55 protein-coding genes and 4 pseudogenes (1 of these 59 only partly in view) are annotated in these 54,828 nt (G+C 70.7%); 27 read left to right on the top strand and 32 right to left on the bottom strand.

Going from position 1 to position 54,828, the window contains the following annotated elements:
* Window positions 1–89 precede the first annotated feature (89 nt).
* Entirely contained in the window at window positions 90–695 is a 606-nt protein-coding gene (locus tag ACFXGX_RS17585; RefSeq protein ID WP_384791403.1) for an RNA polymerase sigma factor, read from the top strand.
* 1 nt (window position 696) lies between these two features.
* Window positions 697–1,692: a hypothetical protein gene (locus ACFXGX_RS17590; protein WP_384791406.1), complete on the top strand. Its 996-nt coding sequence runs from the start codon at window positions 697–699 to the stop codon at window positions 1,690–1,692.
* 13 nt (window positions 1,693–1,705) lie between these two features.
* Here ACFXGX_RS17590 and ACFXGX_RS17595 read toward each other — a convergent pair whose 3' ends face one another.
* Window positions 1,706–2,986, bottom strand: coding sequence for an ABC transporter substrate-binding protein (locus ACFXGX_RS17595; RefSeq protein WP_384791409.1), 1,281 nt, complete (start codon window positions 2,984–2,986; stop codon window positions 1,706–1,708).
* A 274-nt stretch (window positions 2,987–3,260) separates the two neighbouring features.
* On the opposite strand from ACFXGX_RS17595, the pseudogene ACFXGX_RS17600 reads away from it, so the two are divergent.
* Window positions 3,261–3,392, top strand: a pseudogene (locus ACFXGX_RS17600) (VOC family protein); the annotation flags it as partial.
* A 306-nt stretch (window positions 3,393–3,698) separates the two neighbouring features.
* Here ACFXGX_RS17600 and ACFXGX_RS17605 read toward each other — a convergent pair.
* From ACFXGX_RS17605 to ACFXGX_RS17630, 6 genes are all read right to left on the bottom strand, one after another.
* Entirely contained in the window at window positions 3,699–4,865 is a 1,167-nt protein-coding gene (locus tag ACFXGX_RS17605; RefSeq protein ID WP_384791412.1) for a DUF3103 family protein, read from the bottom strand.
* 329 nt (window positions 4,866–5,194) lie between these two features.
* Window positions 5,195–5,689, bottom strand: a complete 495-nt coding sequence (locus ACFXGX_RS17610) for a hypothetical protein (RefSeq protein ID WP_384791415.1) — start codon at window positions 5,687–5,689, stop codon at window positions 5,195–5,197.
* 69 nt (window positions 5,690–5,758) lie between these two features.
* Window positions 5,759–6,517, bottom strand: a complete 759-nt coding sequence (locus ACFXGX_RS17615; RefSeq protein WP_384791417.1) for a hypothetical protein — start codon at window positions 6,515–6,517, stop codon at window positions 5,759–5,761.
* Between the two features lie 244 nt (window positions 6,518–6,761).
* On the bottom strand, window positions 6,762–8,048 hold the full coding sequence (locus ACFXGX_RS17620; RefSeq protein ID WP_384791420.1) for an MFS transporter: 1,287 nt from the start codon (window positions 8,046–8,048) through the stop codon (window positions 6,762–6,764).
* Entirely contained in the window at window positions 8,045–8,584 is a 540-nt protein-coding gene (locus ACFXGX_RS17625) for an ArsR/SmtB family transcription factor (RefSeq protein ID WP_384791423.1), read from the bottom strand. The genes ACFXGX_RS17620 and ACFXGX_RS17625 overlap by 4 nt, the downstream gene beginning before the upstream one ends.
* Before the next feature lie 166 nt (window positions 8,585–8,750).
* Window positions 8,751–9,644, bottom strand: a complete 894-nt coding sequence (locus tag ACFXGX_RS17630; RefSeq protein ID WP_384791425.1) for a hypothetical protein — start codon at window positions 9,642–9,644, stop codon at window positions 8,751–8,753.
* A 572-nt stretch (window positions 9,645–10,216) separates the two neighbouring features.
* Here ACFXGX_RS17630 and ACFXGX_RS17635 point away from each other — a divergent pair.
* Together ACFXGX_RS17635 and ACFXGX_RS17640 are read left to right on the top strand one after the other, a co-directional pair.
* Window positions 10,217–10,630, top strand: a complete 414-nt coding sequence (locus tag ACFXGX_RS17635) for a DUF6281 family protein (RefSeq protein WP_384791428.1) — start codon at window positions 10,217–10,219, stop codon at window positions 10,628–10,630.
* 169 nt (window positions 10,631–10,799) lie between these two features.
* Complete coding sequence (locus ACFXGX_RS17640) at window positions 10,800–12,611, top strand: TIGR03767 family metallophosphoesterase (RefSeq protein ID WP_384791669.1); 1,812 nt, start codon at window positions 10,800–10,802, stop codon at window positions 12,609–12,611.
* A gap of 181 nt (window positions 12,612–12,792) precedes the next feature.
* On the opposite strand, the gene ACFXGX_RS17645 is transcribed toward ACFXGX_RS17640, so the two are convergent.
* Entirely contained in the window at window positions 12,793–13,752 is a 960-nt protein-coding gene (locus ACFXGX_RS17645) for a 5'-nucleotidase (protein WP_384791431.1), read from the bottom strand.
* Between the two features lie 327 nt (window positions 13,753–14,079).
* Between ACFXGX_RS17645 and ACFXGX_RS17650 the strand changes: the two genes are divergently transcribed.
* Complete coding sequence (locus tag ACFXGX_RS17650) at window positions 14,080–16,035, top strand: serine/threonine protein kinase (RefSeq protein ID WP_384791434.1); 1,956 nt, start codon at window positions 14,080–14,082, stop codon at window positions 16,033–16,035.
* Between the two features lie 215 nt (window positions 16,036–16,250).
* On the opposite strand, the gene ACFXGX_RS17655 is transcribed toward ACFXGX_RS17650, so the two are convergent.
* The 5 genes from ACFXGX_RS17655 to ACFXGX_RS17675 form a co-directional block, all read right to left on the bottom strand.
* Window positions 16,251–16,673 carry a hypothetical protein gene (locus ACFXGX_RS17655; RefSeq protein ID WP_384791436.1) on the bottom strand — a complete coding sequence of 141 codons (423 nt, stop codon included), beginning with the start codon at window positions 16,671–16,673 and terminating at the stop codon, window positions 16,251–16,253.
* Between the two features lie 157 nt (window positions 16,674–16,830).
* Window positions 16,831–17,304 carry a nuclear transport factor 2 family protein gene (locus tag ACFXGX_RS17660; RefSeq protein WP_384791439.1) on the bottom strand — a complete coding sequence of 158 codons (474 nt, stop codon included), beginning with the start codon at window positions 17,302–17,304 and terminating at the stop codon, window positions 16,831–16,833.
* Window positions 17,305–17,481: 177 nt separating this feature from the next.
* Window positions 17,482–18,540 carry a CU044_5270 family protein gene (locus ACFXGX_RS17665; protein WP_384791442.1) on the bottom strand — a complete coding sequence of 353 codons (1,059 nt, stop codon included), beginning with the start codon at window positions 18,538–18,540 and terminating at the stop codon, window positions 17,482–17,484.
* Window positions 18,537–19,154 carry an RNA polymerase sigma factor gene (locus ACFXGX_RS17670; RefSeq protein ID WP_384791445.1) on the bottom strand — a complete coding sequence of 206 codons (618 nt, stop codon included), beginning with the start codon at window positions 19,152–19,154 and terminating at the stop codon, window positions 18,537–18,539. Before ACFXGX_RS17670 ends, ACFXGX_RS17665 begins: the two co-directional genes overlap by 4 nt.
* A 485-nt stretch (window positions 19,155–19,639) precedes the next feature.
* On the bottom strand, window positions 19,640–20,596 hold the full coding sequence (locus ACFXGX_RS17675) for an SDR family NAD(P)-dependent oxidoreductase (RefSeq protein ID WP_384791448.1): 957 nt from the start codon (window positions 20,594–20,596) through the stop codon (window positions 19,640–19,642).
* A 104-nt stretch (window positions 20,597–20,700) separates the two neighbouring features.
* Here ACFXGX_RS17675 and ACFXGX_RS17680 point away from each other — a divergent pair, with 104 nt between their 5' ends.
* The 6 genes from ACFXGX_RS17680 (at window position 20,701) to ACFXGX_RS17705 (ending at window position 24,646) form a co-directional block, all read left to right on the top strand.
* Complete coding sequence (locus ACFXGX_RS17680) at window positions 20,701–21,255, top strand: TetR/AcrR family transcriptional regulator (protein ID WP_384791451.1); 555 nt, start codon at window positions 20,701–20,703, stop codon at window positions 21,253–21,255.
* A gap of 37 nt (window positions 21,256–21,292) precedes the next feature.
* Window positions 21,293–21,958 (top strand): epimerase, encoded by a 666-nt coding sequence (locus ACFXGX_RS17685; protein ID WP_384791454.1) that lies wholly within the window; start codon window positions 21,293–21,295, stop codon window positions 21,956–21,958.
* A 112-nt stretch (window positions 21,959–22,070) separates the two neighbouring features.
* Window positions 22,071–23,117, top strand: coding sequence for a hypothetical protein (locus tag ACFXGX_RS17690; protein ID WP_384791456.1), 1,047 nt, complete (start codon window positions 22,071–22,073; stop codon window positions 23,115–23,117).
* Window positions 23,118–23,368: 251 nt separating this feature from the next.
* A complete protein-coding gene (locus ACFXGX_RS17695; RefSeq protein WP_384791459.1) occupies window positions 23,369–23,833 on the top strand; it encodes an SRPBCC domain-containing protein in 465 nt (154 codons plus the stop codon).
* Window positions 23,830–24,174 carry an ArsR/SmtB family transcription factor gene (locus ACFXGX_RS17700; RefSeq protein ID WP_384791462.1) on the top strand — a complete coding sequence of 115 codons (345 nt, stop codon included), beginning with the start codon at window positions 23,830–23,832 and terminating at the stop codon, window positions 24,172–24,174. Before ACFXGX_RS17695 ends, ACFXGX_RS17700 begins: the two co-directional genes overlap by 4 nt.
* A gap of 34 nt (window positions 24,175–24,208) precedes the next feature.
* Entirely contained in the window at window positions 24,209–24,646 is a 438-nt protein-coding gene (locus ACFXGX_RS17705) for an SRPBCC domain-containing protein (RefSeq protein WP_384791465.1), read from the top strand.
* A 149-nt stretch (window positions 24,647–24,795) separates the two neighbouring features.
* On the opposite strand, the gene ACFXGX_RS17710 is transcribed toward ACFXGX_RS17705, so the two are convergent.
* Window positions 24,796–25,458, bottom strand: coding sequence for a fasciclin domain-containing protein (locus ACFXGX_RS17710; protein ID WP_384791468.1), 663 nt, complete (start codon window positions 25,456–25,458; stop codon window positions 24,796–24,798).
* Between the two features lie 552 nt (window positions 25,459–26,010).
* Entirely contained in the window at window positions 26,011–26,367 is a 357-nt protein-coding gene (locus ACFXGX_RS17715; RefSeq protein ID WP_384791471.1) for a hypothetical protein, read from the bottom strand.
* A 215-nt stretch (window positions 26,368–26,582) separates the two neighbouring features.
* On the opposite strand from ACFXGX_RS17715, the gene ACFXGX_RS17720 reads away from it, so the two are divergent.
* A complete protein-coding gene (locus tag ACFXGX_RS17720; protein ID WP_384791475.1) occupies window positions 26,583–27,062 on the top strand; it encodes an ATP-binding protein in 480 nt (159 codons plus the stop codon).
* Between the two features lie 196 nt (window positions 27,063–27,258).
* Here the strand turns inward: ACFXGX_RS17720 and ACFXGX_RS17725 are convergent, their stop codons facing one another.
* Complete coding sequence (locus tag ACFXGX_RS17725) at window positions 27,259–27,774, bottom strand: YceI family protein (RefSeq protein WP_384791478.1); 516 nt, start codon at window positions 27,772–27,774, stop codon at window positions 27,259–27,261.
* 112 nt (window positions 27,775–27,886) lie between these two features.
* On the opposite strand from ACFXGX_RS17725, the gene ACFXGX_RS17730 reads away from it, so the two are divergent.
* Window positions 27,887–28,411, top strand: a complete 525-nt coding sequence (locus ACFXGX_RS17730; protein ID WP_384791481.1) for a MarR family winged helix-turn-helix transcriptional regulator — start codon at window positions 27,887–27,889, stop codon at window positions 28,409–28,411.
* 282 nt (window positions 28,412–28,693) lie between these two features.
* Here the strand turns inward: ACFXGX_RS17730 and ACFXGX_RS17735 are convergent, their stop codons facing one another.
* Window positions 28,694–29,140, bottom strand: a complete 447-nt coding sequence (locus ACFXGX_RS17735; protein ID WP_384791484.1) for an anthrone oxygenase family protein — start codon at window positions 29,138–29,140, stop codon at window positions 28,694–28,696.
* A gap of 91 nt (window positions 29,141–29,231) precedes the next feature.
* Here ACFXGX_RS17735 and ACFXGX_RS17740 point away from each other — a divergent pair, with 91 nt between their 5' ends.
* The gene (locus ACFXGX_RS17740; RefSeq protein WP_384791487.1) at window positions 29,232–29,810 is read left to right on the top strand and encodes a TetR/AcrR family transcriptional regulator; all 579 of its coding nucleotides are present in this window, start codon (window positions 29,232–29,234) and stop codon (window positions 29,808–29,810) included.
* Window positions 29,811–29,964: 154 nt separating this feature from the next.
* On the opposite strand, the gene ACFXGX_RS17745 is transcribed toward ACFXGX_RS17740, so the two are convergent.
* Window positions 29,965–30,234: a hypothetical protein gene (locus tag ACFXGX_RS17745; protein WP_384791490.1), complete on the bottom strand. Its 270-nt coding sequence runs from the start codon at window positions 30,232–30,234 to the stop codon at window positions 29,965–29,967.
* A 285-nt stretch (window positions 30,235–30,519) separates the two neighbouring features.
* On the opposite strand from ACFXGX_RS17745, the gene ACFXGX_RS17750 reads away from it, so the two are divergent.
* Window positions 30,520–30,732 (top strand): hypothetical protein, encoded by a 213-nt coding sequence (locus tag ACFXGX_RS17750; RefSeq protein WP_384791493.1) that lies wholly within the window; start codon window positions 30,520–30,522, stop codon window positions 30,730–30,732.
* A gap of 141 nt (window positions 30,733–30,873) precedes the next feature.
* On the opposite strand, the gene ACFXGX_RS17755 is transcribed toward ACFXGX_RS17750, so the two are convergent.
* Window positions 30,874–31,656 (bottom strand): ArsR/SmtB family transcription factor, encoded by a 783-nt coding sequence (locus ACFXGX_RS17755; protein ID WP_384791496.1) that lies wholly within the window; start codon window positions 31,654–31,656, stop codon window positions 30,874–30,876.
* A gap of 64 nt (window positions 31,657–31,720) precedes the next feature.
* Between ACFXGX_RS17755 and ACFXGX_RS17760 the strand changes: the two genes are divergently transcribed.
* Complete coding sequence (locus ACFXGX_RS17760; protein WP_384791499.1) at window positions 31,721–33,187, top strand: MFS transporter; 1,467 nt, start codon at window positions 31,721–31,723, stop codon at window positions 33,185–33,187.
* Window positions 33,188–33,456: 269 nt separating this feature from the next.
* On the opposite strand, the gene ACFXGX_RS17765 is transcribed toward ACFXGX_RS17760, so the two are convergent.
* Window positions 33,457–34,290, bottom strand: coding sequence for a PIG-L family deacetylase (locus tag ACFXGX_RS17765; RefSeq protein ID WP_384791502.1), 834 nt, complete (start codon window positions 34,288–34,290; stop codon window positions 33,457–33,459).
* 424 nt (window positions 34,291–34,714) lie between these two features.
* On the opposite strand from ACFXGX_RS17765, the pseudogene ACFXGX_RS17770 reads away from it, so the two are divergent.
* A pseudogene (locus ACFXGX_RS17770) lies at window positions 34,715–34,900 on the top strand (serine hydrolase); the annotation flags it as partial.
* Here the strand turns inward: ACFXGX_RS17770 and ACFXGX_RS17775 are convergent.
* From ACFXGX_RS17775 to ACFXGX_RS17785, 3 genes are all read right to left on the bottom strand, one after another.
* Window positions 34,831–35,163: a hypothetical protein gene (locus ACFXGX_RS17775; protein WP_384791505.1), complete on the bottom strand. Its 333-nt coding sequence runs from the start codon at window positions 35,161–35,163 to the stop codon at window positions 34,831–34,833. The pseudogene ACFXGX_RS17770 and the gene ACFXGX_RS17775 sit on opposite strands and share 70 nt — an antisense overlap.
* A gap of 61 nt (window positions 35,164–35,224) precedes the next feature.
* A complete protein-coding gene (locus tag ACFXGX_RS17780) occupies window positions 35,225–35,668 on the bottom strand; it encodes an ester cyclase (protein WP_384791508.1) in 444 nt (147 codons plus the stop codon).
* A gap of 217 nt (window positions 35,669–35,885) precedes the next feature.
* Window positions 35,886–37,106 (bottom strand): RNA-guided endonuclease InsQ/TnpB family protein, encoded by a 1,221-nt coding sequence (locus ACFXGX_RS17785; protein ID WP_384791511.1) that lies wholly within the window; start codon window positions 37,104–37,106, stop codon window positions 35,886–35,888.
* Between the two features lie 155 nt (window positions 37,107–37,261).
* Between ACFXGX_RS17785 and ACFXGX_RS17790 the strand changes: the two are divergent.
* The 3 genes and pseudogenes from ACFXGX_RS17790 to ACFXGX_RS17800 all read left to right on the top strand — a co-directional run.
* Window positions 37,262–37,409, top strand: a pseudogene (locus ACFXGX_RS17790) (IS630 family transposase); the annotation flags it as partial.
* A gap of 162 nt (window positions 37,410–37,571) precedes the next feature.
* Window positions 37,572–37,874: pseudogene (locus ACFXGX_RS17795) on the top strand (helix-turn-helix domain-containing protein); the annotation flags it as partial.
* Between the two features lie 210 nt (window positions 37,875–38,084).
* Window positions 38,085–38,495: a hypothetical protein gene (locus tag ACFXGX_RS17800; RefSeq protein WP_384791513.1), complete on the top strand. Its 411-nt coding sequence runs from the start codon at window positions 38,085–38,087 to the stop codon at window positions 38,493–38,495.
* Between the two features lie 116 nt (window positions 38,496–38,611).
* Here the strand turns inward: ACFXGX_RS17800 and ACFXGX_RS17805 are convergent, their stop codons facing one another.
* Window positions 38,612–39,625, bottom strand: coding sequence for a hypothetical protein (locus ACFXGX_RS17805; RefSeq protein ID WP_384791516.1), 1,014 nt, complete (start codon window positions 39,623–39,625; stop codon window positions 38,612–38,614).
* 128 nt (window positions 39,626–39,753) lie between these two features.
* On the bottom strand, window positions 39,754–40,155 hold the full coding sequence (locus ACFXGX_RS17810; RefSeq protein WP_384791519.1) for a hypothetical protein: 402 nt from the start codon (window positions 40,153–40,155) through the stop codon (window positions 39,754–39,756).
* Window positions 40,156–40,332: 177 nt separating this feature from the next.
* Here ACFXGX_RS17810 and ACFXGX_RS17815 point away from each other — a divergent pair, with 177 nt between their 5' ends.
* The 5 genes from ACFXGX_RS17815 (at window position 40,333) to ACFXGX_RS17835 (ending at window position 46,033) form a co-directional block, all read left to right on the top strand.
* Window positions 40,333–41,007 (top strand): response regulator, encoded by a 675-nt coding sequence (locus ACFXGX_RS17815; protein ID WP_384791522.1) that lies wholly within the window; start codon window positions 40,333–40,335, stop codon window positions 41,005–41,007.
* On the top strand, window positions 41,004–42,899 hold the full coding sequence (locus ACFXGX_RS17820) for a sensor histidine kinase (protein WP_384791525.1): 1,896 nt from the start codon (window positions 41,004–41,006) through the stop codon (window positions 42,897–42,899). Before ACFXGX_RS17815 ends, ACFXGX_RS17820 begins: the two co-directional genes overlap by 4 nt.
* A gap of 114 nt (window positions 42,900–43,013) precedes the next feature.
* Entirely contained in the window at window positions 43,014–43,838 is an 825-nt protein-coding gene (locus ACFXGX_RS17825) for a crotonase/enoyl-CoA hydratase family protein (RefSeq protein WP_384791528.1), read from the top strand.
* Window positions 43,839–43,895: 57 nt separating this feature from the next.
* Window positions 43,896–44,969, top strand: a complete 1,074-nt coding sequence (locus tag ACFXGX_RS17830) for a lipocalin-like domain-containing protein (RefSeq protein ID WP_384791530.1) — start codon at window positions 43,896–43,898, stop codon at window positions 44,967–44,969.
* Window positions 44,970–45,361: 392 nt separating this feature from the next.
* Complete coding sequence (locus tag ACFXGX_RS17835; RefSeq protein ID WP_384791533.1) at window positions 45,362–46,033, top strand: GlxA family transcriptional regulator; 672 nt, start codon at window positions 45,362–45,364, stop codon at window positions 46,031–46,033.
* Window positions 46,034–46,607: 574 nt separating this feature from the next.
* Here ACFXGX_RS17835 and ACFXGX_RS17840 read toward each other — a convergent pair.
* From ACFXGX_RS17840 to ACFXGX_RS17860, 5 genes are all read right to left on the bottom strand, one after another.
* Entirely contained in the window at window positions 46,608–47,039 is a 432-nt protein-coding gene (locus ACFXGX_RS17840; RefSeq protein ID WP_384791536.1) for a hypothetical protein, read from the bottom strand.
* Between the two features lie 38 nt (window positions 47,040–47,077).
* Complete coding sequence (locus tag ACFXGX_RS17845) at window positions 47,078–49,711, bottom strand: LuxR C-terminal-related transcriptional regulator (RefSeq protein ID WP_384791539.1); 2,634 nt, start codon at window positions 49,709–49,711, stop codon at window positions 47,078–47,080.
* 199 nt (window positions 49,712–49,910) lie between these two features.
* Window positions 49,911–50,915 (bottom strand): threonine/serine dehydratase, encoded by a 1,005-nt coding sequence (locus tag ACFXGX_RS17850; RefSeq protein WP_384791541.1) that lies wholly within the window; start codon window positions 50,913–50,915, stop codon window positions 49,911–49,913.
* A 227-nt stretch (window positions 50,916–51,142) separates the two neighbouring features.
* On the bottom strand, window positions 51,143–52,720 hold the full coding sequence (locus ACFXGX_RS17855; RefSeq protein ID WP_384791545.1) for an MFS transporter: 1,578 nt from the start codon (window positions 52,718–52,720) through the stop codon (window positions 51,143–51,145).
* Between the two features lie 285 nt (window positions 52,721–53,005).
* Window positions 53,006–53,470: an ATP-binding protein gene (locus ACFXGX_RS17860; protein WP_384791548.1), complete on the bottom strand. Its 465-nt coding sequence runs from the start codon at window positions 53,468–53,470 to the stop codon at window positions 53,006–53,008.
* Window positions 53,471–53,647: 177 nt separating this feature from the next.
* Between ACFXGX_RS17860 and ACFXGX_RS17865 the strand changes: the two genes are divergently transcribed.
* Entirely contained in the window at window positions 53,648–54,142 is a 495-nt protein-coding gene (locus ACFXGX_RS17865; protein ID WP_384791672.1) for a GNAT family N-acetyltransferase, read from the top strand.
* A 51-nt stretch (window positions 54,143–54,193) separates the two neighbouring features.
* Here ACFXGX_RS17865 and ACFXGX_RS17870 read toward each other — a convergent pair whose 3' ends face one another.
* The gene (locus ACFXGX_RS17870) at window positions 54,194–54,421 is read right to left on the bottom strand and encodes a LysR family transcriptional regulator (protein ID WP_384791551.1); all 228 of its coding nucleotides are present in this window, start codon (window positions 54,419–54,421) and stop codon (window positions 54,194–54,196) included.
* A gap of 306 nt (window positions 54,422–54,727) precedes the next feature.
* On the bottom strand, window positions 54,728–54,828 hold the 3' portion of the coding sequence (locus ACFXGX_RS17875) for a MarR family winged helix-turn-helix transcriptional regulator (protein ID WP_384791554.1). The gene runs 352 nt beyond the window's last position; the window shows 101 of its 453 coding nt (coding positions 353–453); its start codon lies beyond the right edge, outside the window; it ends in the stop codon at window positions 54,728–54,730.

Raw genomic sequence — 54,828 nt, forward strand, 5'->3', positions numbered from 1 at the left:
CTCACGAACGGGTTCACGTCTCCCGTGAACCCGTTCGAGAGCTCCGGGTAAAGACGAGTGCACCCCCGCCTCAAAGACATGGAGACCGCGTGAACGGCCCACCCGGCAGACCTGCCGATGACGCCTGCGTCATCGCCGACTCCCTGGTCCAGCCCGAACTCTTCGGCGAGCTGTACCACCGTCATGCCGGCGCCATCCACCGCTACGCGGCGCGGCGGCTGGGCGAGCAGCTGGCCGAGGACATCACCGCCGACGCCTTCCTCAGCGCATTTCGCACCCGCTCCCGCTATGACCTCACCCGGCCGAACGCCCAGCCCTGGCTGTACGGCATAGCCGCCAACCTCATCGGCAAGCAGCGCCGCGCCGAAGTGCGGGTTCTTCGAGCCATGGCCCGCGTCGGCCATGACCCGATCGCGGACGCCTGGACCGACCGAAGCGACAGCCGCGTCACCGCCCAAGCGGCGCAGGCACCGCTGGCAGGGGCACTGGCCGCGCTGTCGGCGGGCGACCGGCACGTCCTCCTGCTCGTCGCCTGGGCGGATCTCAGCTACCAGGAGGTCGCAGAGGCGCTGTGCATCCCGGTGGGCACGGTGCGTTCCCGCCTCAACCGGGCCCGCAGGAAGATCCGACTCGCTCTCGGCGGTGTGGACCCCCGCCTCGTACACGATTTCCCGGAGATGGTCGTCAGTGGATGAGATGACGGCGCTCCGGCGGTTCCGGGCCGAGGCCTCCGTACCCGGTGACGCCCGCATCGCCGCAGGCCACCGGCGGCTTCAGGCAGGAATCGCCCGAACCCGGTCGGCGCGGAACGTACGCCGGCAGTTCACCCTGGCCGGCGCGGTCGCTTCGGTCGTGGCGACGGCCATGCTGTCCGCGCTGGTCCTGCGGCACGAAGACATCTCACCCGCCGCGCCCCATCCTCGGGCGCAGCGCTGGTTGTACCAGGAGGTGCGCTGGGACACCTGGCAGTGCGGCACCGGCGCATCCACCGACAGGTACAGCGAGGTCGGCTCGTTCGACCTGGGTCCCGCCTCACCGTCGTGCCACGCGGAACCGGCGGCTCCCGTGGACAAGGACAAGTGGATCCGCTACGACGGCTCCGCGCTGGCCACGCCCGACGAGAGCACGACCGACCCCCGCGACGTCGACTTGTGGAAGGGGAACTTCCAGGCCGGCTGGGAGATGCTGCCGCCCGAGGCCGCCGACGACCTGGTCTCCCGCCTGCCCGCCGACCCGGCCGCCGCGCTGCGTCTGATCCGTACGCGGTCCCTCCCCACCCGGTTCGCCAGCACCCTGCGCCTGACACCTGCCCAGCGGGACTTCGCCAAGGTGGTGGGTGTGTTCTCCACAGCACCGGACCTCCCCCAGGACAAGGCCAGGACGCTGTACGAGGTCATCAGGCGGCTGGCAGGGGCGACCGAACCGGTCCGGGTCACGGACGGGGCCGGGCGGGCCGTCCTCGCGATCGGAGTCGAGGGCCGGTACCGCGACGCGTCGGACGAACGCAACGGCATGCAGGTGCTGCTCAGCCCCGCGTCCTTGGCCTACCGCGGGGTGCGGTACGTGGCGGGACTCGATTACCGCATCGGCGGCGAGGCCTCCGGAGGTCCCTTCGTGGCCAAGGGGACCGTTGTGGCCACGGCGACCCGGATTTCGACCGTCCTCGTGGACCGGGCCGGCCAACGGCCGTGATCTCGCGGCGGGTTCAGGGGGAGCGCAGCAGTTCGTCGGCGGCCGCGGCCGCAGCGTCGAGCGCCGCCGCCGGGCTCTTGCGTCCGGTCAGCGCCGCCCGGATCTCGGGTGCGAGCAGTTCCATCACCCGTCGCGACGCGGGATGCGGTTCCCCGGCGAAGACACTGGCCAACGCCGCTTGGTACTGCATGGCATAGGGCGAATTGCTGGGTACGACGACGTCGGCACGGGGCGAGAGGTATCCACTTGCCCGCCCCAGCGAACGTATCTGCTCCGGCCGGGTCATGAAGGCGAGGAACTGCTCCGTCTGCGCTCCGTGCCGCGACCTGGCGCTGACGGCGAGGGACCCGGGGGCACCGAACGCGGCCTCCCGGACGGGCCCCTTGAGCGGGCCGCCCACCAGTACATTCTCTTTGCCCCAGGCTCTGGCGGCCAGGTCGGCGTCGGTGAGGACCACGGAGTACCCCATCGCGGCCCGCTGCCGGCCCAGCGCGTGCCCGTCGAACCGGTTGGCGTTGTCCATCGCCGTGGCAGGAACCGCGCCCTGCCGGTAGAGGCCGGTGAGGAAGGTGAGCGCCTCGACTCCCGCGGGACTGTTGAAGGCGACCCGCGTGCCGTTCTCCGCGAAGACCCGGCCGCCCGCCTGCCACAGGAGGGGATAGAAGTTGAGGTTCAAGGAGGCGTCGTCCGAGGCGGAGTAGTCGAGCAGCGCAATGCCCTTGCCGCGCAGCCTGGGCGCGGCCGCCTTGATCTCGTCCCAGGTGGAGGGAGGGGTGGTGACGCCGGCCTCGGCCAGCAGCCGCTTGTTGTAGATCGTGGTCGTCACGGTCTGATAGATCGGCGCCCCGTAGATCCGGCCGTCGTGCGTCACCGCGTCCAGCGCCGCGGGCAGGAACGTGTGCACGGTGCCTTTCAGCGCCTTGTCCACGGGAACGAGCGCGTGCTGGGAGGCGAACCGGGGAATCTGGTCCGGCATCAGTAGAACGGCGTCCGGTCCGTCACCACCCGCGAGGGCGTCGGCAATGCGCCGGTCTCTGCCCGCCCAGGGCAGATGGCGCACCGTGACCTCGACGCCAGGGGTCGCCTTCGCGAAGTCCTTCTCGATCTGATTCCAGTACGCCGTGTCCGCCCGGGGATCGGTGATGACCGGATACATCCAGACGACGAGACGGACCACCGTGGGGCCCCGCCCGGAGCCGCATCCGGCGAGCAGCAGCGCGAGTACGAGCCCCGCGCAGACGGCGATCCGTCCGGGGGCGGCCGGCATGGCGATCAGGCCCCCACCGCGGGACAAGTGCTGATACCGGCCCCGGAAGAGGCGTCACAGATCACGTTTTCCAGCAGTCCTTTCAGGCGGGCTCCCGCACATCCCCTGATTCAGAACTGGATGATGCCATACCCGCGACGCGGACCCACGGGCCGTCGGAAACATCAGCCTTCACACCCCGGCCGGTGCACCACCGGTGCCTGCAACCGCCGGGCCGACCCGCGTTCCTGGCGGCCTCGGGCTGTGCGCGGCGGCAGCCGCCGCCCGTCCTCGGCGCGGGCCGGCAGACGCTCCACCGGCGTTCGCCGACCCGCGCTGGCAACAGCCCAGCGCGATCAACCACCACGACGGCGGCCGCGGCGTGTACTTCATGGACCCGGTGGGCCACGCCATGGAACTCATCACCGTTCCGTACGGCGGCTGGACCGCGTAGGCGCAGGTGCCGAGGCCGGCGCCCCGGCAACGGGGTGCGGCCGTTGGCCGCTGCTTGTTCCCGATGTGCTCGATGTGCCGGGTGACGGTATCTCCAGGAGTCCGCGGCGCACCGAAGCGGGATGACGAGTGACGTCTGACGGACGCCGTCCCGCGGCGACGGTCAAGTAACGGCAGCCCTCCGTGTATTGACGGGCGCGCGGATGGGGCCGGTGGTATCAGGCACCGGCCCCATCCGGCCGGTGATGTCATTCACCGGCCCGCATCCTTCGTCACCGTCGTGCGCTTGGGACGTCCGTTGTGCGGTTCAGAACTGCTGGACGAAGTACGGTTCGACGGTCATCCAGCCGTTGCCGCGTGCGCCGTTGCGGGTGCCGTTGTCGCTGCTGGCCAGGGTGTACCAGGAGTCGACGTAGTCGGGGTCGTCCGTCCACCAGTCGTTCGGGATGGCGTCCAGGATGGCGTTCACCAGGGGGATGTAGGTGCCCTGGTCGGTGATGGTGAGCAGGGCGGTGGCGATCGCCTTGGCGAGGTCGCGGTAGTTGGTGCTGCCGTCCTCTTCCATCATCACGGCATCGGCCAGGTTGTACTTGTAGTTCGACCAGTTGACCAGGATCTGGCCGGGCCGGTAGACCGTGCCGTCGTTGTCGAGGTAGGGCATGTCGACGGGGTCGACACGTACGGCGCCGTCCTGTCCGAAGCCGGTGACCAGCGTGTAGATCTCGGCATCGCCCTTGATCCAGGGCTCTTCGTCGTCCGAGAGTTCCACCGCGCTGATGCGGGTGGTCCAGAAGCCCCCGGACGCCGCCTGGGCCTGCGGCTTCCTGGTGGCGTCCGCCTTCGGTGCCGGTGCCGGCGTGGCGGAGTCCAGGCCGTAGTGGCGCAGTTGCCTGTTCAGGACACCCAGGCCGGCGGCCAGGGCCTTGGAGCCGTCGATGTCGACGACGTACACGGGACGGGCGGGTGCGTGGCGGGCGTCGAGCGTGTGGGCTCGGCCCCGGACGTCGTAGGCGACGATCTTGGTGGCGTGATCATCGGTGGTGGCGGGGGCCACCCAGGGCGCCTTTCCGGCGGACAGGGCGCCGCGCATCGCGTGGTCCCCGAGCCGCAGCCGGAGCAGCGAACCGATGCCGGCGTCGAGTCCCTTGGCGGCGGCGATCTTGTGATCCGCCGCGGTCAGTGTGGACTTCAGGCCGTTGCCGGCGCGGCCGGCCAGAGCGGTGACGGACACCTCGTCGGTGGTCAGGGCGGCGTGCTGGACGCGGGCACGCCAGGCGGGGTCGGAGAGGGAACGGGCTATGGCACGCGCTGCCTGGTCCTGGGCCGCGGCGACTGTGGGGGTGGCAGCCGGAGCGGTGGCGGCTGCCGGAGCAGCGGCTGCCGGCAGGACGGCGACGGTCTGGCCGACGGACAGGGCGAGTAAGGACACCACGACGGCGACGGCGCCACGACGGCGTGCTTCACGAGGTCTCACTGGGCGATCCTCCGGGAGGGAGTGCGGACGGACGCGCTGGCAGGTGGAGCGTCAAAGCGTGAATCTATGCGAGTAGATTCACAGAAAGCATGGCGGGTCCATGACACTTGGACAAGAGGTGCGCACAGTGGAAGACCCGGTGACCCGGATCGGTTTCTCCACCGGGTCGGCGTGTTGACGACCGTGTCGACGCCGCCCGCCCGGCGGCCCTTGGGGCAGCACGCTCAGCGGCCCTTGGGACAGCACGCTCAGCGCATCGCCCAGCCAGTGATCTCAAGTGATCTCTGCCGGATCCGTCAGATGACGCGGGGTCCTGAGAGGGCGGCGGCTCAGGGCGGGGCGGAGTCGCCGCGGCCGAGGTCCATCTTGTGGGGGCGTCCCTCCAGCAGGAGCAGGGCGAGGGTGACGACCGGATCGAGTGCGGTATCACTGCGCGTGTCGAAGACGCGGGCGCCGCTGTCGCCTCTGAACCGTTCGCGGACTCGCAGGACGGTGCGCTCACCAGCGGTCACCGTGAAGAGCAGCTTGGGCCAGAGCCATTGGCGGTGGATGCGGTACTCCTGGGACCACAGTCGCACGGTGTTCCCCAGACGCTCGCCCACTTGCCGCCTCTGCAGTCTGTCGGCGTACAGCAGGGCCGGCCCGCCGCTGAAGTCGACCTGCAGCCGGGGATCGCCGCTCCCCGAGGGATCCGAGCCGCGCCAGATGGCCTGCCGTTGATGGCCGGCCTGCATCGAGACCACCGACGCCGGTTCGCCGGTTATCCGTAGCGTCGTGGTCAGTCTGATCATTTCGGCCTGGCCCGGCCGCAGTTCATCGGTCATGAGTGCCGTACTCCTGCCAGTGGATGGGGACTGCGCCTCGATGCGGACGACTACGGGAGGCTCCCGCCCTCACTCCGGGGCCGGCCGGGCCGGCAGGATCCGGTCGGGTACGCCGGTAGCCACGGCCTCGCGCGTCGCGTACACCCGCAGGGCCTCACCGGCCAGGACCACCTGGGGATCGGTCCATCTCTCGTGGGGCTCCGGGATCAGCATCCGGGTAGAGCCGTGGGCGGCGTCGTGGATCAGCACGGAGACGATCCCGGTGACCAGTGTCCCCGGCCCGTACGACTGCCGGGGATGGCCGTCCGGCCCCTCCGCCTGCACCACCAGGAACCTGCCGTCGAGCCAGCGCCCGTACGAGTCCAGGCCGGCCCCGGAACCGACCGGGACACCGTCCACCCACAGCCGCACCGCCGACCCCGCCGTGTCGCGCCAGAACACCGCGCGGTGCCGGTCCCTGCCACCGCTGAACCGCACATGGACCTCGAAGTCGCCCCGGAAACCGTGGAATCCGCCGCAGGCACCCGGGACCGGACCCTCACGCTCACCGCGCGCGACCTCCTCGGCGGCCGACGGCGCGACAGGATCCAGACGGCACACCGCCGGCTCACGGCAGACACGGTCCATGCGCCGCGTGCACCCGAATCCAGCCGCCGCGCAGTCGCGCGGGGACGCGGCGGACAGCAGGGCGGCCAGACGCTCCCCGTAGGCCTCCCGGCCGACCCGGCGCGTCCCGTCCCCCGCCTGCCGCCACCACGCGAGCAGTTCGTCTCCCGGCGGCGACTGCCGCAACCACTCGCCCCACGCCTCGTCCCACACCACTGGCATCTCCTCGCGAACTCCACGCCGCCCACCCTGATATGACGTCGCTTCCGCAGTGATCGTTGCGGGATTTCCCTTCGTTCCCCGCCCGCTGGGCCACTCGTCGCATCCTGCGGGGACCGGGCGCCCGGCGCTCCGGGCCGGGGCGAGGAACGCCGAGCCGGGCCTGGCATTGGCATTGGCACTGGCACTGGCACGGGGGCACGGGGGCACGGGGGCACGGGAACAAACTCGACGACCTCGCGGAGTCCTAAAGGGCAGCCTCCTGAACGGGGTCCCGGGATTCCGGGTGTTGTGGGTCATCGGCCGGGGCGGCGGCACGCAGCGCCGCCTCGACCCGGCGGTTGCTGGTCATCGTCGCGGTGACGGCGGTCATGGCGAGGAGGAGGCCGGCGGCGGTGTAGAGCGGGGTGCGTACGTCGTAGGCGGTGGCCAGCCAGCCGCCGAGGAAGGCGCCGAACGGGGCGGCGCACATGGCGAGCATGCGGGAGGTGGAGGCGACCCGGCCCATCAGGTGGGCGGGGACGACCGCCTGCCGGAGGGAGGGGCCGAGCACCATCGTGGCGCCCATGCCCGCTCCGCAGACGGCGAGCGCGAGGCCGGCGGCGTACGGGTTCGGGGCGGCGGCAAGGCCCAGGATGGCGAGTCCCTCGACCGCTGCCGTGCAGGTGAGCGCGGTGCCGGTGCCCAGTCGCCGGCCGAGGAAGGAGGCGATGCCCGCGCCGAGCAGACCGCCGGTGGCCTCCGCCGTCAGGAGCAGGCCGAAGCCGAAGGTGTCGATGCCGAGACGGTCGTGCGCGAAGAGGGCCAGTACGGTCTCCACGGCGAGGAAGGCGATGTTCCCGACCGCCGGACGCAGCGCGAGCCCGAGCAGCAGCCGGTCCCGGAACACGTACGAGGCTCCGGCCCGCGCCTGCCGCAGCAGTGACTCACGGGCCTGCGGTACGGGCCGGGGTGCGGCGGGCAGCGACCGTACGAGCAGGGCGGAGAGCGCGAACGAGACCGCGTCGGCGAGCAGCGGGACCGCCCGGCCGAGCGCGAGCAGGGCACTGCCCGCGGGCGGCCCGGCGAAGCCGGACGCGGCGGTCTGGGTGCCGCGCAGGCGGGAGTTGGCGCGCTCCAGGACCGCGGGGTCGCGGCCGAGCAGATCCGGCAGATAGGCCGTGGCGGCCGTGTCGAAGAAGAGTCCGCCGAGGCCGAGGAGGAAGGCGAGGGCCGCGAGCAGGGGAATGCTCAGCACGTCGAGTGCGGCGGCTGCCGCCGGTATCGCGAGCAGCACCGCGCGCGCCGCGTCCGTGACCCACATCGTGCGCCGGCGGTCCCAGCGGTCCACCAGGGCACCGCCGAGGACCCCGAAGAGCAGCCACGGCAGGGTTCCGGCGGCCGTGACGACGGCGAGCGCCATCGGATCCCGCGTCAGCGTCAAGGCGAGCAGCGGCAGCGCCGCATGCGTCACCCCGTCACCGAGCGAGGACACCGTCTGCGCGGTCCACAGCCGTCCGAATTCGGCCGGCAACTTCCTTACATCTGAAGTCACTTGGCGTCTCCTTCGGCCTGCCGGCGCGATCCCGGGTGGAACAGTGCGAAAACGAGTGACGTGTCCGGCAGCGACGGGTCGGACAGCTTCCGGTACTCCTCCGCCAGTTCCTGCAGCCGCGCCCCCAGCTCCGCGAACTGCTCCTCGGTGAGCCGCAGGTGCGCCATCCCCACATGCCGCTCGGCATCCGCCGGCGCTGCCTCCAGGTCCGCCACCGCATGCCGCATCAGTACATCCGGGCCTCCCTCGCCCGGATCCGGCAGCACGATCGACCGCGCGGCCATGGCGTAGTACCGCTCGGTGACCCCCCGGACCTTCCGCGTTCGGACCACCTTCACCAGGCCGGCGCGCTCCAGCAGCCGTACGTGGTAGCTGGAACTCCCCTTCGCGAGGCCCACTCGCTCGGCGATCTGCGTGATCGTCGCGGGCTCGAAACGGAGCACGGCCATGATCCGGTGACGCGTGAGACTGGAAACGGCGCGTAGCTGTTCGTCAGTGGTGACGTGGAACGTCTCGGGGAGATCGTCGGTAGGCATGCCCTCAATGGTCAACACTTCTTGACCATTTGGCAAGGGGGCTTGTTCGGGCTTCTGGAATCGGCCGGCCGGTGACGTGGCGAGGCGGGTCGCACGAGTGCGGAGGCCCGCACTCCCGGTTGTCCGGGGGTGCGGGCCTCGAGGGGTACTGCGGGGCAGGTGAGCGCTAGTTCGCGGACTCGGTGCCGGAAGTTCGGGAGCCGGAGCGGCCCGGCTTCGAAGGGGCCCATGTGGGTTTGGCCGTCGCCTCGGCCGGGTCGGGTTCGGCGAGGGCCGGTGCACTCCCGCCGGGTCTGTCCTCGACGCGCGCGACATGGACCCGCCGGAGCGCTCGGCTCAGCCCCACCAGCGCGGTGGCGGTTCCGGCTCCGACAGGAGCGAGCGGCCAGTACGCGATGGTGTTCCCGAAAGCCGCGCACCCCATGAGCACGAAGCTCGCCGCCACCGCGACGAGGAACCCGAACGCCCAGGACGGGGCCCGCTCCCGTCGCTCCAGCCGTACCCGCCCGTCCAGGCCGGCCAGATACGCGGCGGCGGCCAGGGCGAGGGCGATCAGATAGCCCGTGATCAGCGGGTAGAGCACGAACAGTGCCATGTCCCATCCCCCGGGGTGCCAGCCGAGCCACACGTCACGCCCGTCGATCTCCACGACCCGCCCGTGCCACAGGCCCGCCTGGACCCGCTGCCCCTCCCGGAGGTCGTTCGCAAAATCGTCCGGGACGCCGTTCACCGTCTTCGTCTCGTCGCCGATGCGCAGTTCGATCGTGTACTTGGTGGTGACGGTCCAGTCGCCGCTGCCGCCGTCCTGGCCTCCGCCGTCTCTCCCACTCCTCGTGTGGGACGTCAGCTTCGTGATGGTGGCCCCGGCCGTGTGCAGCGTCCCGATCGACTGTGCGTGCGCGACGCCCGTCTCCTCGTAGGTGCGCATGGCGAGCAGCAGGATCAGGGCAGCCATGACCAGGCGGAACACCCAGCGCAGCACATGGCCTCGCAGTGTCCTGGGCCGCCTCGTGCCCGGTCTCGTCCGTAACGCCGTGTCCCCGGCCTGCTCCTGCGTCATCGAGCCCCTCGCATTCGGTCGGGAACAGACGAAAGCCGCCCCACCGGTTCACACGCCGCACAGTTGACCACGGTTGCGGTCGGCCACCCGGCCGTGACCGCGTCACGGATGGTAGATGTCCCAGGCCGTCGACCCGGCGGGTGAGGGGTTCGGGCCGGCCGGTCCGCGTCGCACTGTGCGGGATCCTGCGACGGGAGCAGCCGTACGCGCCGATCCACTCCGTCCCGAACCGCACATCCGCGTCTCGGCAGTTGCCAAGTCCCGTGTCGCCCAAGGCGGTTTCCCACCGGGCTGTCCCGCGAGGCGCGGCTGCCGACAGCGTCCTTCGGGCTGTCAGGGGCAACGGCCCGTCGCCACGCCCTGCTCGTGGACCTGGCCCACGCCCGGCGTCAAGAACGACCTCCGCGAGGCCGACACCCGCTTCAACACACACGACAACGACTTCACGGACAAGCCGACCGCCGTCTGCTCGAACGAGTACGACATCCGCAGCCTCGGTACTCATGGGGGACGTTCTCGGCCTCCGCAGCATCCGCTGGACCGGGGCGGACGCTCCAAGAGGAGACAGATCGATGAAGGCCGTACCCCTGTTCGGCAGGGCCGGACGGGCGTGGGCACCGCTGGCGGCAATCCTGGTCACGACGTCCGCCGCCTGCACGGCGTCGAGCAGCAGCGACGGCGGCAGCTCCGCGTCGTCCTGTGCGTACCGGGTCGAGTACGAGGACCACACGTACTCGGGAGCGGAGGCAAAGGGCTTCACTCTGGGCGACAAGCTCGGTGCCGCCACGCTTCCCCCCTGCGACGACACCTCCGGCGACGACAACGACGGCCGGGCGACGGCCGCATCGGCAACGGCTTATGCGATCAAGGGAGTGGATCCCGGCATCGCCATCGCCTTGAAGGGCTCGTCCGACGATGTCATCTTCGTCAACGTCGGCTCCGACACCGAGCTGCCCGAGATCAAGAAGCTGATCCGAGGCTCTTGACGCCTGGTGTGGGGGTTTCACGGACGGGACTCCCCCGCCGGGGATCGTCCAGGACGTCGGCTTCCTCCAGCCATCACGCGCCGTTCACGGCCGCGCCACACGCCGGGCTCGCAGGATCTGAATGAGTGGTTCCGTTCAGCGTCACTCGGCGACACCGGAGGGCTGCCCCATGGCCGGGACCGAACCCGCGTCCACGATCGACCGCCGCCGTCTCCTGCTGGGATCGGGCGTCGCCCTCGCGGCCGGCGCGGCCGCGGCGGCAGGTGTCGTACTGCCCCGGCCACGGGCCCAGCCGTCCGCGCCTCAGCCCGCTCATGCCGTCCTGACGACGCCGGCTCCGCACCCCGCCGCGGTCACCACGCTGGAGACAACGGCACGCCTCGCCGGACCGGCCCGCACGGGCGGCTACCGGCGGCTGGTGTCCGGCCCCGGCTGGCCGCTCGTCGTGCGCGAGGAACTGGCCGCCGCCCGTCCGGGGCGGGCCGGCCGGCGCACCTCGCTGGCCTGCTTCGTCCAGTTCACCGACCTGCACCTCACCGACGTGCAGAACCCGCTGCGGACCGAGTTCCTGCGGGCGAGGTCCCCCAGCGCCTGGCGCGCGCAGGAGGCACTGACGTCGGCGGGCGCGGTGGCGCTCGTACAGCAGGTGAACGCGCTGCGCGCGGGCCCTCACTCCGGACTGCCGCCCGCGTTCGTGATGACGACCGGGGACAACCTCGACAACAACGCGGCGATCGAGCTGGAGTGGTTCCTCACGCTGATGAACGGCGGCCGGATCACGCCCACGACCGGCGACCCGACGGCGTACGAAGGCGTCCAGAACTCCGGCCTGCCCCTCTACTGGCATCCGGACGACGCCTCGCTGCGTGACCTGGACAAGCGGCGCGGTCTGCCGTTGATCCCCGGCTTCCTCACCGCGGCGACACGGCCGGTGACCAGCCCCGGGCTGCGCATCCCCTGGTACTCGACGGCCGGCAACCACGACGCGCTGCCCGGCGGATGCCTCTCACCCGCGCTCGCAGACATCGCGACCGGCTCCCGCAAGCTGCTCTCGGTACCCGACACGGACGCCGCCGCCTACGCGAAGGCGCTGCGGTCGGGCGACGATCCGAAGAGCGAGGTGCTCGCCGCGATTCTGCGCCGGCACGCGGCGGACGCACGGCGGGTCACGCCCGACGAGCGACGCCGGCTGTGCACCCCGCGCGACTACCTGACCGCCCATCTCGATCCCTCCCGCACCGGCCCGGGCCCCCTCGGACACGGCTTCACGGCAGACCATCTGGACGACGAACGCCTCTACTACACGTTCCGGATCGCCGAGAACGTCGTCGGCGTCAGCATCGACACCACGTACCGCAGCGGCCACTACGAGGGATCTCTCGGCACCCGGCAGCTCCGCTGGCTGGAGCGGACCCTGGCCGGACACAGTTCACGCTCCTACGACGTCGACGGTCGCCTGGTCCGCCGTCCCGGTGCCGACGACGCCCACATCCTGGTGTTCAGCCACCACCACAGTCCGAGCATGACCCGCCGTCCCGATGCCGCCCTCGGCGACGAGCCCCGGCACGACGGCGCCGAGGTCATCGCCCTGCTCTCCCGCTTCCCGAACGTCCTGGCGTGGATCAACGGTCACAGCCACGTCAACCGCATCACCCCGCACGCGCACCCGGTGCCCGCCCGTTCCTTCTGGGAGGTCAACACGGCCTCCCACGTGGACTACCCACACCACGCACGCGTGCTGGAACTCACCGACAACGGCGACGGCACGGTCTCCCTGTTCAGCACGCTCGTCGAGTCCGCCGCCCCGCACCGCACCTCCCCCGACTTCTCCGACCTCTCGGCGACCGGTCTGGCCTCCCTCTACCGGGAACTGGCGTACAACGCCCCCGGGCTCGCCGAGGGCATGTCGGGCGGTGTCCACTCGGGATGGGCGGGCGCGCCGGGCGACCGCAACGCCGAACTTCTCGCCCTCACCACATGACACGCGGCATCCGACCCACACCGTGCATCCGACCCGCACCGTGCTCCTGGCACCTCGACGATCAACGCGGAATGTGTGCCGCCGCCCGGAAGCCGAACTCGGCTGAACGGGCTTGAGGACCGTGCCCGGACCGTCTGTCCGCGATTTTCCTGAAGGAACCCGGGCCGGTCCGAGGCGGGCCTCATTGCCTCGCTTGCCCAGTCGCCGGGTGGTCCGGTTCGTTTATCTTCCCGAAGGGGATGTGCACGCTGGGCGTGCTGCGGGAGGTGCCGGTCAGGTGGCCGACCTGGTCGTCGAAGAAGATGTGGGGCTTGAGGACCTCCATGATCGTGCTCTTGTCTATGCCGCCGAGGAAGAAGGCGTCGTTGACGGCCACACCCCAGTCCTTCAGGCTGCGCACCGGGCGTTCGTGGGCGGGTGCGTTGCGGGCGGTGACGAGGGAGACGTGGACGCGAATCTTGTAGTCGGCGTCTTGCGCCCGTTGTTCTTCTTCACGCCGCTGGAGCCGGTTGACGCCCGCGAGGAAGTCACGCAGGGGACCCGGATCGTGCGGGGTGGCGGCGTTCGCCGATTCATGGAAGCGGAAGTCGTCGATGCCGCCGGCCTGGTAGACCTGCTCCGAGGCGTCGTCGGCGAGAACTCCGTCGAAGTCGAAGGCGATCCGCAGGTCCTGGTCATCGCCCTCGTCGGCCACCGCCGATCCGAGCACACGGCCGGCGGGCAGCCCGAGCGCGACGGCCTCGCGGACGTCGTCCTCGTTCGCGGACAGGAACAGGGACATGTTCAGGGCGGGCATGAACTGGTAGGGCGAGCGGCCCTGCATGAAGATGGCCCGGCTGATGGGCAGTTCGTGGGACTGGATGGACCGCATGACCCGCAGCCCGGTGTCGGGATCGTTGCGGGACAGGATGATGACCTCGACCAGAGGATCATCGGGTGAGAGGTCGTTCAGGGACAGCAGCCTGCGGATGAAAGGGAAGGCCACCCCTTTGTCCAGCGTGTCGTCCAGGTGCTCCTCCTGGTAGGCGCGGTAGGCCTCCTCGCCCTGATCGCGGAAGACGGCATCCGCCTCCGCCAGGTTGAACAGCGCACTGGAGGCGATACCGACGACCAGGCGGTCCCTGAGTTCGTAGACGGCCACGTCGTAACCCCCCGGCACTCATGCGCACACACGCCCCGATCATGATAAATCACCGCGCTCCACGAAGGCCGCCGCAGCCCGGCGGAGCAGAGACTGTGGTGATCGACCTGCTGGGTGCGGGCTGGTGGGGCAGGGGTTGTCGGGAGAATCCGGTGCCGCAAGACCGTGGCGGGCGGCCGGGTTCCGGCCTTCCCCATCTCGCCGGGCCGGGCAGCTGACGCGTCGGCGTTTCCCCACCCGGGGCAGGGCTGTCGCCCGGAATCGCGGCATGGGAAGGTTACGGACCTGCCAGCACAGTCTGTTCCATCTTGGTTCCGGGAGTCCTCGTTGCCCACGCGTGTCCACCCCGCACGGCCTGGTGACCCGGCCCGGATAGGCCCTTACCGGATCATCGGGCGCCTCGGCTCGGGCGGCATGGGCACAGTCCACGCGGCCCTGGATCCCGATGGGCTGCGGGTCGCCGTCAAGCTCATCCATCCCGCGCAGGCCGACGACGACGAGTTCCGCGCCCGGTTCAGGCGGGAGGTCGAGGTGACCCGGCGGGTCGCCGGTCCTTGTCTGGTGCCGCTGCTCGCGGCCGACACCGATGCCGCCGCCCCGTGGCTCGCCACCGAATACATCCCCGGCCCCACCCTCGGCCGGCACATCACCGTCAACGGCCCGCTCGGCGGAGCCGAGCTGTACGCTCTGGCGGCCGGAACCGCGGCCGCACTGGCAGCCGTTCACGCGGCCGGGGTGGCCCACCGCGACGTCAAGCCGGCCAATGTCATCCTCGCCCCCTCCGGACCCCGGGTACTGGACTTCGGCATCGCCCACGCCCTGGACGGCACCTCGGTGACCCGCACCGGCGTCATGACCGGCACCACCGGCTGGATCAGCCCCGAGGCCTACCGCACCGGGATCACGGGCCCCGCCGGTGACGTCTTCGCCTGGGGAGCCCTGATGGCCTACGCGGCCACCGGACGTCTGCCCTTCGGCACCGGAGCTCCCGACGCAGTCGCCTACCGCGTGATATCCGGCGAGCCCGACACCGCCGGCATGCCCGACGGCCTTCTGGCGCTCGTGACGTCCGCACTGACGAAAGCACCCGACGACCGTCCCTCCGCCGCCATGCTCGCCGAGAAGTGCACGGCGCTGCTCGCCACCCAGACAACCCAGGCTCTGCACCCGGCCACGGACATCCCCACCGCCGTGAACGACCTGGTGACATCCCAGTGGGACATGCCCGCCCTGGACGACCCGGCCTGGCGGGCTCCCGCCGGACGGCGCACGGGCCGTACGATCGCCGTGGTCATCGGAGCCGCCGCCCTGAGCGGGGCACTTGTGGGCGCTCTCCTCTTCCAGACAGGCAACAACCCCGGGCCGAAGAGTTCCACGGGCGGCTCCGCATTCCTCCCCAGCCCGACTGCGGACGCGACGAACAGCGCGCAGAGCGCGGCCCGCAGCCACAGCCCCGCCGGTACGGCAACAGGCGATCCGGGCGAGGCGTCCCTCACGGCGTGGAAGGAATCACGGCCGGCCAGGACTCCTGCCGAGAACGACGCCTTCGGGGCGATGGGGACGGGGGCCTGGCTGGATCCCGTCGCCTATCCCGACTTCGACCGTGCCATCACCTTCCACCGGCGAAGAGGGGAGGTGTACATCGCGACGAGCGGCCAGGAGCTGTCCCCGGTGACGGTGCAGGAAGTCGCCTCGACGGTGTGCCTGGGCCTGCGGGACCTCGTCAAGTCCTACCCCGACTTCCCCTACGACGACTACATCGTCGTGGACACTGCCCGTGCGGAGGGCCCGAGCATCGTGTGGGAGGACGACTTCCGCACCAACACCTCATGCGACACCTCGGTCCAGAACCGGAGCACTCCCGCCGCAGGACAGGACGCGGACTGGCAGCCCACCGAGTCCGGCCTGAAGCAGGCGCGGATCCCCAGCACGGACAAGGACGAGATCCGCGTCGCCGGACAAACGGTCGCCAGCATCATCTCCGAGTGGCAGGGCAACTCCCGCATCATCAGCGATCCCAACTGGCTCGACAACGGCAACATGTCCGTTGGCTTCGCCCGCGACGAGGCCGTGATGTACGTATGGGCGGACAAGCCCGCATGGGATGAGACGACACGAGACCGGTGGGCCGCACTCGCAGCCGACACGGCCTGCCAGGCGGTCCTCACAGAATCCCGGGCCCGCAAGGAATGGCGCTACGCGCAATACGCGGTCACCGTCGTCGACGGTGCGGGATCCAGTACGTTCCTGCGTTGGGGCTCTGCCGGTAGCTGCGCAACTTGACCCGCCCCGCTCTCCACAGCCCGCTGCCGCAGGCAGGGGAAGCAGTTCGGCCCTCCCGGGCGCCAAGGGAGGGCCTGTACGGGGAGTCTTCCAGGCCGGCCGGGTCGCCGCAGAGCCGCGCGCCCGAGCAGCGGCGCGCGGAGCCCGATGAGTCGGTGTGTCCTGCCCGACTGACAGGAAGGATGGCACGCGGGAAGCGAGCGCCCTCCGTCCGGTCAGGCGGAGGTGAAAGCCTCCTCGGGGGCGTCGTCGAGGACGAATCCGTTGTCGAGCCGGACGCGGACCGTGATGCGGAGCCTCTGTCGCTGGTAGGCGATCCAGTGCTCTTCCAAGGCCCCTACCTGCTCCTCCAGTTGCTTTCTGCTCGCCGGCGGCATCTGGGGACCGAAGTCGTCGAGGAGTGACTTGAGGCGCTGGTACTCACGGACCTCGTGGCTCTTCTGGCGGTGATGCTCGTCCACACGCTCGACGGTGCCCTCGATGCCTGCCGCCAGGGCCAGGGAGGCGGTGAAGGCACCCGTCTCCTGTTGGGGCTCCCCTGCCGGGGTCACCGGCCCGTCCAACCGGAGATCCGCCGCCAGCCGCACCCGTTGACCCACGCTCAGCGTCATCGATCCTTCGTCTTCCTCGTCGGTCACCGGCGATCCGGTACACGGGGCGTCGCCAGGTGTACCGGAGGAGAGGATCATCCCACCCTCACCTCCGGTCCCGACGCGATCGAAGGCCTCACCGGCCCGCGCGCGTCCTCGCCTGTCCTCGCCTATGGCGCCACCCGCGCCTCATGCCAGAGCGGGCTCAGTCCTCGGCTGCCGCTTCAAGCCGCTCCGTCGGTCCCGCAAAGGCCAGATACAAGGAACGAGAGCTGAGGAGCCAACGGCCTTCGACCTTGCGGAACGTGTCCTCGTAGTGGCCGACCTGCGTCGGGGCCCGCGGGGGCACGAAACCACCGATATGCCCGTCGACACGGTAGGTCGTGAAGTACGTGGTCGCGGTGGCTGTTGCCTCGGATGTGACGGTGACCAGGATGTTCGTGCATATCCGGCGCGAGAGCCGGTCCGCGGGCCGACCGGCGAAATACGACCGAAGCGCGTCACGGCCCTGAATCCGGCGGTCGCCTTCCGCCCACTCCCAGAACCCGGCATCCGTGAAGAGTTCGGCCACGTCGCCCGGGTCGCCGAGGTCGAGCTTGTGGACGAACTCGACGATGAGACGTTCGCAAGCCCGCTCGGCAAGCAGACGGTCCATGAGATCCAGCGCTTCAGCAACCATCCCCCTGTCGTATCAGGATGATCAAGGACAGTGCGACAGCTTTCGCTGCCTTCGTGTCGTGCGACGCGAGCAGGCCCGGCAACCCGGTCGGCAGCCTGCACGCCCTCACGTGAACCCCGGGCAGGCAGGGGGCGAACATGGTGGGCCGGCCGAGCCCCGCACGTCGCCCCCTGTTGCTCAGCTGTCGGCCCCTGCGGCCTTCTCGCCGTGCCCGTCGACGACGGCGCGCCGCAGCACGGCTGTGCTGCCCATCAGCGTGTCGGACGTGATGCCCTTCTGCTTGTCGTGGGTGATGAAGCCGCGTGCGCCGAGGAACGCGAGGCTGTGCTTGTCGAAGATCCATTCGTCGCGTGTGGCGGATGAGGGGTCCTCGCGTGTGATGGCGATCCCGTGCCGGCCGGCCACGTCGACGGCGTCCGGGATCTGCTTGACGCCCGGTATCCTCGCGGCCGCCTTGTACAGGGCGGCGGTGTTCTGCGGCGGCATCAGTGTCTCGCTCAGCAGGTCGCCGATCAGGGAGAAGACGGCCTGTTCCGTGGACTCTCCGTCGGACACGCGGACGTCGCGGCGCAGCCGGGTGAGCAGGGCGTCGGGGTCTGTCGGCAGCGAGGACAGCCACGTGTACGTGGGGTGGTCGATGCCTGCCGGGACCGCGTCGGTGGACTCGATGGGGATCGTCTCGTCGGGCATCACGGCGTCCTTGCCGGACTCGCGTATCCAGCCGGTGGTCTTGAGGGGCCTGGGGTCCTGCGAGGTCCAGGTCTCCACCGTGTGCGGGGCGCCGAGTTCCACGGGCCCTTCGAACGTTCCCTTGTTCGACACGGTCAGGCTCCTGACGTACACGAACTGGTCGTCCCTGACCGGCGTGACGTCGCTGGCCATGGCGGCGACGGCGATCCGGTTCAGGGTGACGGAGGCGTTCTGGGCGCGGGCGCTGCCGGTGGCGGCCCGGTCCGCCGGCGCGGGGTCGTGGCCGGTGACGGTGAGGGTGACGGCCAGCGCTGCGGCCACCGCCGTCGCGGCGAGGGGCACCAGGACGGCCGGACGGCGCGTCAGCGGGCGGCGCGGCGGCCGGGCCGGTGCCGAGGCCGCGGTGGGAGCGTGGCCGAGGTCTTGGTCGATCTGCTGCATCAGTACGTCCTTGTGGTGGAGGTGCCGCTCCGGCGGGAGGTCCCATTCGGCCGGCGCGGACAGCAACTCCAGCGCGTCCTCGGTCCGTCGACCGTCGGCGTTCATCGGGTCTCCTCCTGCAGGAACAGGGCCGCGAACGCGGCCTCACTCTCCATCTCTCCACGGGGGCCGGGGGGTTCCGTCCTCGCGCTGTCCTGCCCGGAGCTGAGCCGGGCGAGCCGGGCCCGGGCGCGCGACAGCCTCGACCGTACGGTGCCGACGGGGACCCCGAGCGTCTGCGCGGCCTGCCGGTAGTCGAGCCCGGCCGACACGCACAGCGCGAACACCTCACGCTCCTGGCGGCGCAGCCGGCCCAGCGCCTGGTGGACCAGCGCGAGCCGGCGGGCGTCGTCGATCCGTCCCGCCGTCTCCTCCGCGAAGTCCTCCACGGGACGGGGCTGCGGGCTGCGCGCGAGGAAGGCGAGGCGCCGGCGCAGGCTCCGGTTGGCGTTGCGCGCCTTGTGCGTGGCGATGCCGAGCAGCCAGGGCCCCAACGGTCCGCCCTCCGGCTCGACCCTCTCCCGGCCGCGCCAGGCGGCGAGGAACGTCTCGGACATGACCTCCTCGGCCTGTGACCAGTTGCCGGTCAGCCGCAGGGCGTGGTTGTAGACCGCCCGCGCGTACTGGTCGTAGAGCTCGGCGAATGCCGCCCGGTCCCCCGCCCGTATGCGCGCGCGCATGGACTCCGCTGGTTCTTTTTGACTCACACTCGGTACTCTCCGCGCCCCGCCCGAAGTTCCTGTGGCGCGCGTCACGCCCCGGATGCGATGGACGCCCGCGACGGACAGGGCCGCCGGCGTTCAGCCGTCCCCGGGCCGCTCCCACGGATCACGCTCGGTGTGCGTCACGACGAAGACCGGGGTGGACCACGGGTCAGAGCTGCCCGACCACCGCAGCATCGCAGGAGTGTGTCCCGGCCCGTCAGAACAGGGTCCGGCCGCGGACACCGCGGCGGACGGTCCCGGGCCACGCCGGTCGAGATCCCCCGCCAAGTGGTGCGCGGTCCGGGCCCTCAGCAGCACCACGACCAGGTCCCGCAACAGATCGAGCGGGCCGACCACGCGCTCGCGCGGCTGTACGGCATGAGGGCGCAGGGGCTGTCACGGGCGACCGGGCCCACTGCTCGCTTCACGGGTGCCGTGAGGTCATGGGCGCAGCGTCGGGGCTATCGCACGAGAGCCTCGGACATGGCCCACAGCCGTGCCGCGTTGTCCGCGTCCAGGGCGTACGGGGCCACGCCGGCGACCGCGGTGCCTCGCTCGGCGACCGGCTCGGCCTCGGCACAGTCCTCGAAGTAGCGGCCGGTGACGCCCTGGACCGTCGGCGAGGCGGCCAGCAGTACCGAGGTCGCGGCGCCCTGCGCCACCGTCTTCCCCGGCGGCAGGGCGAACACCCCCGCGTCGATCATGGCGCCCACCTGCTCCATGTCCGTGGTCCGGGACAGGTTCGTCTCGCCGACGTTGCCCGGCATCACGGCGTTGGCGGTGATGCCGTCGTCGGCCCAGCGCTCGGCGGCACCGACGGCGAACAGGGTGTTGGCGGTCTTCGACTGGCCGTACGAGGTCCAGGGGTCGTAGGGCCGGAAGCGGTAGTCGATGTCGTCGAAGACGACCGGGGAGAAGAGGTGCCCGATGGAGCTCACCGAGACGATCCGCGCGCCGTCCGCCGAGGCGAGTGCCGGGCGCAGACCGGTGGCGAGGGCGAAGTGGCCCAGGTGGTTGACGGCGAACTGCAGCTCGTGGCCGTCGGGCGTGCGGGTGAGCTCCGGCGGAGCCATCAGCCCGGCGTTGTTGACCAGGATGTGCAGCGGGCCCTGCCAGCCGGTCACGAAGGCGTCGACGGTCGGCCGGTCGGCCAGATCGAGTCGTCCGACGGTCAGTTTCCCGGCCGAGGCCGGGAGTTCGGCTTCCAGTTTCGCCACGACGCGGGCCCCCGTGTCGGCGTTGCGCACGGCCAGCGTCACGTCGGCGCCCGCCGCGGCAAGCGCCCGGGCCGTCTCTACGCCGATACCGGAACTGGCTCCGGTCACCACGGCCCGGCGGCCGTGCAGGTCGACGCCGTCGATGACCTCGGCTGCGGTGGTGCTCGCCCCGAAGGCGCGGGATGTCTGAGATACGGGCATGAGGGGATCTCCCGAACTATGAAAGTAGGTGGTTACCTACATATCGACGGTAGGACGGGCCGCCCGGCTTTGCAAGTGGGCACCTACTTACTTAGAGTCCAGACATGGCCCGCAACGCAGAAGAGACCCGGCGCAAGATCCTCGAGGCCGCCACCGAGGAGTTCGCCCAGTACGGCATCGCCGGCGCACGGGTCGACCGCATCACGAAGAACGCCGGGGTCAACAACGCCCTGCTGTACCGCTACTTCGGCAGCAAGGTCGACCTGTTCGACACCGTCTACAGCAGGCTGGTCACCGAGATCGTCGACGCCGTCCCGCTGGATCCGTCCGATCTGCCCGGATACGTAGGGCTTCTGTACGACTACTACGAGGCGCGCCCCAGGGTCGTACGCCTGGCCGCCTGGCGGCAGCTGGAACGGACCGAGCACACCCTGCCCCAGGCGGTCGTCGACAGCCACCTGGACAAGCGCGCGAAGATCGCCCGGGCCCAGCAGGACGGACGGCTGCCCACAACGCTGCCCGCCGAGGAACTGCTCGACCTCATGATCCTGCTGTCACTCAGCAACACCCCTCTCATCCCCACACCGGGCTCCGACACCGACCGCGAACGCCGCCGCACCACCGTTGTCGCCGCCGCCACCGCGGTCCTGCGCGGCTGACGCCTCAGAACCCCAACTCCCCTCCCTGGAGCCCCACTTGAAGATCGTTCTCTTCGGAGCGTCGGGCATGGTCGGACACGGCGTCCTGCGCGCCTGCCTCCTGGACCCCTCGGTCACCGACGTCCTGGTGGTGAGCCGCAGTCCGCTCGGCGTCAGCCATCCCAAGCTCCGCGAAGTCATCCACCAGGACTTCGCCGACCTGTCCGGCCTCGCCCCGCACCTCAGCGACCTGGACGCCTGCTTCTACTGTCTCGGCGTCTCCGCCGCGGGCCGCTCCGAGGCCGAATACACCCGGATCACCTACGACTTCACCCTCGCCGCGGCCCGTGCCGTCGGCGAGCACAACCCCGGCGTCACCTTCACGTACGTCTCCGGCGAGGGCACCGACAGCACGGAACGCGGCCGCACGATGTGGGCCCGGATCAAGGGCCGTACCGAGAACGCCCTGCTGGCGATGCCCATGAACGCGTACATGTTCCGCCCGGGCTACATCCAGCCCCTGCACGGCGCCGTCTCCAAGACCCGCCTCTACCGCGTCATGTACAGCCTCTCGTCCTGGCTCTACCCCGTTCTCCGCCGCATCGCCCCCTCCCACACCACGACCACCGAGCACCTCGGCCGCGCGATGCTGGCGGTCACCCGGCCCGGTGCGCAGTACCCGCGCGTCCTGGACAGCAGGGAGATCAACCGGCTCGGCGCATAGGGCCCCACAGCAGGGCGAGCCAAGTCGGCGAGCCGCGGAAACTGCGTGGCACCGCATGAACGGCTCGGCCATGATGTGCGGCGGTGTTGTCCATACAGAGGCGGTTGCCACGTTGACGCTGTCCCCGGCCACGCAGGCCATACTCGACCGATGCGCCGGCGACGACGCCCCGGGAGCGGCGTGGCAGTGGGAGTCCATGGCCGCCGAGGCCGTGCTCCGGCACGGTGGTTCAGCCGATGCGGAGGCGCTCCTGCCGCTGTTCGTCTCGGCACCCGCCGCGCACGAGGCGCTGGTGCCGGTCTTCGCCCGTCACGGCGACCGGCGGCTGGCCGCGCGCCTGCTGGAGGCGACGGTCGACGGGGGCCGGCTGCGTGAGGACGTACCGTCCGGTGTGCTCCACGTCGTGGGCCGCCTGGGGTACACCCCGGCCACGTCCCTGCTGTGGGAGCACGTCGACGGCTTGCACGAGGTGTCGAGGGACGCGTGCCTCGGGCTGCTGCACCTGCCGTGCGAGGAGCTGCGGGGCGCGATCGCCGAGACGCTGGAGAAGCACGAGGGGTCCGCGCTGTTCCCCGAGTTCCTGCCCGCCCTCGCTCCGAAGACCGAAGACCCGGCATGGCTGGAGCGGCTCGTCGCATGGGGTGAGAACAACGCCTCGGTCGACTGCAACGGCGGCCTGATCCTGGGGATCGCGCTGCACGGCGGCCCTGCGCGCGCCGTTTTCTCCCGCCTGTTGTGGGACTCCCGCTGGGAGGCCTGCGGCTCCGGCACCGGGTCGGCGCTGTGGACGTACGCGGGTACACGCGTACTGGGCCTCGGCCTGCCGGAGCTGTACGCCGACCTGCGGGCACGGTTGCACGCCGGCGCCGACCCGGACGTCCAGTGGGACGCCCTGCGGTCGTTCATCACGCTGCTGCGGCTTCGGTGCGCAGATGTCTGGACCGGCGTGGGGGCTGCCGAGGTCCAGCCGGAAAGCTGCGACGCGCTGTACAGCGTGCTGTTCGCCCCGACGCCCGACGACGGTGACACGCTCACCGAACTCGCCGACCGTGTCTTCGGCGGTGACGATTCCCTGTCGGACGGGGTCTTCCACCTGGAGGCCGCCCTGCGCACCGCGGCGGCACACGAGTGGGCGTTGCGCGCGGCCGCCTCACGCTGACAGGCAGACAGGCAGGCAGACAGCGGACGCAGGCGATTCCCGGCGGGGACGGCCGCGTGCCCGCCACGGGTTCCCGCTCCGCAGGCGGGTGGCCGCCGTGCGGGCCCGACATCGCAGGCCCGGCATCACGGGCCCGACATCACGGGCCCGGCACCGCGAGCCCGACACCGATGAGCAACCTTCGGTTGCGAAAGGCGCCGGCGTCGCCTATCGTGATGCGCAACCAAAGGTTGCGAAAGGTGGCTGCGGACATGGAACACGGGAGCATCGAGCGCGAGCTGTACGTCGACGCCCCGCCCCAGGTGGTGTTCGACGTGCTCACCGACCCCGAGCACATCCGGGACTGGTGGAGCGCGGAGAGCGACTTCGAGGCGGCCCCCGGCAGGCCGGGCAGCCTCACATGGACGGACGAGAGCAGCGGCACCCGCAAGTCCGTGCCGTTCACGGTCGTCGAGTCCGATCCGCCGCGCACCCTGTCCTTCCGGTGGACCTACGAGGAGGAGGAGACCGCGGCCCCCGGCAACTCGCTGCTGGTGACCTTCGAACTCGCCCCGTCGGGCGAGGGGACCACGCTCCGCTTCCGCGAGAGCGGGTACCGCGAACGCGGCTGGGAGGCCGCCGTGCTCGAGGCGCACTACAACGACCACCGGCAGGGCTGGGACTTCTACCTCCCCCGCCTGGCGGCAACCGCCAAGCAGGCGGCGGGCGCGCGATGAACACCGGCGTCGACGACGGTCTGTGGTCGGCGATAGGCGACCCGACCCGGCGCCGCATGATCGACCTGCTGCTGGCCGAGGGGCAGGGCACCGCGACGACCCTCAGCGCCCGTCTGCCCGTTACCCGGCAGGCCGTGACCAAGCATCTGACCGTGCTCGACCGGGCCGGACTCGTCCGCTCCACGGCGGCCGGCCGGGAGCGGCGCTACCACGTCGACGAGGCGCAACTGGCGCTTGCCGTGGCCCAGTTGCAGTCGGTTGGCGCGCTGTGGGACGCCCGGCTGCAGCGCGTCAAGAACATCGCCGAGGCGATCCAACGAGCCAAGAACGAGAAGAAGTAACGAGCCGAGAAAGCGAAGAAGCGAGGAGATCGAGATGGCGGACATCCTGCACCGGGTCGGCACCACCGCGGCCCGCGACACGGTCTATCAGGCACTCACCACGGTCGACGGTCTGGCCGCGTGGTGGACGACCGACACCGAGGGCAGCGGCGACGACGCACTGCGGTTCCGCTTCGGCGACGTCGGCGGCTTCGACATGAAGGTCCTCGAACTGCGGCCGGACACCCGGGTGCGGTGGGAGGTCGTCGCCGGTCCCGAGGAATGGGTCGGCACCACGGTGACCTTCGACCTCAAGCAGGAAGGCGAGTGGACGATCATCCTGTTCGCGCACGAAGGATGGCGCGAACAGGTGGAGTTCATGAACCACTGCACCACCAAGTGGGCACTGTTCCTGATGAGCCTGAAATCCCTCGTGGAGACGGGCACCGGCGCACCGCACCCGCACGACGTACGGATCAGCAACTGGCACTGACCCCGCCCGCGGGCGGCGCCGCCCGGGGCACGCTCGCGCGACCGCGGCCAGGCGGTCGGCGGATGTCCCCCGGTACGAGAAACGCACGGTGCCCGGATCGCTCCTGTCGGGGCGTCCGGGCAGGCGTGCTTCCTCGGTCCGCGCAGGTGTCAGCTCTTGGGCATGAGGACGGTGTCGATGATGTACACGTTGGCGTTGGCGGTCTTCACATTGCCGCAGACCACCTTGGCGGAGTCGTTGACCGTGTAGGACTCGCCCGAACCGGACGTCATGACCTTCGACTTCTCCAGCGTGGTGAAGGAGCCGTTCTCCAGGTCCTTCGGCGTCAGCTTCTGGCCGACGACGTGATAGGTCAGGATCTTCGTCAGCTGGGCCTTGTCGTTGAGAACCTTGTCCAGGGTCGCCTTCGGGATCTTGGCGAAGGCGTCGTTGGTCGGCGCGAACACGGTGATGTTCTGCGCGTTGTTGAGCGTGTCGACGAGACCCGCCTTCTTCACCGCCGCCACCAGCGTGGACAGGGCCGGGTTGTTGGAGGCGGCCGTGGCCACCGGGTCCTTGGCCATGCCGTCGAAGGAGCCGGCGCCGTCCTTCGGCACGGAGGAACAGGCCGGGCCGAACGGCTCATCCATGCTGCTCGCGCTGCTGCCCGAGCCGGCCATGTCGTCACTGCCCGTCGTCGCCGAAGCCGCCGCCGAACTCGCGGAATCGGACTTGTCCGCGTCATTGCTGCCGTTGGAGCAGGCGGCCAGGGCCAGGGGCAGCACGGCGGCAGCGGCGAGAAGACCGGTGGTACGGCGGATACGGGTGTTCATCATGTTCTCCTGTTGAACGGTGCAGCACGATGCGGCTGCGTTCGGGGGGTGTTGGGGAAGAGCGTTTTGCAAAAGCGCACGCCGCTCAGGGGCGAGGGGATCAGGGCATTGGTGGACGGTCGCGACTGCGGAGTGCCGAGCACTGGCGCCGCGGGGAAGGGTGCGGGTGCGTCCGGGCTGGACTGCGGACGCAGTACCTCCGCGACCGGTCCGGCGAACCGCCGGCACGGCGAAGCCGGCCGGTGTCCCGCTTGGCGCCACGCTCGGCGCACCCGGCGCGGGACGCGGCCGGCCCGGCCGTGCTCGCTGGTCCTTCTCCTCGTCCCTCACACGGGGAATCCGGTTCTGCGCACCGGACGGATTGGCCGACCCACCTGATCGGGTGAAAAGAGATCTCCCGCCAATCCATCCTGCGTTCCGCTACGGATTACGCAGTTGCAACGCGGCCGGTCAGCGTCAGGTCCGGGCCCGAAGACGCCGACAGCAGCACTTCGCCCGCCGGAGCTGATCTCCGGCGGGCGAAGGACGTCATGTGTGCGGGGGGGGGGCGGGTCAGTCCCAGTGGCCGTTGGTCCAGAACCAGTCCCAGTGGCCGGGAACGTAGATCCACTTGAAGCCGTGGTCCCAGTAGCTGTGGTGCCAGTGACCGTGGTGGTCACGGTAGGCGCTGTGCCACGACCTGTGGTCGGTCCACTTCTTCTCCCAGTGGCCCTTGACCCACTTCTTCTCCCAGTGGCCCTTGCTCCAGTGGTGCCCGCCGTGATCCGCGTGCTGGCCGGCCACGACGGCCGGCGCGGAGGCGGGCGCCGCCGACGCGGTACCCGCCATGCCCAGTGCCGCACCGCCCGCCAGCAGACCGGTCGCCGCGGCGCCTGCCATCAGGCGCTGAACGTGAGTGAGTGTTCTCATCGAGAATCCTTCTCCGAGGGAAAGACGATGTCCCATCGCCTCAGGTGTCAGAGAGCATTCGAAGCAGCATCACCGTCGGATGACCCGAACAGGGAGAAGAATCAATTTAGTTAGAATGTTCAGTTTTCATGCATTTTTTTCGCCATCCAGGATGGCTACGGCTCCGGATCCCTGGCAGAGCCACAACACGCCCCGCCAGAGAGGAGGAACCAGCCATGACCGTCACCACACCGACTCCGGCACCCCCAACTGATGTGACCCACAGTCCCGTTACCGACCATCAGCTGGCCGTCGCCCTGCCCTACGGACTGCACACCCCGCAGGTGGCGCGGCAGATCACCGCCCGATGGCTGGCCGCGCACGGGGCTCCGGCCTCGCGCATGTGCAATGTGGTGCTCATCGTCTCCGAACTGGTCACCAACGCCATCCGGCACACACACGAGCCCTGCACCCTCGAACTCACGTTGCACGGAAGCCGGCTGGACATCGCCGTCGCCGACCACGGCGAGATGCTGCCGGAGAGGTCCAGCGCCCCGGGCGAGCGCGGCGGCTTCGGGCTCCCCCTCATCGAGGGGCTCGGCGGAAGGATCAAGACGGTTCCCGCGCTCGACGGCAAGACCGTGCACGCGACTTTGACCCTCGCCCCGTCCAGCGGCCCGCATCGCGCACCGCCTACGACCGCCTCGGTCCGATAGCCCGGGACTCAAGGGTGTCACGCGCTCAGACACTCCAGGATGGCAGCCGCCCGGACTTGAGGCCTGGCTGTCGTACTGGTCGGCGACCAGGCGGTGGAGCTCGGCCCACGCCGAAGACCGGTCCGCGGCTCGGCCCGACCGGCCGTCACCCGGATGCGATCAGCGCCGGCGCGAGAGGAGCGGCCCTGCCGAGCCGTCAGGCGTCGGCCCGGACGAAGCGCAGCGTCGCCGTCGCCGTGGCCGGGCCTCGCATCATGCCCAACTGGTTCCATGTGATGCCGAACGACTCCCGGTCCACGGTGAATTCGGATTCCAGCGTGAGCCCTGCGGCGTTCGCCTCGGTCAGGCGGGCGGTGAAGGACTGCGGTCTGCTGATGCCGCGCACGGTCAGCTCTCCCTCGAACTGTGCCGTGTCGCCGTCGCGGGGTTCGTCGCTGCGGACCGCGATGGTGATCTCAGGGTGGTGCTCGACGTCGAAGAAGTCGGCGGACCGCAGGTGTTCGTCGCGCTTGGCGCTCGCGGTGTCCAGGGAGGCGGCGTCGAGGGTCAAGGTGCCGGCGACGGACCCGTCGGGCCGGACCTCGCCCTGGCCTCCGACCACGCCGAAAGTGCCCTTGACGGTGACCAGGCCCCACATCGTCTTGTGTCGTATGGCGACGGTGGAGGTGGTGGTGTCGAGCTGCCACAGTCCGGTTTCCACGGTGACGGTCATGAGCTTTCCCCTGTCCAGTAAGTTGTCCAAATTTGCATGAATGACGCTAGCCCATCGTTCGAATTTGGACAACCTTCGTTCTTCAAAATTGGACAACAGGTACACTCGGACCATGGCCGACCTCGACAAGGACCCCGCGCGCCTGCCCGGCTGCCCGTCCACGCAGGGGGGCGGCCTGCTGCCCTCCGAGCTGCACGCCTGGATGCTTCTGCTGGCCGCGACGGGTGCTGTGGAGCAGCAACTGCGTGCCGTCGTGAAGGACCGGCTCGGCGTTTCTCACGACGAGTTCCTGGTCCTGTGCCTGCTGGCCGCACAGCCCGAGGAGGGCCTGCGCATGACCCGGGTCGCGGAGCTCCTGGGCCGGCCCAAGACCCGGCTCACCTACCAGATCGCCTGTCTCCAGCATTCCGGCCTGATCACCCGCCAGTCGGTGTGCGGTGACAAGCGCGGCGTCCAGATCGCCCTCACCGACAAGGCGCGAAGCCTCCTGCGAGAAGCATCCGGCTCGCTCGCCGAGACGGTCACCCTGGCGCTCGGTCAGTTCATGGGGCCCGCCCAGCGCGAGGCGCTGCGCGGGCTGCTGCCGGATCTCGTCGAGGGGCGTCCCGCCGAGGCGCCGGGTCCGACGCCCATGTGACAAAGCCCTGCGGGCGATCGGAGCGGTGAGCGGACCGAGCCGGTGGCGTAGCAGGCTTCTTCTGGGCAGTGCCCCTGCGGCGGCTGTGGAGAAGGTCCCGCTCGTCACGGCCGTCGCCGCGGCCCGGCGGCTGCGGGAGGACGGCGTGTCCGCGGCCGTCCGCCGCACCTGGTGCGACAGGACAGTGCGCCAATGCCGTCAAAGCTCCTCATCGCCTCGGCCCGTCCCACCCGGCAGTCGCTGAACCGCAGCGTGCGATCCGGCGACCGGGTGCCGGAGGGTTCAGGCGAGGGCGGCGGCCAGCAGGGTGAAGGCGGCGATGATGATGGCGACGCGGACGTAGTGGAAGCGGTCCCAGTGGTTCATCTGCTGCTTCCAGTCGGCGGGCAGGCCGTCGGTGGTCCACGTCTTGACCCGGTTGTTGATCGGGACGAGCAGCAGGATCGACATGACCACGCTGAGGATCAGCAGCGCGGCGGCGGTGACGACGAGGCCGGCGCCGTGGTGGCCCCATCCGGCGACGGCCCAGACCACGCTGAGGGCGAGCGAGCCGATGTACCAGAACGGCATCACGGCGCCGAGCAGTCGGGCCCCGTGGGTGCGGCCGCGCAGGCCGTTGTCGCCGGGGAGGCCGCTGAGGATCGGGTTGACGAAGAAGGCGACGGAGAACTCCACCCCCACCATCACGCCGACGACCACGGTGGTGAAGACCTCGAGTGCGTTGAGCATGATGACCCCTCCTGGGATCTAGCGTTGCTAGGTGATGAGGCAACGCTAGCGCTACTCCCGCTCGATTGTCTAGCGGTGCTAGGATCGGGTCATGTCGGTACAGGAACGCAAGGAGCGCGAACGGGCGGGCCGTGAGCGCCTCATCGTGACGACGGCCCGCGAACTCGCGGAGCAGCAGGGCTGGGACGCGGTCACCACCCGCCGGCTCGCCGAGCGCATCGAGTACAGCCAGCCCGTCCTCTACAGCCATTTCCGCGGCAAGCGCGAGATCATCGGCGCCGTCGCCCTCGACGGTGCCGCCGAGATGGCCGCGGCGCTGCGGGCCGCGGCCTCCGCCGCGGACGGCCCGCGCGCCCGGGTCACCGCCCTCGCCCGCGCCTACCTCGACTTCGCCGAGCGCAACCCGGCGGTCTACGACGCCATCTTCCAGCTCGACGGCGGCCTGGCGTTCGCGCACGAGGACACCCCCGAGCCGCTGAAGGACGCCTTCGCCGCCCTGCTGGAGAGCCTCGGCGAGGTCGCCGGGGACGGCGTCCACCCGGCACTGTTCACCGAGGTGTTCTGGGCGGCCCTGCACGGGCTGGCGACCCTGACCCGGGCGGGACGGCTTCCGCCGGGGGACGCCGAGCAGAGGGTGGAGCTGCTGGTGGACCGGCTCGCCATGACCTGACACACCGCCCGGCCTGGCACACCGTCCGGGCGGGCTCACCGTCCGGGCGGGCGGGGTCTTCCCGGCCCGGCTGCCCGCCCGTGACATCGCTTCACCGAGAGGCGGCTGGAGCGGCTGCGTGCCGCCGGGCGACATGCAGCACCTGAACATCAAGCTAAGGACGCGTCGCCTCGGCGGTGATGCCGGACTCTCTCAGCTTGCGAGCCAGGTGTTCCATCTCTGGAAGCGTTCCTGAGTAGTCACCGTTCACCACGCAACGCGCCACGTCCTTGGCGCTCGTCAGGTCGACACCGAGCTCAGCCCGCAGCACCCGCATGACGGCAACCCCCTTGGCCGACGGACTGCTCACCCGCAGCCTCGCGGGTCCGTGCTCGGAGAGCATCTGATCCCGTCGCTCGGCCGGTATGTCGTCGTCGCCGCACACGGCTACCGCACATCCACAGGCGGAACACATCGACTCGACGTCCCACCGCAGGCGGCCGTCCACAAGGGCCTGAGTCCCCCAACACGCCATCTCCGCACCGCAGTCCTGGCACTCCGCGGAGTACCTGACAGATTCGATAACCGCCTGCTCCATCCCCGCCCCCAACCCACCGACGTGACGGCCCGGTGAACCGGCTAGCGTGGCAACACTGCTTGACGCTCGTCCGAACTCCCGGCCGTCCGGGAGGATTTCCCGACCCGCAGAACCGGTGATGAATATATGACCATGGGCCTTGCAGGGGTGCCCGGCAGAGAGTGGATGATCAGGGACGCGAAGGGTCGGAAGTTCAGCTACGACTCGCAGGAAGAGGCGTTCGAGGAGCTCCACGAATACGGAGAAGGCGCCGGCGTCTGGACTCGTGATGTCTATCGCGTCCTGTTCATGACCAAGTCGGTGGACGGCTGGAAGCAGGTGGCCGCCCCGCGGACTGATCTGTAGGTCGGAAGCAGCAGGGGTCGCCCGTCGGAGGAACGCCGGGGCCCGTTCCTCCGTAAGGAGTACACCGATCGGCCGAGGTGGAGGCCGTCCCCGCGCGGGGTCGGGCCGCCGGCCGGGGTGGAGGCTGCCCCCGGGGTGGGTTCAGTCCGCCAGCCGCAGCCCGAAGGTGTCGGCCAGGCCGTCGGCGCCGTCCTCGGTGACATGGACGACGCGGGGGCTGGAGCCGTAGCGCAGCCAGCGCAGGGCGAAGAGCCGGGCGGTCAGCGCCGCGCCCACCGCGCCGGCGAGGTGGTGGCGCTGCTCGCTCCAGTCCACGCAGTAGCGGATCAGGGGGCGGCGGGCCGGCAGCCGGGCCAGGTCGACACCGAAGCGGTCCAGTTTCTCCTGGCCGGTCTCGGTGAGCTGGTAGTCGACGTCGTGTCCGTATCCGGTCGCGCCGTCGCGCACCGCTTCGTCGGGCCGGTGGGTGCCGTCGTGTCCGGCGAGCAGGCCGGCCTTGAGCAGGGATTCCAGCAGGCCCACGCCCAGTTGGCCGGCGAGATGGTCGTAGCAGGTGCGGGAGCGGCGCAGGGCGCCGGCGGTGCTGCTCTCGCGCAGTGAGGTGACCGGGAGGGGCGGTGCGATGACGGCCAGGGCCTCCAGGGCGAGGCAGATGTCGGGGTTGGCCAGGTGGTAGTAGCGGCACCGGCCCGCGCTCTCCATGGTGACCAGGCGGGCCTCGACGAGTTTGCCCAGATGGGCGCTCGCCGTCGCGGCGCTCACTCCGGCTTCGGCGGCGAGCAGGCCGGCGGGCAGTGCGCGGCCGTCGCTGAGTGCCTTCAGCATCCGGGCGCGGGAGGGATCGGCGATCAGGGCGGCCGCCCTGGCGATGTCGGGCTGGTGGTGGATCTGGTCCCGGTGCCGACCGGTCGTCGTCCTGGTCATGCGGCCAGCGTAGTACGGCGACACTTCGACGGATGACGAAGTGTCGCGGCCCGAGACTGATCACATGACCTCCACGGATCCCTCTCCTTCCCCCTCGCACGCCCCTGTCGCCCCCGCCGGGGCGGCGCCACCGGGGCGGCCGTCCCTCTCGCTGCCGCCGCTCATCGCGCTGAGCCTGGGCTACTTCCTGGTGATGCTCGACGTCACGGTCGTGAACGTGGCGGTGCCCTCCATCGAGGACTCGCTGCACGCCGGCGCCTCGGACATGCAGTGGATCGTCGACGGCTACAGCGCCTTCTTCGCCGGACTGCTGCTGCTCGGCGGCGGACTCGGGGACCGTTTCGGGCACCGCACGCTGTTCCTGACGGGCCTGGGGGTCTTCGCGGCCGCCTCGGTGGGCTGCGGGGTGGCGCCCTCGGCGCAGGTCCTGATCGCGGCCCGGCTGGCTCAGGGTGCCGGGGCCGCGCTGCTGGTCCCCGCGTCGTTCGCCCTGCTGCAGGCCGCCTACCCCGACCGGGCCCAGCGTGCCCGGGCGGTCGGCTACTGGGGGCTCGTCTCGGCCGTCGCCTTCGGTGCCGGACCCGCGGTCGGCGGGCTGCTGGTCTCGGGCTTCGACTGGCGTTCGGTGTTCTGGGTGAACCTGCCGGTGGCCGCGGTGGCGGTGCTGCTGACCCTGCGTCATGTGCCGGCTCCCGGCCCGCGGGCCCGGCCGGGCCGGATGGACCCGGCCGGTCTGGTGCTCGGCGTGGTCGGGCTGCTCGGGGTGGCCGGTGCGCTCAACGAGGCGGGGAGCGCGGGGTGGTCCTCGCCGGAGGTGCTGACGCTGTTCGCGGGGGGCGTGGTGTCCCTGGCCGCCTTCGTCGCCGTCGAACTGCGTCTGGAGAAGGGCGCTGTGCCGCGGCCGGGGGGCAGGCGGCCGCTGCTGCCGCTGTCGCTGTTCCGCGAGATCCGGCTCACCGCGACGAACCTCATCGGCCTGCTGCTCAGCTTCGGCTACTACGGGATGCTGTTCGTGGCCACGCTGTACTTCCAGCAGGAACGTCAGCTCAGCCCGCTGAGCACCGGGTTCGCCCTGCTGCCGTCGGTCTGCATGGGCTTCCTGGCGGCACCGCTGTCGAGCCGTCTGACCGCCCGCAGCGGTCCGTATCTGCCCATGGCCGGCGCGCTGGTGCTCGGGAGCGCCGGTTTCCTGGGCTGGCTGGCGGCCGGCCCCGACACCTCCTACCCGGTGCTGCTCTTCGCGCTCATGGCGACGGGTCTGGCGACGCCCGTCACCGTCGTGGCCGCCACCGTGGCCATCATGGAGGCGAGCCCGGCGGACAAGGCCGGTGTGGCGTCGGCGGTGTTCAACGTGTCCCGGCAGGTGGGCAGCGCCATGGGTGTGGCCCTCTTCGGCACCCTCCTCGGCGCGGCGGGCGGCATGATCGGCGGGCTGCACACGGCGGCGGTCATCGCCTCGGCGGCTTTCCTGCTGGCGTCGGTGCTGGCCGCGTTCACCGGGCGCCGGGTTGATGCCGCCCGGGCCCGCTGAGGCCCCTCGGCCGCCGTACTCAGCCGGATCGCGTCGCATCGGGGTCCGTCTTCGAAGACCATCGGGCGGCGAGTTCGCGGCGGGGATGCGCGCCGCCGCGAACTCATCCACCGGGAGCGGGAGTTGGGTACCGCCGCGCAGATGGGCACGGTGGTGGCACCCCGGTGGCGGAGCGGCCGAGCAGGCACGGGTGCCATCACGGTCCGCGACCGTCACGAGGAGTGGATCCGGCTCGGTGGATCCGGCTCGGCGTCTTCGGGGCGGGCGGGTCAGCGCAGTCCGGCGAAGAGATCGTTCTCGGGCACGGCCGCGCCGGTGGTGTCCTGGACGCGGACGAAGGTCTCCATGCCCATCAGCTCGCCGAACCGCTCCTTGCCCATCTTGAGGAAGAAGATGTTCTCGCCCTGACTGGCGTGCGCGGCCAGCGCGTCGAACTTCTGGCCGCTGAACGCGGTGGTGTCCACCCATGTGGTGATCTCGTCGTCGGGCAGGCCGATCTTGGCCAGCGCGGCGGCCTCGGCGGGATCCGGTTCCGGCATGTCCTCGTGGAACTCGCGCATGATCTCGCCGAACCGCTGCATCATCGAGCGGGGCATCGTGGTCCAGTAGACCTTCGGGGTCAGCTCGGTCATCTCCAGCGCCGCCATGGTGATGCGGTGGGCCTGGATGTGGTCCGGGTGGCCGTAGAAGCCGTTCTCGTCATAGGTGACGACCACGTCGGGCCGGTAGTGCCGCATGAGTTCCGCGAGCCGGGCCGCCCCTTCCTGCACGGGGGTCTGCCAGAAGGAACCGGGGGCGTCGTTGCTCGGCCAGCCCGTCATCCCGGAGTCGGCGTAGTCCAGCGTCTCCAGATCGCCGACCTTCAGGACGTCACAGCTCTCCTCGAGTTCCTGACGGCGCATCGAGGCGACCGCCTCCGGGTCGTGCCCGGGTTCGCCCGGCTTGACGCCTCCCGGTCCGTCACCGCAACGGCCGTCGGTACAGGTCACGAGAACCGTGCGGATGCCTTCCGCCGCGTACTGCGCGAGGACCCCTCCGGTTCCGGTGGCCTCGTCGTCGGGGTGGGCGTGCACTGCCATGAGCGTCAAGGGCCGGTCGGTCATGGAACGGTTCCTCCTGCGGAAATACGTCTGGGTCCGGATGCGCGGCGGGCGTACCGCGATCCTGGGGCCCGGATCCCGGCGGGGCCGCTGACCTTGCGGTCCGCGTACCCCGGCCGTGTGGCGCCGGTCCCTCGGTCGGTGCAACGGTGCCGGCCGGTCCAGCTGTTCCCGGCGCTGCCCGGGGGCGATGCCCGTCGCCGGTTTCACCTCGGGTTCTGTCAGCAACGAGGGTGAGGCCGACGCATCCGTCATCACTTCGGCGGATGCCGTGAACCGCTACTTCGGCGGATGCCGTGAACCGCTCTTGGGGCAGCACATGCCCAGCAGTTCCCCGGGTAGCCGGCACGGTTCTGGTGGCCGGCCCGGGGCGCAGGCCTTCGACGGCGCGTCCTCGCCGGAAGAGTCCCGCTCGGCGGAACCGGTCATGCGGAAGCTGTCGCCGACCGGCACCGCGCAGCTTGACCGCGCCATCAAGAACGTACTGAAGACCACGAACACGCCCGGTGTCACGGTGGGCCTGCGGACCCCCGGAAAGGGCAGCTATGTGCGGGCTTTCGGCACCGCCGACAAGTCGACGAACGCACCGATGTCGCCGATGTCCAACATACGCGTCGGCAGCGTGACCAAGACCTTCACGGTCACCGCGCTGCCGCGCCTGGTCGACCAGACGGTCCGGCTTCCCTCGGCGAAGGCCACTCTCGTGGTGCACACCACCAGCGACATCGCCTTCCGCGGTGAGCTGATCCGCGGCTTACGAGGACGATCCGGGCCGTCCTGGCCGAGCTGCCCGCGCCGGCGCACGTACTCCAGGTTCTGCCACATCGCTGCGGCCTCGATCCGGCCCGGGATCCGGCTCGTCTCCTCGGCCGTCACCGATCCACGAACACACCGCGGTGACGCCTCGCCGCAGCGGCCCGCTGCCGTGGCTTCGACGCTACATCTGCGATGGGACGATCCCCAACTGGCGCAGGATGCCGAGTTCGTCGGGCCGACCCCACCGCTCGACGATGCGTCCGCCCCGGATCCTGAAGATGTTGGTTCCGTGCAGGGTCAAGGGGCGGCCTTCGGCCGGGGCCGGCACCCCGAGCAGTTCACCTCGTTGCGTCCCGCCGGCGGTGAAGTGCTCGACGACCAGGTCGTCCTCGGCAACCATCAGGTGCGGCTCGCTGTGCCAGTCGGGACACGCCTCCCGGAACAGCGCGCCGGCGGAACGGATGCCTTCACGGTCGGCCGGCGCGTTGAACGGAGGGTCGTGGTCGACGAAGTCATCGGCGAGGTACTCGTCGACCGCGCCGAGGTCGCCCTTGGTGAACAGCGCGTCGATGAACGCGCGCACAAGGTCCTTGTTCTTGGCGAGGGTGGCATCCGAGGTGTTCATGGCCTCAGTCTCGCCGTCCACAACCTGGCACAAACCGTGCATTCCGCCTGTTCACCCCGCTGCATCGCGATGGCCCGCTGCCGGGTCCGCCGAAGCCTGCGCCCCCGTCGCCGGCAGCAGCAGATCACCGCCCTCCCGGCGGTACCGCCGAGCCGTCCCGTCGGCCGCACACACGCAACCCGGTTGACTTCCTCCCCTCCTGAAGGAGGGGATTCCCCTATGAGGGGGTTCGGCCGGTCGCCCGGCTTACGGGTTCCTGCTTCGCTGACCGGCTGATGCCGAGGTCTCCACAGGCTGACACGGGCTGTCCGCCCGCGTGTTTGATGTTGATGGCCGCGTTGACGTCGGCGTGCGCGGTGTGTCCGCAGCCTGTGGCTTTGCACACGAAGACCGATTGGCTCTCTCGGTTTCCTTCGGTGACGAAGCCGCAAGCGGAGCACCGCTGCGACGTGTACGCGGGATTGACCTTCACCATGCGTGTGCCCGTGTACCGTGCGGCGTTGGTGAGGGCGAGTTCGAGGCGGTGCCAGCCCTTGTCGAGTACGGCCCGGTTCAGACCGCGTTTCGGCGCGACCCGGCGGCAGGGATCGGCGATCGTGCCGGACACCGACGCCGACATGTTCTTGATCCGCAGGTCTTCGAGGACGACCAGGGCGTTCTTCTGGACGATACGGCCGGCGGTCTGCGCGCAGAAGTCGCCGCGCCGGTCGGTGACGCGTCCCATGATCGCGTTGATGGCGGTGATCGTCTTGTGCCGGCTGGAGCTGCCGCGCTTGGACCGGGCGAGGCGCTGTTGCAGACGCCGGTACCGGACCGCCTCACCGACCGTGATGAACTCGCGGTCGTAAAAGTCGCCGTCCGAGGTGGCGGCTGCGACTTTCACGCCCCGGTCGATACCGACGGCTGTGTTCGGCATGGCGTGCTGCTTCGGGGTGGCCGCGCCGTCGTCCACGAGGAATGACACGAACCAGTGCGCGCCCTTCCGGGACACGGTCGCGGAGCGGATCTCACCACCGAGCGGGCGCGACCGGCGGAACCGGACCCATCCCAGCTTCGGGAGCTTCGCCCGTCCCCACTTGCGGCCCAGACGCTCCACGGTGATGAGGTTCCCGGCAGGAAACCGGAACGACGGTGCCCAACGGGCCTTCGACCGCCACCGAACCTTGAACGTGCCGTGATCCCGGCACGCCTTGTCGAGGTCGCGAAGGGTCTGCTGAAGCACATGAGACGGAGCCGCCTTCAGCCACGCATGCTCGCGCTTGGCGTCGGCCAGCTCGGCGGCCTGCGGCACATAGTTCATCCACGCCCCGCGCCGCCGGTATTCCCGGCGCTGTTCGAGGCCGGTGTTCCACACCGACCGGCAGACGTCCGCGAACTCCCGGCACTGCCCAGCCTGTTCAGCCGTCAGCTCAAGCCGGTACCTGCGACCGGACAGCATAGAAACACACCCCCCTCCAACGGAGGTGCTCATGTTAGCGAGGGCCACTGACAACACAGAGAACTCCGCCGCTGCGCGGCTCCGGCACGAGGATGAGCCAACCCCTCCCTAAAGGGAGGGGTCTGCGCTCAAGATGTCAGATCATCCAGCCATAGATCGCCGACGGCGAGGTGATACCCGAGGACGACGAGCCCAAAGTGGTCTCCTGTGTAAACGAGTTCGACCCACTCAACCTGATTGCCTCACCCCGGTCGGCAGTGGGCCGAGCACGGCGGCAGGCACAAGGACCCCGCCCGGGAACCGAACAGGGCAGCATGATCCGCCGCTGCATCATCTGGCGGAACAAGCACGCCGCTGACGAACGACTCCGTAAGGCCCGCGGCTCGGGCGAACATCGCATGGCAGCCGGCCACCCGCTCCCCCGGCCGGGGACGCATCAGCCTGCCCAGGGCTTCCGCGACTCGCGCGGGGGTACTGGCGTGGGCCCGCGAGAACCTCCACCACCCGCTTCCCGTAGCGGAATTGGCCCGGCGCGCCGTGATGAGCAAACGGTCCTTCGCCCGCCGGTTCACCGCCGCGACCGGCACCACCCCTCATGCCTGGCTGCGCGGCCTGCGGCTGAGCAGTGCCGAGGAACTCCTGGAGACGACCGACCTGCCGGTCGAGGAGATCGCCCGCCGGGTCGGATACGGAAGCGCGGCCGTCCTGCGCGAACAGTTCGTGCGCCGCCGGGGAGTGCCGCCCCGCTCCTTCACGGACGCGCCTTGACATCCTCGACAGGCCATAACCGCCGGCGCCTGCACGGTCGCCCGCGGCGCCGAGCGCCATCTCGCCGTGCAAAGGGCTGTTCAGGCGCAGGAGGAACCTGCTGCCGTGGCCGTCGCGGCGGTCGTGAGTACCGGCCGGTGTTTCTACTCGGGTGGAGATGAGTATCCGGGCTCTGATGCGTGTTCAGGTGGTTCCAGAACACTGGGGCCCATGAGCAACGAAGTGCGGAATCGTATCCCTCGGGTGCTGGCGGCGGTTGTGCTGGCCGGGCTGGCGGCGGCGGCATGGGCCGGCTGGCTGGGCTGGGACCAGCAGCGCGACGTGCAGCCTGACGGCTCGATGACCGGCCCCTACGAGGCGTGGCAGGTCATCGGGCTGGGGCTGACTCTGCTGGCGTTCGTGTACGGGGCCGCTTCCCGCGCGTATGCGTCGGCTGCGGTGGCCGGTATCACCACCGGGCTGGCCGTCGCCGCCTATCTCGACTGGTCGGACGACAGCAGCGGGCTCTTCGCCGTCGGCGTGGGCCTGGTCGTGATCGGGAGTCTCGTCGTGACGGGCCTCCTCTCGTTCTTGATCACGTCGTGGAAGCCGAACACCGGGCACGCCAGCCCAGGTCACTGAGTGCCCTTTGCCGGCGTGCCTGTCCCGGCCGGCATCCGGCGGGAAGTCCGGTCTCGGGCCCTCGGAGGAATGGGGCCCGAGCTCCGTGTCCGCGCGCCCGCAGGTCGTGCCGCGGGTCAGCAGGCGACGTGGAAGTCGACGCTCTTGTCTGTGTATCGGATGGAGAGCTGGAATCCCGCGTCGGGGCCGGTGTAGGTCCCGTGGACCGCGATGGTCTGCCTCTCCCCGGCCGGAACCGACCCCGACGGGGGGTCCACGGTCACGCCGGAGAGGGAACCGGAGCCGGTGGCGTCGGCGGTGTCGGTGAGGGCCGCGCTCCACTCGACCGGGCCGTCGGACGCGAGGACGGTGACCGAGCCGTCGAGGGCGGTGCAGTCGGCGGGGTCGATGCCGGTGGAGCCGGCGTCGGAGAGGGCTGCCTGTTTCGAGGGGCCGACCGGTGGGACCGTATCGGTTCGGGCGGTCAGGTCCACCTGGGAGGCCGGTCCGGGGGTGTTCTGGTGGATGACCAGTCGCGCGGTGTACCGGGCGGTCCCGTCGCTCCGCACGGCCCAGACCCTCAGCCTGCAGTCCTGTCCCGGCGGGATGACCTTGTGCTCGCAGTCGTCGCTGCGGTGCCAGGCGGCGGCGCCCTCGCCCTCGAACGTCATCGAGGTGAGCCGCAAGTCTGCGGTACCCGTGCTCCTGATGGTCACTTCCTGCCGGCAGTCCTTGCCGAGGCAGGGCAGTTCGAGCGAGGCGGGGGACACCTCGGCGCCCGCGTTCTTGTCGATCTTCCCCGGACCGGTGTCGGATATGGGCACGGACGGGAGGGTTAAGTCGTCGCGGTACGTGTCGTACACGGCCCGGACGGTGGTTGCTCCACCCCCGTCGGAGGGCCCGTGGGCGAGCGCGGAGAGGGGTTTGCCCAGCGATGCCTCCAGCGTCGTGATCGAGGCGAAGGGGATGGCGAGAGCCACCACGGCCAGCACCACCTTGGCCGATCTGGCCGCCAGGGCGGTCACCGCCATCACCACACTGGTGCCGGTGATACCGGCGAACGCGGCGAGGTCACCGAAGTGCGCCAGAACCGCGGAAATGATCAAGCCGACGACGGCTTCGACGAGTTGGGTTCGAATGATGCGGCCCATGACTGCCTTTCTGCGCGTGCGCGATGAGGGGATTCAGAGCCGGTTGGTGCCTGCGGGGACGTGCGGTGGGCGGTACGCCGGATGCGGACGACGGCGGCGCGGCCCGGGTTGGCCGCTGTCCTACGCCGTCACGTGAGCGCCGTTTCCGGGACGGTGCGGGACAGGACCAGGGCGGTCGCGACGACGGTGACCACGATCAGGACCGCGACGACAGCCACGACCCAGGCCGCGACGCCGGTGACGAACAGGGCCGGGAGCGCGGTGACCGCCGACAGGATCCGGGAGCCCGCGACGACACGGGAGCCGGTGCGGTCGGCGGTCCGCCAGGTGTGGACGACGGCCACGACGGTGATCAGTCCAAGGACGACGTCGGCGACGAGGATCCCCGCCGGCGGGCCGGGCTCACCGCTGTCCGGCGCCAGGAAGCCGCCGGCGCTGGTCGTGTCGAGCAGCCCGAGTACGGCGGCGAGCCCGAGGCCCACCTTGTTCTTGCGGCTGAGCGTGGGCGGCACCGCCGGTGTCCGGCTCATATCGGTTCCCCCGTAAGGGTGTTGGAGGCCGTCGATGCAACGGCCCGGTGAACCGACTATCGCGGCAGGGCCTCTTGGCGCGCATCGTCCAAAACTCCCGTCCGGCCGGGAGGATTTCCCGGCCCGCGGGGACCGTGAACCCTCCCGGCCGGGAGACCCGTCGGCCATCATCGGGGCATGACCTCCCCCGCCGGCCCGATCCGGGTGCTCATCGCCGACGACCATCCCGTCGTACGACGCGGTATGAGCGCGCTGCTGGCCTCGCTGGACGGCGTGGAGGTGGTGGCGGAGGCGGCGAACGGCGAAGAGGCCGTCCGGGAGGCCCAGTTGAGCCGGCCCGACGTGGTCGTGATGGACCTTCAGATGCCCGAGCTGGACGGCGTCGAGGCGACCCGGCGGATGACCGCCCTGCTGCCGGACGTGGCGGTGCTCGTGGTCACCATGTTCGAGGACGACGAGACGGTGATGTCCGCGATGCGCGCCGGCGCCCACGGCTACCTCCTCAAGGGCGCCCAGCAGGAGGAGATCCTGACCACGCTGCGCGCGGTCGCGGCCGGGCAGTACGTGATCACGCCCGGGGTCGCGGCACGCCTCCTCGGCCGTCTCTCCCCCGCGCCCGCGCCGGCCGTCCCCTTCCCCGAACTGACCGACCGCGAGCGGGAGGTGCTCGACCGCCTGGCCCGGGGGTACACCAACGCCCGGGTGGCGGCCGACTTGTCGCTGGCCGAGAAGACCGTGTCGAACCGGCTGTCCGCGATCTTCCTGAAGCTGGGCGTGAGCGGCCGGACCGAGGCGGTGATCATGGCCCGGGAACACGGGCTGGGCGGCGGTGCGCCGGAGGCGGGACCATGACGGTACGGGCGCTGAGCGCCTGTGCTCTCCTCGCGCTCCTCTCGGCCGCGGACCTGGCCTCCCTCGGTCTTGTGCCGCCCTCCCCCGCCTCCGAGCAGTGGGTGATCTGGGCGGTGATCGTCGGCACGTTCCTGGCGCTCTGCTGCGGGACGGTCATCGCCCGGCTCCCCGGCGCGGCGGCGGTCCCGTTCCTCGGCGCCTCCGCGGGCGGTCTGCTGGCCGCCCCGCTCGCGCTCGCCGCGGGTGCCCACGTACTCGCCGTGCTCCTCGTCGTCCTGGCGGCGGCCGTGGGCCTGCCCCTGGCGGCCCTGCGCGTCGTCCCGGAACGGCCGCGGTCCCCACTGCTGTCCTGCGCCGACGCGGCCGTCGTCGTCACCGGCGCCGGATGCGCGGTCGCCGCGGCGGCCGGTGTGAAGACCGCTCAGGTGCCGGCGATCGTCGCCGCCGGGACCGTGATGCTCGCGGGAACCTGGGTGCTCTTCGAGCTCACGGCCGGGGACGACCGGCGCCGCGTTCTGTGGCTGGTGCTGGGCGCCGCCGCGACGACGCTGGCCGGCATGCTCCAGTTCGCCGTCGAGAACTCCCTGCCCGTGGGCCCCGTACCCTCCGCCGTCATCACGAGCGCGGTGTCGCTGCCGCTCCTCCTCGCCGTCACCGTCGCGCTCATCGCGCCGCGCCGGGCCGACGTACGCGTCGTCATCCGCGGGGCGACCGTCCTGATCGTGATGCTCTCGCTGAGCGCGGCCGTGTACGAGGGGGTCGCGGCGGTCTGGGAACTGGCGGTGGGAGCCCGGCCCGGCAAAGGGGTATCGGCCCTGCTGGCGGCCGCGATAGCCGCCGGGTACCAGCCCGTGAAGCGGCAGGTCGAGGCGAGCATGGACGAGATGCTGTTCGGCAGGTCCGCTGACCCGGTCGAGACGCTGACCCGGCTCGGTACGGATCTCACCGCGGGCGCCCCGCCCCCGAGGTGGCTGCGTACCCTGCGCTCCACCCTCGGGGTGCCCGGCATCGCCCTGCGCCAGGAGGGAACCACGGTCGGCATGGCGGGCACCATGGACGACGGCCACACCACGCACATCGCCCTGAGCGCGGGGGCCGACCCCGTGGGCGACCTTGTCGTGTGCCTCCCGCCCGGACACCTGCGGCTGCCCCAGGCCGCGACGGCGGTGCTCGAACTCGTGGCGGTCCCGCTCGCCCAGGCCCTGCACGCCGCGCGGCTGAGCGAGCAACTGCGCGTCTCCCGCGGCCGGGTGGTGACCGCGCTCGAAGAAGAACGCCGCCGGATGCGCCGGGATCTGCACGACGGTCTCGGCCCGGCCCTGACCGGCATCGCCTACACCACCGACGCGGCCGTCAACCTCATCGCCGCCGACCCGGAGCGTGCCGTGGAGACGTTGCGCGGGCTGCGCGCCGACATCGGCGACGCGATCACCGAGATCCGCCGGATCGTCTACGGCCTGCGGCCTCGGGCCCTCGACGAACTCGGCCTCGTCGACGCCGTACGCCAGCGCATCGCCCCGCTGTGCGCTGCGGACGACCGGGCTCTGACGGTCACGGTCGACGCTCCCCCACGGCTGCCGCCGCTCCCGGCGGCCGTCGAAGTGGCCGCGTACCGGGTGGCGGTGGAGGCCATGACCAACATCGCCCGGCACTCCGACGGCACCACCGCCCGCCTCACCGTGCGGCTCACGGACCCCGCGCTCCTGCGCGTGACCGTCACCGACAGCGGCCGGTGCACCGTGCCGTGGACACCCGGTGTGGGCATCCAGTCCATGCACGAGCGCGTCGAGGAGATCGGGGGCACCCTCACCATCGACACCACCCCCGACGGCGCCACCGTCACCGCCGATCTGCCCCTCGTCATCCCCGCGGCCGAGACGCCCTGGAGCTGAGCGGCGCGGTCCGTGTCCCGGCAGGGGCCCGAAGCCCTCCGCCCGTGGCAGGGTTGTCGCAGGCTCCCGCCCGCATGTCGCTTTCTCCCGCCCCGCGCTTCCTACGGTGAAGCCATGGCACCCACACAGCCGGCAGCGGCCGGCGAGAACAGCCCCACCGCGAAAGTGCTGGTCGAGCGGGACGGTCCCGTGCTGCGCGTCGCGCTCAACCGACCGGAGAAGGCCAACGCCCTGGACGCGGACATGGTCGCCCAGTTGTCGCACGCCCTGACCCTGCTGTCGGACGATCCCGGGCTGCGCGTCGCGGTCCTCCACGGCCACGGAAAACACTTCACCGGCGGGCTCGACCTCGCGTCCTTGGCCCCACGGCTGGCGACAGGTGACGACAGCGTCCTTCCCGAAGACGGGCGGGACCCCTGGGGTCTGTACCGGGCTCCCGCCGGCAAGCCTGTCGTCACGGCGGTTCACGGACGCTGCTTCACCGCGGGCCTTGAACTCGTCCTCAACAGCGAGATATGCGTCGCCGCCGCGGACACCGTCTTCGGACAGCAGGAGGTGAGCCGGGGCATCGTCGCGCTCGGCGGCGCGACGATCCGTCTCCCCGAGCGGGTCGGCTGGGGCAACGCCATGCGCTACCTCCTCACCGGTGACGAGTTCGACGCGCAGGAGGCCTGGCGCATCGGACTGGTGCAGGAGGTGGTCCCCGCCGGTGAGCACCTGGACCGGGCTCTGGAACTCGCGCACCGGATCGCGGCCCAGGCCCCGCTCGCGGTGCAGGCCACCCTGGCCGACGCGCGCACCGTTCTGGCCGGGCACATCGCGAGGTCGGCGGCCGCCCTGCGCGGCGACGTGGGCCCGCGACTCTTCGCCACGGGCGACGCCGCGGAAGGCGTCGCCTCCCTGATCGAGCGCAGGGCACCCGTCTTCCGAGGCGCCTGACCGGCCGCGGAACACCCCGGCCGCCGACGGCTCCCGCCCGCGAACGTAAGGAAGCACATGCACGCACTCATCGGTGACCAGCCACGGCACTACCAAAGGCTGGCCCTGACACCCGGTGTCGTCCAGGACTGGGAGGACGGGCTGCGGACCGACCCCTCCGCCGGAACGTTCGAGTGGTGGTACTGCGACGCCCATCTCGACGACGGGACCACACTGACGGTGGAGTTCCACACGAAACCCCCGTTCGTCTCCCCGAAGGCACCGCTCACCCCCTTCGTCCTGCTCACCGTGACCGGTCCCGACGGGACCCGGACCGACAAGACCTTCACAGGGGAACCCGGCGACTTCTCGGCGTCCGCCGAAGGCTGTGATGTCGTCATCGGCCGCAACACGTTCCGGGGCGGACCGGACGGCTACGCCATCCATGTCGAGATCGAGGACGTCGAACTGGACCTCCGGCTCACCGCCCGGGTTCCGCCCTGGCGTCCGGCCACCGGGCACGCCTTCTTCGGCCCCGAGGAAGAGCACTACATCGCCTGGCTGCCCATGGTGGCCCGAGGCGACGTGCACGGTCGCCTCGACGTCGGCGGCACGGTGCGCAGGGTCAGGGGCGACGGCTACCACGACCACAACTGGGGCAACATCGCGCCGCGCAAGGTGCTGGATCACTGGTACTGGGGGCGGGCTCGGATCGGCGACCACACCGTGGTCACGCTCATGTTCGTGAGCCACGAGCGGTTCGGAAAGGTTCCGCTGCCCGCGGTGCTCGTCGTGCAGGAGAACGAGGTCAAAGTCTCCGCGGTCGGTGCCGACGCGGTGTCGTTCACCGAACGGGACGTCCGTGTGCGCCCCGCGACGCGCGTTCCGGTCGGCTCGCACCTCGAATACCACGTGTCGAACGGGTCCCACCGGTACACCGTGGCCTTCGACCACGAGCAGGACGTGTTCCATCTCGACTTCGGGCAGGCGGGTGCCTACCACCGGTTCCTGGGCACCGCGTCTCTGCACCGTGCCAGCGCCGACGGCACCGAGACGCTCCGGGCCAGGGCCCTGTGGGAGCTCCTCCACTTCGCGCCCCTGCGGCAGCCGCCCGCGCGGGAGGCCATCCCGGTCATCGGCCATCAGGCCTGACCTCGGACGGTACCGTGATCCGCGCCGGACGCCCCACGACCGTCGCGGGCGCAGGATCGGCACCTGATCGGCACCCGCCATCCGGGTGCGGGACACCAGGGCCGGTGCGAGGAGAGGGGGCATGCCATGCGATTCGGTGTGGTGGCGGTCGACGGATGCTGGGACTCCGGACTGACCTCGGTACTCGACGTCCTGCGGACCGCCCACGCCGCACGTGAGCGCGTGGATCCCGGGCTTCCCGGCCTGGAGTGCGTGCTCCTGACACCCGGCGGTACCCCGATCACCACGGCAGGCGGACTCCTCGTGGCCGGAGCACGCCCCCTGGAGGACGCGGCCGCGGCGGGAATCGATCTGCTGCTCGTCCGGCGCTCGGCGCACAGAGCCCGGCGACCATGGTCGACGCGCTCATGCGCCCCCAGATCCGCAGCGTTCGTTCCGCTCTGCACCGGTGGACCGCGGACGGCGGCCTTGCCGCCGCCGCCTGCACGAGCACCTTCCTGCTCGCCGAGGCCGGACTGCTCGACGGCCGCTCCGCGACGACCACGTGGTGGCTGCGTGACCTGTTCGTCCAGCGCTATCCGAAGGTCACGCTGGACATGGACCGCATGGTGGTACGGGACGGCGCCATCGTCACCGCCGGTGCGGCGTTCGCTCATATCGACCTCGCGCTGAACCTGGTCGCACGGATCAGTCCGCGGCTGGCCTCCGAGACCGCTCAGGCACTCCTGATCGACCAACGGCCCACGCCGAGCGTGACCGCGTTCACCGACCACCTTCACGACCAGGACCGGCTGGTGAACGACTTCGAGGCATGGGCGCGCACGCACCTGCACCTTCAGGTCGGGGTGGCCGACGCCGCACTCGCCCTCAAAGTGACCCGCCGCACCCTGGAACGCCACGTGAAGGAAGGACTGGGGACCTCTCCGTACGCCTTCCTGCGCGCCCTGCGCGCGGAGCGGGCGACGCATCTTCGCGCGACGACCTCACTGCCGGCCGAGGACATCGCCCACCGCGTGGGCTACCGGGACGCGGGCAGCGTCCGCAGGCTGCACACCGGCCGGTGACCCGCGCCCGCTGAAAGACCTTTCGGGGACGACAGCAGAGGCGCGGACGGTCCCGGCGTCCCCGCGCCACGACCGTCCGCGCGCCGGTGAGCACTGTTTACTCACGCGCTCACCTCGCTGGTGGCCGACCGTGGAACCAGGTTCCGTGAGTCGGCCATGAGCGGTGGCCAGGGCTCCCGGTTCATGTGACGGCCTCCCGTGGGGACGGGACCGTCGCGCCCAGGTGGTCGTGTCCCGCCCAGGAAGAAGCTGGGCGAGACACGACCGCCTCGCCCGCACGAGCTCAACTCGGCTGCCCTGTACGGCAGTACGTCGCATCCGACCGCCGGATGACCTGGCGTCCCGGCCCGCCGGCCCGCGCCCCTCGGCTCACTCCTCCTCGGCTCACTCCTCCTTGGCTCACTCCTCCTTGATCCCCCAACCGTGAGGAAAATTCGCAGACATGACCACCACCGTCAGGACATCTGTCAGGACATCCTCCGCTCACTCCCGTACGTGCCACGCCCGGCCCCATGGAGAGGCGTGCGACGTGGACGCCGCGGCGCGCTACCAGTTGTGGTGGACCGCTCAGCAGTCAGCCGGACGAACCGAGCGGCCGCCCGTCCAGGCGGATCATCTGCGTCAATGGGCCGGTGTTCTCATCGACGCCCTCCTCGGCTTCGACGACGACATGCTGCGGTTCCCGGGTCCGCAAGCCGATGTGTGGCGGCGGAGGTTGTCCTTCTCCACCCGGCACCGTCTGTCCCCGATCACAGGGAATCTGCCGACGAGGCGATGGCTGGTCCATGCTCGGCAGCGAACGCACATCCGCCTTCCCCTGCCCACCGACCGGCGCCTGTACCAGCTGTGGGTTCCCCATCTGGTGGAAGCCGTCCGCGGCCTCGTCGTGCAGACCGCCGCGGCGGCCGCGCAGTCGAGACAGTCCGAACAGGATCCCGGCGTCACGGCCCATCTCCTGAACGCGCGGCACGACCTCCTTCATGCCTGCCAGGACCTGAACCGCCATACGCGGTAGGACCGTGGCATCGCCGGCCCGCCGTCGGCTCAAGTCTTCGGGTTCAGGGCCTTCTTGAGTTCCGCGCGCGTGGACACGCCGAGCTTCCCGTAGATGTTGTACAGGTGGTTCTCCACGGTCCGGCGGGAGATGGACAGCGCGTCGGCGACTTCCTGTGCCGAGGCGCCCGAGCCGGTCAGGAGTGCGATGTCGCGCTCGCGGGGCGTCAACGCCGCCGCCGGTTCGGGGGCTGTGGTCAGCAGGGGGGTGCGGGCGCCCTCGCACTGCGCCGCGAGCAGGCCCGTACGGTTGGCCGCCGCGGTGGCTTTACGGGTCTCGCCGGCACGCTTCCATCCCGCGGCCGCCGCCGCGGAGGCCTCGGCCGCCAGCAGGACCGCGCCCATCTCCTCGAAGGACCGCGACACGGATTCGAGGGCCTTGGCGTCTCCGCCGGCCAGCTCGGTCACATAGGCGGCCCGGGCATGGGTGAAGGGCGAGTCGCTGGTCCGCGCGAGGTGGGTGATCCGCTCCACCACCTGCCGGGGCCCGCCCAGTCGGGCGACATCGGTGAGCAGCGCGGCCTCCGAGCTGACGACTCCCGCGTCCCGGGCCAGCAGGGCCGCCTCGATGAGCACCTCGCGGGCGGCCTCGAGCCGGCCCGCGGCCGCGTGCAGCCAGGCCGTGGCGAGGTCGTCCTCGCCCACGAACAGGCCGACGCGCGGGTACTGGTGTGCCTCGGCCAGTGCCTTCTCGGCGGCGTCGTTGTCGTTCACCTGCGCGGCGGCGGCCGCGAGCCCGCACAGAGCGGGGCGCATGGCGAGGGTCTGTCCGAGCGGGCGGCCTAGAGCGATCGCTTCCGCGTACCAGTGGCGTGCGGAGCGGGGGTGGCCCGCGAGCCATTCGGCGCGGGCGAGTTGCAGTGCCGTCCAGACGTGCGGCACGTGCGCGCGTGCCGCCATGAGTTCGGTGAGGGCGAGGTCGCCGACGGTGCGTGCCTCGTCCAGCCGGCCGGCCTCGGCGAGGGCGAAGACCAGGCCGTTGCGCTGGGCCGCGGGGTGCAGGTAGAGGGCCTGGTCGTGATGTTTGAGGTGGACGTCGTAGGCGGTCTCGGCGGTCGTGATGGCTTCGGCGGTGCGGCCGGTCATCGTCAGCCCCGGGGACTTGTACATGAGGCTGAGGAGCAGCACGTTGACGTCCGCCGGGTCGTCGGCCTCGTACCCGGTCTCGCCCAGGGCGTCGAGGCCGGCCTGGGGGTCGCCGCAGGCGATGCGGATGGTCGCCTCGGCGGAGCGGATGCGGAACTTCGCGGACGGGCTGTGGGCGTGCCGGGCCGCCTGTTCGATCACTTTCAGGGCCTCGGCCTGGTGTCCCTGTACCCAGAACAGGTTCTGCACCCGGGTGAAGGCGACGTCGAGGATCTCGTCCTCGCCCGCCGCCAGCTTCTGGGCCTGTACGAGGACCGCTTCCACCTCGTCGGTGCGGCCGGCCTGCGCGAGGCAGTGGCCGAGGAGCAGCAGGCAGGCGGCGTCTCTCTCCTCCTGCGGCACCGCCTCCAGCAGTTGCACGGCCCGGTCGTAGCTGTGGGTGTCCTGGGCGATGCGGGCGGCGGCGAGCAGTTGTCCGGTCTCGGCGGTGCCGGTGGCCTCGACCTGCCAGGCGACGGAGCGGAAGAAGTCTCCGCGCCGCCGCAGGCCGTGTGCTGTCAGGGCCTGGGCCTGGTTGAGGTAGAGCCGTCGGCGTTTGAAGGCGGGCATGTTCGCCTGGAGCGCTTCGCCGTAGATCGGGTGTGTCAGGTCGATGCGGGTGCGGCGTCTGTCGAGGGAGACGTGTGCCAGGTCTTCGGCTTCGAGTTCCAGCAGGGCTTCGTCCCGCTCCGTCTCGGACAGGAGGCTGCCCGGGGTGATGGTGCCGCAGAGGGAGACCGCCTCGAGGAGGGTGCGTGCGGGGGCCGAGAGGGCGGAGAGTCTCGTCTCGACCAGTTCGGCCAGGTGCGGTGTGGTCGTCTCCGGCTGCGCGGCGGGCGCCAGTTCCCAGACCTCGCCGTCGTCGTGCATGGTCCGGGCGTCCAGTGCGGCGATGACGAGTTCACGCAGGAAGAGGGGATTTCCCGCGCTCTTCAGATATATCTCGTACGACGTTCTCCGGCTGACGGGCCCGTCGAGCATCGACTCGAGGAGATGGTGGGTTCCCTCCTGGTCGAGGTTCTTGAGATTTACCTGGCGGAATCCGAATCCGGCGGTCAGCGACCGGGCGTCCTGGGTTGCCGGTTGGCCGTCGCGTGCGGTCGACAGAAGGAATATTTTCCCGGCGTCCGAAAGGCGTTGGAGGATGATGAGGGAGGACTGGTCCAGCAGGGGAATGTCCTCGACGAGGAAGAGAGTCCCCTTCGTTCTCTTCGTTCTCCCTCCCTCGATTTCCGATGCGATGGCGGTGAACACGCCCGTGACGTCGGCGGCGGTCGTGCCTGCCGGGATGATGTGGGCGAGGGCTCCGAAGGGGACGGCCGAAGCGCCTTGTGTGGCGGTCGCCCGGACGATGTTCCAGCCCTTCGACGCGCCGATGTGAAGGCATTCGTCGGCGAGTCTGGATTTCCCTACGCCCTGAGGGCCGTGGATCGAGAAACCCCGCCCCCCGGGATCGGCCAGTGCCTCGTTGTAAAGGGCCAGTTCGGTGATGCGTCCCACGAGAGGTTGTTGTCCGGCGCCGATTTTTTTCATCCTCGAACGTCCTCGCAGCAATGTGGGGTCCGCCGTCGGGGATTGTCCGGTCGCACTCGGATCATTCCCGGACTCTCCATCATACGCGCGGCATCCGGCGTCGCCCTGGTCCTATTTTTTGGGCCCGGCGGCGGTTCGGCGTCCCGCTTTAGGGTCCGGCGGCGGTTCAGCCGGTGCAGTTGTGGAAAGGCAGGGGGAGTTCTTCGCGCAGCCGCGCGAAGAGTGCGGGGTCGATGTTCCGGCCGCTGATCACGGCCACCTGTTTGCCGGCGGCCGGGAGGTCGTGCTCGTGGTAGAGGTGTGCCGCCGCGGTGACCGCCGCGGACGGTTCGACCGTCATGTCGGCGTGCCGTGCCAGCAGGACCACGCTGGAGGCGATCTCGTCCTCGGTGACGGTGACGATGTCGTCGACGAACGCCCGCAGGTGCTCGAAGGCGAGCTGTCCGACGGTGGTCGTGCTCAGCCTGTCGGCCATGGTGCGGCCGACGCGTTCGGTCGGCCAGGACACCCGCCGTCCGCGGTGCAGGCTCTCCTGGGCGTCCGCCGCGAGTTCGGGCTCGACGCCCACCACTTTGATGCCGGGGCGGGTGAGCTTCAGCGCGGCCGCGACCCCTGAGATCAGCCCGCCTCCGCCGACCGGCACCAGCACGGTGGCGACGTCCAGGCCCAGGGCCACGGCCTCCTCGGCGATCTCGAGGCCGATCGTCGCCTGGCCGGCGATGATGTCGAGATCGTCGAAGGGCGGGACGAGCACGTGGCCGTGTTCCTCGGCGAGCTGCTCGGCGACGCGGGCGCAGTCCCCCGCCGGTGCCAGCCGGACCTCGGCGCCTTGTCCGGTGACGCTGTCGATCGTCGCTTCGGATGTGGCGGAGGGCATGACGACCGTGGCCTTCACACCTTCCCGGCGGGCCGCGTGGGCGAGGGCTCTGCCGTGGTTTCCGTTCGAGCCCGCGACGACCCCTCGTGCCTTTTGGACATCAGGCAGCCGCAGGAGGAAATTGCAGACACCTCGGATTTTGAACGAGCCGGTGACCTGCAGGTTCTCGGGCTTCAGGAGCAGTGAGCGGTGTCCGCAGGAGGCCCATGGCGCGGCGAGCAGCGGTGTGCGGGTGATGACGGGCTCAAGGCGTTGGCGGGCGGCGTAGATGTCGTTGAACGTCAGGACAGTCATGGCTGGGCCTCGTCCCTCCAGAACGGAAATGACCTTCGGTCGGGCTCGTCCGGGGACCTGGGCCGCGCGTCCGGCGTCCGGTGGGGGCGCGTGTCCCCACGGCCCGGTGGTGTCCGCACGGCCCGGTGGCCGGTGCGGCCCGGTGGCCGGTGCGGCCCGGTGGCCGGTGCGGCCCGGTGGCCGGTGCGGCCCGGTGGCCGGTGCGGCCCGGTGGCCGGTGCGGCCCGCTACCGGGCCGAGCGCGCGGTCTGGCCGGCCGCGTCGGCCTGCGGGTGACCGGCCACGGTGTGGCTCTTGACGGTGCGCCGCAGCAGGAGGGCGACGACCACGGCGGCCACAAGGGCGGCGACGCCGCCGCTGACCATGGCGAGGTGCATGCCGGAGGCGAAGGCGTCCCGCGCCTGGTCCACCAGCGACAGGTTTCCCGTGCTCTGCCCCACCTGGGCGGCTGCCGCGAGGGAGGAACGGGCGGCGTCCGCGACCGGGGCGGGGACCGCGCCGACGTCGAGGTGGCTGCGGTATCCGGCGCTCAGGACGCTGCCCAGCACCGCGATACCCAGCGCGCCGCCCAGTTCCCGGGACAGGTCGTTGACGGCGGAGCCGACGTTCTGCAGGTGCGGCGGCAGCGCGTCCGTGATGGCGGCGGTGGCGGGGGCCATGGCCAGTCCCATCCCCGCGCCCAGCGGCACGAGCCCGCTGACGAGCAGCCAGTACGAGCTGTCGGCGTCCAGCCGTGCCATGACGAACAGGCCCGTGGCGACCAGGAGCAGTCCCACGCTCCAGGGGCCGCGGGCGCCCCTTCGGGCGACGAGACGCGGGCTCAGGCGAGCGCTGGGGATCATCGCCGCGGACATCGGCAGCACGCTCACCGCGGCCACCAGGGCACTGTCACCCCGTACGAGCTGCAGATACTGCATGACGACGAAGATGAATCCGAAGAAGGCGAAGAACTGCAGCGTGATCGACAGCGATCCGGCCGCGAACGGCATACGCCGGAACAGCCTCGGGTCCAGCAGGGGGTGCGGATGGCGCAGCTCCCACGCCACGAACACGCCCAGCACCACCAGGCCGGCGGCGATGCCCACCAGGGTGCGCGGGCTCCCCCAGCCGTGCTCCGGCGCCTGGATGACCGAGAAGACCAGCACGCCCAGGCCCAGCACGGTCAGGACCGCGCCGACCACGTCGATGCGCCGGTTGTCGGGCTGCGCCGACTCCGGGACGAAGCGGTAGGTGCCGATCAGCGCCACGCCCGCCAGGACGACGTTCAGCCAGAACACCGAGCGCCAGGACCACAGTTCGAGGGCGGCGCCGGAGGCCAGCAGGCCCAGGACCGCGCTGGCCCCGGCCACGGCGGCCCAGATGCTGACCGCCCGTGCCTGCTGTGTGCGCGGGAAGGTGCTGGTGATGGTGGACAGCGTCGCCGGCATGATGAAGGCCGCTGCCACACCCAGCACGCCGCGCAGGACGATCAGGACGACGGGATCCGTGGTGAACGTGGCGGCCAGGGAGACTCCGGCGAAGGTCGCCAGGCCGCCGAGCAGCGCCTTGCGGCGGCCGAAACGGTCGCCCAGGGTCGCCGCGAGGAGCAGCAGTGCGGCGAAGACCAGGCTGTAGGCGTCGATGATCCACGACAGCTGGGTCTGGTCGGCGTGGGTGTCACGGGCGATACCGGGCAGGGCCACGTTCAGCGAGGCCATCGCCGAGACGACGGTCGCCAGTGCCAGACAGGTCACGAGCAGTACCGCGCCGTGACGCACGGCGGGCGCCGGGCCGTCGGGATGGTCTGAGGGGGTGAGCCCGTTCACGAGAGTTCCTTGGACGAATGATCCGAGACGGATGATCGGCTGGGCAATGCCGATTCGTGGATTCGTGCTGTTCACCAGCCTGCCGGTGGCCCTCTCGCGGGGAATGAGTAACGCGCACTCAATGCCGCTGAGCCTTGGTGGGCGGGGGCCGTGGAGGAGCCCGGCGGGCGGCGGGAAAGTCTGTGGAGGAGCCTGGCGGGCGGGGAGCCGAAGGATCTCGGCTCCTGCGCCGTCGCGGAGTCGCGCCGTCACGGCATCGCAGCGTCGCGGCTCACGGCGCCCGGTTCAAGGGCTCACGACCGCCCAGTGGCTGACCAGCCCGTCGCCGGCGGCGGCACCGGCGTCCACGGCCAGGGCGTCCACGATGTGGGTGCCGCGGCCGTGCTCGTCGGCGGGGCGGTCGGCGCCGTACTGGTCCTCGACGGCGCGGGGGCCACCGTCGGTGACCGAGACCAGAACGGCCTGATCGTCACAGTGGCCCAGGTTCACCGCGATCGGCGGCTCGGCGTAGTGGACCGCGTTCGTCACAAACTCGGAGACGACCATCAGGACGTCGTCCACCGTTTCCTCGTGGACGCCCCAGGCGCGCATCACCCTGCGTGCCGCGCTGCGCGCGGACGCAGGCGCCTGCGGACCGTGCTCCAGGACCAGTCGCCAATCGCCCGACGTCTCGCTCCCCGACGACGCTCCGGCCGTCGGGGAGACGAGGAGAGTCCGCGGCGAGTCGGCGGTGATGGTGGGGCACGTCATGGTGATCACGACCTCGGAGAGCTGCTGTGCGACTCTTCCAGGAAACGGCCGTGCGCCCCTTTCCGACTGAGAAAGCGGTACTCAAACCGCGCGGCCGAGCCGGCGGGGGGGCCGGGCTTCTCGCCCTGCGTACGGGCTCGGACCGTGTGCGGACCTGGTTACCCTTGCCGCGTGATCATGCCGACTCTCACCCCGATGGGGTTCACGCCGGACGAGATCGCCGAGGTCGTCGGCATCTACGCGAGCAACCCCGAGTACTGTCGCGGCTCCGGTGAGTACGACCCCGAGCGCATCGCACCCGAACAGGTCGAAGCCGATCTGCGCGAGGAGGCCGGGGGCGACGGGGGTCATGTCCTGCTCGCCCGTGACGCCGGGGGCCGGGCCGTCGGACTGGTCTGTCTGCTGGACCGGCACCCCAAGGACGGGTATCCCTGGATCGGGCTGCTGATCGTGCACGGAGGCCGGCGCCGCCGGGGCGTCGGCCGGCTGCTCGTGGCGGCTGTCGAGGAGCGGTTCCGTCGTCAGGGGCGGGACGGTCTCAGGATCGCCGTTCTGGAGAACAACCCCTCGGCCTCGGCCTTTTGGAGTTCACTCGGCTGGCGGGAGATCGACCGCCGCCGCGACATCCAGTTGGGCCGGCCCTGCATCGTGATGCACAAACCCCTGGCCTGAGCCGGGCACGCCGCCAACTCGGTCCGGATTAACGGCTCTTCGGCCGGGTGGCTACCGTTCGCCGGCCTGAGCGAGCTCTTGTGCGAGCCTGCTGGCGGCTCGGGTGAGCCGGATGTGGCGGCCGTAGGGCTGGAGTACGGCATGGCCGAGTGCCGTTTCCAGCTCGGCCAGTCGCCGGCACACCGCCAGTGGTGTCATCCTCAGCGCACCGGCGGCCCGCGACAGCGTCCCCTCGCGTTCCAACGCGTGCAGTATTTCCCGTTGTTCATCGCTGACCACGGAAGCCCTCCGGACAGCTCGACGAGAGTGCGGGAGGATCCAGGCGCTGTTTCCGGCGGTTGCGGAGCGGACTGCGGCCGAGCGGCGAGTCTTTGACACCGGCTCTTTGATACCGGCCGCGCCAGGGCACTCTCTATTCCGGACAGCAGCCTGGCAGGTGGCCTTGTCGCGAGGATGAGTATCCGGTGCTCACCAGCGGACCGGCCTCACCGGCCACCGCGGGTGGCGGACGAGCCCCTCCGGACCGGCCGCTACGGGTGGCGGACGAGCTCGATGAGACCCGAGGGTTCGCACCCTCGCACAGCTCTACTCGGCGTCGGGGCGTCCCACCTTGCGCAGCAGGTCGGCGAGTTGACCCTGCTCGTGGACCGAGAGGCGGTCCAGGTCGTCGGCGATGGCCCGGACGT

Source organism: Streptomyces sp. NPDC059371, assembly GCF_042751995.1.
Classification (GTDB): domain Bacteria; phylum Actinomycetota; class Actinomycetes; order Streptomycetales; family Streptomycetaceae; genus Streptomyces.

Excerpts from the sequence above, each read along its gene's own strand:
- ACFXGX_RS17800 (WP_384791513.1), top strand. The coding sequence starts at position 38,085 with ATGAGCAACGAAGTGCGGAATCGTATCCCTCGGGTGCTGGCGGCGGTT.
- ACFXGX_RS17760 (WP_384791499.1), top strand. The coding sequence starts at position 31,721 with ATGACCTCCACGGATCCCTCTCCTTCCCCCTCGCACGCCCCTGTCGCC.
- ACFXGX_RS17665 (WP_384791442.1), bottom strand. The coding sequence starts at position 18,540 with ATGAACGCCGACGGTCGACGGACCGAGGACGCGCTGGAGTTGCTGTCC.
- ACFXGX_RS17630 (WP_384791425.1), bottom strand. The coding sequence starts at position 9,644 with ATGACGCAGGAGCAGGCCGGGGACACGGCGTTACGGACGAGACCGGGC.
- ACFXGX_RS17740 (WP_384791487.1), top strand. The coding sequence starts at position 29,232 with ATGTCGGTACAGGAACGCAAGGAGCGCGAACGGGCGGGCCGTGAGCGC.
- ACFXGX_RS17615 (WP_384791417.1), bottom strand. The coding sequence starts at position 6,517 with ATGCCAGTGGTGTGGGACGAGGCGTGGGGCGAGTGGTTGCGGCAGTCG.
- ACFXGX_RS17635 (WP_384791428.1), top strand. The coding sequence starts at position 10,217 with ATGAAGGCCGTACCCCTGTTCGGCAGGGCCGGACGGGCGTGGGCACCG.
- ACFXGX_RS17705 (WP_384791465.1), top strand. The coding sequence starts at position 24,209 with ATGGCGGACATCCTGCACCGGGTCGGCACCACCGCGGCCCGCGACACG.
- ACFXGX_RS17715 (WP_384791471.1), bottom strand. The coding sequence starts at position 26,367 with ATGAGAACACTCACTCACGTTCAGCGCCTGATGGCAGGCGCCGCGGCG.
- ACFXGX_RS17805 (WP_384791516.1), bottom strand. The coding sequence starts at position 39,625 with ATGGGCCGCATCATTCGAACCCAACTCGTCGAAGCCGTCGTCGGCTTG.
- ACFXGX_RS17840 (WP_384791536.1), bottom strand. The coding sequence starts at position 47,039 with ATGGCGGTTCAGGTCCTGGCAGGCATGAAGGAGGTCGTGCCGCGCGTT.
- ACFXGX_RS17700 (WP_384791462.1), top strand. The coding sequence starts at position 23,830 with ATGAACACCGGCGTCGACGACGGTCTGTGGTCGGCGATAGGCGACCCG.
- ACFXGX_RS17730 (WP_384791481.1), top strand. The coding sequence starts at position 27,887 with ATGGCCGACCTCGACAAGGACCCCGCGCGCCTGCCCGGCTGCCCGTCC.
- ACFXGX_RS17660 (WP_384791439.1), bottom strand. The coding sequence starts at position 17,304 with ATGGTTGCTGAAGCGCTGGATCTCATGGACCGTCTGCTTGCCGAGCGG.
- ACFXGX_RS17850 (WP_384791541.1), bottom strand. The coding sequence starts at position 50,915 with ATGACTGTCCTGACGTTCAACGACATCTACGCCGCCCGCCAACGCCTT.
- ACFXGX_RS17865 (WP_384791672.1), top strand. The coding sequence starts at position 53,648 with ATGCCGACTCTCACCCCGATGGGGTTCACGCCGGACGAGATCGCCGAG.
- ACFXGX_RS17835 (WP_384791533.1), top strand. The coding sequence starts at position 45,362 with ATGGTCGACGCGCTCATGCGCCCCCAGATCCGCAGCGTTCGTTCCGCT.
- ACFXGX_RS17590 (WP_384791406.1), top strand. The coding sequence starts at position 697 with ATGACGGCGCTCCGGCGGTTCCGGGCCGAGGCCTCCGTACCCGGTGAC.
- ACFXGX_RS17830 (WP_384791530.1), top strand. The coding sequence starts at position 43,896 with ATGCACGCACTCATCGGTGACCAGCCACGGCACTACCAAAGGCTGGCC.
- ACFXGX_RS17625 (WP_384791423.1), bottom strand. The coding sequence starts at position 8,584 with ATGCCTACCGACGATCTCCCCGAGACGTTCCACGTCACCACTGACGAA.
- ACFXGX_RS17825 (WP_384791528.1), top strand. The coding sequence starts at position 43,014 with ATGGCACCCACACAGCCGGCAGCGGCCGGCGAGAACAGCCCCACCGCG.
- ACFXGX_RS17720 (WP_384791475.1), top strand. The coding sequence starts at position 26,583 with ATGACCGTCACCACACCGACTCCGGCACCCCCAACTGATGTGACCCAC.
- ACFXGX_RS17820 (WP_384791525.1), top strand. The coding sequence starts at position 41,004 with ATGACGGTACGGGCGCTGAGCGCCTGTGCTCTCCTCGCGCTCCTCTCG.
- ACFXGX_RS17755 (WP_384791496.1), bottom strand. The coding sequence starts at position 31,656 with ATGACCAGGACGACGACCGGTCGGCACCGGGACCAGATCCACCACCAG.
- ACFXGX_RS17725 (WP_384791478.1), bottom strand. The coding sequence starts at position 27,774 with ATGACCGTCACCGTGGAAACCGGACTGTGGCAGCTCGACACCACCACC.
- ACFXGX_RS17810 (WP_384791519.1), bottom strand. The coding sequence starts at position 40,155 with ATGAGCCGGACACCGGCGGTGCCGCCCACGCTCAGCCGCAAGAACAAG.
- ACFXGX_RS17785 (WP_384791511.1), bottom strand. The coding sequence starts at position 37,106 with ATGCTGTCCGGTCGCAGGTACCGGCTTGAGCTGACGGCTGAACAGGCT.
- ACFXGX_RS17780 (WP_384791508.1), bottom strand. The coding sequence starts at position 35,668 with ATGAACACCTCGGATGCCACCCTCGCCAAGAACAAGGACCTTGTGCGC.
- ACFXGX_RS17670 (WP_384791445.1), bottom strand. The coding sequence starts at position 19,154 with ATGCGCGCGCGCATACGGGCGGGGGACCGGGCGGCATTCGCCGAGCTC.
- ACFXGX_RS17815 (WP_384791522.1), top strand. The coding sequence starts at position 40,333 with ATGACCTCCCCCGCCGGCCCGATCCGGGTGCTCATCGCCGACGACCAT.
- ACFXGX_RS17610 (WP_384791415.1), bottom strand. The coding sequence starts at position 5,689 with ATGACCGATGAACTGCGGCCGGGCCAGGCCGAAATGATCAGACTGACC.
- ACFXGX_RS17750 (WP_384791493.1), top strand. The coding sequence starts at position 30,520 with ATGGGCCTTGCAGGGGTGCCCGGCAGAGAGTGGATGATCAGGGACGCG.
- ACFXGX_RS17640 (WP_384791669.1), top strand. The coding sequence starts at position 10,800 with ATGGCCGGGACCGAACCCGCGTCCACGATCGACCGCCGCCGTCTCCTG.
- ACFXGX_RS17680 (WP_384791451.1), top strand. The coding sequence starts at position 20,701 with ATGGCCCGCAACGCAGAAGAGACCCGGCGCAAGATCCTCGAGGCCGCC.
- ACFXGX_RS17695 (WP_384791459.1), top strand. The coding sequence starts at position 23,369 with ATGGAACACGGGAGCATCGAGCGCGAGCTGTACGTCGACGCCCCGCCC.
- ACFXGX_RS17735 (WP_384791484.1), bottom strand. The coding sequence starts at position 29,140 with ATGCTCAACGCACTCGAGGTCTTCACCACCGTGGTCGTCGGCGTGATG.
- ACFXGX_RS17860 (WP_384791548.1), bottom strand. The coding sequence starts at position 53,470 with ATGACGTGCCCCACCATCACCGCCGACTCGCCGCGGACTCTCCTCGTC.
- ACFXGX_RS17710 (WP_384791468.1), bottom strand. The coding sequence starts at position 25,458 with ATGAACACCCGTATCCGCCGTACCACCGGTCTTCTCGCCGCTGCCGCC.
- ACFXGX_RS17675 (WP_384791448.1), bottom strand. The coding sequence starts at position 20,596 with ATGCCCGTATCTCAGACATCCCGCGCCTTCGGGGCGAGCACCACCGCA.
- ACFXGX_RS17765 (WP_384791502.1), bottom strand. The coding sequence starts at position 34,290 with ATGACCGACCGGCCCTTGACGCTCATGGCAGTGCACGCCCACCCCGAC.